At 71.8% G+C, this 57,371-nt stretch carries 48 protein-coding genes and 1 tRNA gene (1 of these 49 running past the window's edge); 25 read left to right on the forward strand and 24 right to left on the reverse strand.

The window, feature by feature from the left end; genetic code table 11:
- The first annotated feature begins 615 nt into the window (after positions 1–615).
- Positions 616–1,377 carry an SGNH/GDSL hydrolase family protein gene (locus tag BLQ63_RS15545; protein ID WP_091036922.1) on the forward strand — a complete coding sequence of 254 codons (762 nt, stop codon included), beginning with the start codon at positions 616–618 and terminating at the stop codon, positions 1,375–1,377.
- A 505-nt stretch (positions 1,378–1,882) separates the two neighbouring features.
- Positions 1,883–2,833 (forward strand): DUF4253 domain-containing protein, encoded by a 951-nt coding sequence (locus BLQ63_RS15550; protein ID WP_091036926.1) that lies wholly within the window; start codon positions 1,883–1,885, stop codon positions 2,831–2,833.
- A gap of 57 nt (positions 2,834–2,890) precedes the next feature.
- Here the strand turns inward: BLQ63_RS15550 and BLQ63_RS15555 are convergent, their stop codons facing one another.
- Positions 2,891–3,685, reverse strand: coding sequence for a TetR/AcrR family transcriptional regulator (locus BLQ63_RS15555; RefSeq protein WP_091036930.1), 795 nt, complete (start codon positions 3,683–3,685; stop codon positions 2,891–2,893).
- 86 nt (positions 3,686–3,771) lie between these two features.
- Here BLQ63_RS15555 and BLQ63_RS15560 point away from each other — a divergent pair, with 86 nt between their 5' ends.
- Complete coding sequence (locus BLQ63_RS15560) at positions 3,772–4,728, forward strand: ATP-binding cassette domain-containing protein (protein ID WP_091036933.1); 957 nt, start codon at positions 3,772–3,774, stop codon at positions 4,726–4,728.
- A complete protein-coding gene (locus tag BLQ63_RS15565) occupies positions 4,725–5,561 on the forward strand; it encodes an ABC transporter permease (RefSeq protein ID WP_091036938.1) in 837 nt (278 codons plus the stop codon). Before BLQ63_RS15560 ends, BLQ63_RS15565 begins: the two co-directional genes overlap by 4 nt.
- 76 nt (positions 5,562–5,637) lie before the next feature.
- On the opposite strand, the gene BLQ63_RS15570 is transcribed toward BLQ63_RS15565, so the two are convergent.
- From BLQ63_RS15570 to BLQ63_RS15605, 8 genes are all read right to left on the reverse strand, one after another.
- A complete protein-coding gene (locus BLQ63_RS15570; protein ID WP_091036942.1) occupies positions 5,638–7,530 on the reverse strand; it encodes a beta-propeller domain-containing protein in 1,893 nt (630 codons plus the stop codon).
- 97 nt (positions 7,531–7,627) lie between these two features.
- Entirely contained in the window at positions 7,628–8,470 is an 843-nt protein-coding gene (locus tag BLQ63_RS15575; protein ID WP_091036945.1) for a carbohydrate ABC transporter permease, read from the reverse strand.
- Positions 8,470–9,456, reverse strand: a complete 987-nt coding sequence (locus tag BLQ63_RS15580) for a carbohydrate ABC transporter permease (RefSeq protein ID WP_218125294.1) — start codon at positions 9,454–9,456, stop codon at positions 8,470–8,472. Before BLQ63_RS15580 ends, BLQ63_RS15575 begins: the two co-directional genes overlap by 1 nt.
- Positions 9,453–10,733, reverse strand: coding sequence for an extracellular solute-binding protein (locus BLQ63_RS15585; RefSeq protein WP_091036952.1), 1,281 nt, complete (start codon positions 10,731–10,733; stop codon positions 9,453–9,455). The genes BLQ63_RS15580 and BLQ63_RS15585 overlap by 4 nt, the downstream gene beginning before the upstream one ends.
- A gap of 328 nt (positions 10,734–11,061) precedes the next feature.
- Positions 11,062–11,135 (reverse strand) — tRNA-Gly (locus BLQ63_RS15590).
- Positions 11,136–11,210: 75 nt separating this feature from the next.
- Positions 11,211–12,023: a S1 family peptidase gene (locus BLQ63_RS15595; RefSeq protein WP_091036956.1), complete on the reverse strand. Its 813-nt coding sequence runs from the start codon at positions 12,021–12,023 to the stop codon at positions 11,211–11,213.
- Between the two features lie 282 nt (positions 12,024–12,305).
- Positions 12,306–13,139, reverse strand: a complete 834-nt coding sequence (locus BLQ63_RS15600) for a serine protease (RefSeq protein ID WP_177154960.1) — start codon at positions 13,137–13,139, stop codon at positions 12,306–12,308.
- A 241-nt stretch (positions 13,140–13,380) separates the two neighbouring features.
- Positions 13,381–13,860: a GNAT family N-acetyltransferase gene (locus tag BLQ63_RS15605; protein WP_245680979.1), complete on the reverse strand. Its 480-nt coding sequence runs from the start codon at positions 13,858–13,860 to the stop codon at positions 13,381–13,383.
- 507 nt (positions 13,861–14,367) lie between these two features.
- On the opposite strand from BLQ63_RS15605, the gene BLQ63_RS15610 reads away from it, so the two are divergent.
- Positions 14,368–15,471 carry a PP2C family protein-serine/threonine phosphatase gene (locus BLQ63_RS15610; protein ID WP_245680980.1) on the forward strand — a complete coding sequence of 368 codons (1,104 nt, stop codon included), beginning with the start codon at positions 14,368–14,370 and terminating at the stop codon, positions 15,469–15,471.
- A 183-nt stretch (positions 15,472–15,654) separates the two neighbouring features.
- Here BLQ63_RS15610 and BLQ63_RS28490 read toward each other — a convergent pair whose 3' ends face one another.
- Positions 15,655–15,795 (reverse strand): hypothetical protein, encoded by a 141-nt coding sequence (locus BLQ63_RS28490; protein WP_177154961.1) that lies wholly within the window; start codon positions 15,793–15,795, stop codon positions 15,655–15,657.
- Between the two features lie 391 nt (positions 15,796–16,186).
- Between BLQ63_RS28490 and BLQ63_RS15615 the strand changes: the two genes are divergently transcribed.
- Positions 16,187–18,025, forward strand: coding sequence for an acyl-CoA dehydrogenase (locus tag BLQ63_RS15615; protein ID WP_091036965.1), 1,839 nt, complete (start codon positions 16,187–16,189; stop codon positions 18,023–18,025).
- Positions 18,026–18,172: 147 nt separating this feature from the next.
- Here BLQ63_RS15615 and BLQ63_RS15620 read toward each other — a convergent pair whose 3' ends face one another.
- Together BLQ63_RS15620 and BLQ63_RS15625 are read right to left on the reverse strand one after the other, a co-directional pair.
- Complete coding sequence (locus BLQ63_RS15620; RefSeq protein WP_091036973.1) at positions 18,173–18,508, reverse strand: hypothetical protein; 336 nt, start codon at positions 18,506–18,508, stop codon at positions 18,173–18,175.
- Between the two features lie 35 nt (positions 18,509–18,543).
- Positions 18,544–20,097: a hypothetical protein gene (locus BLQ63_RS15625; protein ID WP_091036976.1), complete on the reverse strand. Its 1,554-nt coding sequence runs from the start codon at positions 20,095–20,097 to the stop codon at positions 18,544–18,546.
- Positions 20,098–20,310: 213 nt separating this feature from the next.
- Here BLQ63_RS15625 and BLQ63_RS15630 point away from each other — a divergent pair, with 213 nt between their 5' ends.
- From BLQ63_RS15630 to BLQ63_RS15650, 5 genes are all read left to right on the forward strand, one after another.
- A complete protein-coding gene (locus BLQ63_RS15630) occupies positions 20,311–20,628 on the forward strand; it encodes a hypothetical protein (RefSeq protein WP_091036979.1) in 318 nt (105 codons plus the stop codon).
- Between the two features lie 10 nt (positions 20,629–20,638).
- Complete coding sequence (locus BLQ63_RS15635; RefSeq protein ID WP_091036982.1) at positions 20,639–21,769, forward strand: hypothetical protein; 1,131 nt, start codon at positions 20,639–20,641, stop codon at positions 21,767–21,769.
- 245 nt (positions 21,770–22,014) lie between these two features.
- A complete protein-coding gene (locus tag BLQ63_RS15640) occupies positions 22,015–22,320 on the forward strand; it encodes a DUF1330 domain-containing protein (RefSeq protein WP_091036984.1) in 306 nt (101 codons plus the stop codon).
- A 49-nt stretch (positions 22,321–22,369) separates the two neighbouring features.
- Positions 22,370–22,870 (forward strand): DUF2975 domain-containing protein, encoded by a 501-nt coding sequence (locus BLQ63_RS15645; protein ID WP_091036988.1) that lies wholly within the window; start codon positions 22,370–22,372, stop codon positions 22,868–22,870.
- Positions 22,870–23,079: a helix-turn-helix domain-containing protein gene (locus BLQ63_RS15650; protein WP_091036991.1), complete on the forward strand. Its 210-nt coding sequence runs from the start codon at positions 22,870–22,872 to the stop codon at positions 23,077–23,079. Before BLQ63_RS15645 ends, BLQ63_RS15650 begins: the two co-directional genes overlap by 1 nt.
- Before the next feature lie 64 nt (positions 23,080–23,143).
- Here BLQ63_RS15650 and BLQ63_RS15655 read toward each other — a convergent pair whose 3' ends face one another.
- Positions 23,144–23,815 carry a hypothetical protein gene (locus BLQ63_RS15655; protein ID WP_091036994.1) on the reverse strand — a complete coding sequence of 224 codons (672 nt, stop codon included), beginning with the start codon at positions 23,813–23,815 and terminating at the stop codon, positions 23,144–23,146.
- 148 nt (positions 23,816–23,963) lie between these two features.
- Here BLQ63_RS15655 and BLQ63_RS15660 point away from each other — a divergent pair, with 148 nt between their 5' ends.
- Together BLQ63_RS15660 and BLQ63_RS15665 are read left to right on the forward strand one after the other, a co-directional pair.
- Positions 23,964–26,897: an AfsR/SARP family transcriptional regulator gene (locus tag BLQ63_RS15660; protein WP_091036997.1), complete on the forward strand. Its 2,934-nt coding sequence runs from the start codon at positions 23,964–23,966 to the stop codon at positions 26,895–26,897.
- A complete protein-coding gene (locus BLQ63_RS15665; RefSeq protein WP_091037001.1) occupies positions 26,894–27,355 on the forward strand; it encodes a hypothetical protein in 462 nt (153 codons plus the stop codon). Before BLQ63_RS15660 ends, BLQ63_RS15665 begins: the two co-directional genes overlap by 4 nt.
- Positions 27,356–27,421: 66 nt before the next feature.
- Here the strand turns inward: BLQ63_RS15665 and BLQ63_RS15670 are convergent, their stop codons facing one another.
- The 7 genes from BLQ63_RS15670 to mqnB form a co-directional block, all read right to left on the reverse strand.
- Positions 27,422–28,438, reverse strand: a complete 1,017-nt coding sequence (locus tag BLQ63_RS15670; protein WP_091037006.1) for a hypothetical protein — start codon at positions 28,436–28,438, stop codon at positions 27,422–27,424.
- Between the two features lie 273 nt (positions 28,439–28,711).
- Positions 28,712–28,954: a hypothetical protein gene (locus BLQ63_RS15675; RefSeq protein WP_091037010.1), complete on the reverse strand. Its 243-nt coding sequence runs from the start codon at positions 28,952–28,954 to the stop codon at positions 28,712–28,714.
- 22 nt (positions 28,955–28,976) lie between these two features.
- The gene (gene yidD, locus BLQ63_RS15680) at positions 28,977–29,423 is read right to left on the reverse strand and encodes a membrane protein insertion efficiency factor YidD (RefSeq protein ID WP_218125295.1); all 447 of its coding nucleotides are present in this window, start codon (positions 29,421–29,423) and stop codon (positions 28,977–28,979) included.
- 467 nt (positions 29,424–29,890) lie between these two features.
- Positions 29,891–30,772 carry an ATP-dependent sacrificial sulfur transferase LarE gene (gene larE / locus BLQ63_RS15685; protein WP_245680981.1) on the reverse strand — a complete coding sequence of 294 codons (882 nt, stop codon included), beginning with the start codon at positions 30,770–30,772 and terminating at the stop codon, positions 29,891–29,893.
- A gap of 318 nt (positions 30,773–31,090) precedes the next feature.
- Positions 31,091–31,489: a cold-shock protein gene (locus BLQ63_RS29850; RefSeq protein ID WP_091037012.1), complete on the reverse strand. Its 399-nt coding sequence runs from the start codon at positions 31,487–31,489 to the stop codon at positions 31,091–31,093.
- Positions 31,490–31,615: 126 nt separating this feature from the next.
- Entirely contained in the window at positions 31,616–32,434 is an 819-nt protein-coding gene (locus tag BLQ63_RS15695; protein ID WP_091037015.1) for a 1,4-dihydroxy-6-naphtoate synthase, read from the reverse strand.
- A gap of 4 nt (positions 32,435–32,438) precedes the next feature.
- Positions 32,439–33,053 (reverse strand): futalosine hydrolase, encoded by a 615-nt coding sequence (mqnB, locus tag BLQ63_RS15700; protein WP_091037020.1) that lies wholly within the window; start codon positions 33,051–33,053, stop codon positions 32,439–32,441.
- Between the two features lie 152 nt (positions 33,054–33,205).
- Between mqnB and BLQ63_RS15705 the strand changes: the two genes are divergently transcribed.
- On the forward strand, positions 33,206–33,985 hold the full coding sequence (locus tag BLQ63_RS15705) for a DUF3027 domain-containing protein (RefSeq protein ID WP_218125296.1): 780 nt from the start codon (positions 33,206–33,208) through the stop codon (positions 33,983–33,985).
- 150 nt (positions 33,986–34,135) lie between these two features.
- Here the strand turns inward: BLQ63_RS15705 and BLQ63_RS15710 are convergent, their stop codons facing one another.
- The gene (locus tag BLQ63_RS15710) at positions 34,136–34,465 is read right to left on the reverse strand and encodes a DUF2530 domain-containing protein (RefSeq protein WP_091037027.1); all 330 of its coding nucleotides are present in this window, start codon (positions 34,463–34,465) and stop codon (positions 34,136–34,138) included.
- A 223-nt stretch (positions 34,466–34,688) separates the two neighbouring features.
- Between BLQ63_RS15710 and sepH the strand changes: the two genes are divergently transcribed.
- From sepH to dacB, 6 genes are all read left to right on the forward strand, one after another.
- Positions 34,689–35,708, forward strand: a complete 1,020-nt coding sequence (sepH, locus tag BLQ63_RS15715) for a septation protein SepH (RefSeq protein WP_091037031.1) — start codon at positions 34,689–34,691, stop codon at positions 35,706–35,708.
- Between the two features lie 405 nt (positions 35,709–36,113).
- Positions 36,114–37,376 carry an MFS transporter gene (locus tag BLQ63_RS15720; RefSeq protein WP_091037035.1) on the forward strand — a complete coding sequence of 421 codons (1,263 nt, stop codon included), beginning with the start codon at positions 36,114–36,116 and terminating at the stop codon, positions 37,374–37,376.
- A 304-nt stretch (positions 37,377–37,680) separates the two neighbouring features.
- Positions 37,681–38,349, forward strand: a complete 669-nt coding sequence (gene thpR / locus BLQ63_RS15725) for an RNA 2',3'-cyclic phosphodiesterase (protein ID WP_177154962.1) — start codon at positions 37,681–37,683, stop codon at positions 38,347–38,349.
- Positions 38,350–38,438: 89 nt separating this feature from the next.
- Entirely contained in the window at positions 38,439–40,358 is a 1,920-nt protein-coding gene (locus tag BLQ63_RS15730) for an outer membrane protein assembly factor BamB family protein (RefSeq protein WP_091037041.1), read from the forward strand.
- Between the two features lie 269 nt (positions 40,359–40,627).
- The gene (gene glmS, locus BLQ63_RS15735; protein WP_091037045.1) at positions 40,628–42,481 is read left to right on the forward strand and encodes a glutamine--fructose-6-phosphate transaminase (isomerizing); all 1,854 of its coding nucleotides are present in this window, start codon (positions 40,628–40,630) and stop codon (positions 42,479–42,481) included.
- A gap of 235 nt (positions 42,482–42,716) precedes the next feature.
- The gene (gene dacB / locus BLQ63_RS15740) at positions 42,717–44,285 is read left to right on the forward strand and encodes a D-alanyl-D-alanine carboxypeptidase/D-alanyl-D-alanine endopeptidase (RefSeq protein WP_091037050.1); all 1,569 of its coding nucleotides are present in this window, start codon (positions 42,717–42,719) and stop codon (positions 44,283–44,285) included.
- Between the two features lie 50 nt (positions 44,286–44,335).
- Here the strand turns inward: dacB and BLQ63_RS15745 are convergent, their stop codons facing one another.
- Positions 44,336–45,502: a DUF418 domain-containing protein gene (locus BLQ63_RS15745; protein WP_091037054.1), complete on the reverse strand. Its 1,167-nt coding sequence runs from the start codon at positions 45,500–45,502 to the stop codon at positions 44,336–44,338.
- Between the two features lie 80 nt (positions 45,503–45,582).
- Here BLQ63_RS15745 and BLQ63_RS15750 point away from each other — a divergent pair, with 80 nt between their 5' ends.
- The 3 genes from BLQ63_RS15750 (at position 45,583) to BLQ63_RS15760 (ending at position 48,146) form a co-directional block, all read left to right on the forward strand.
- On the forward strand, positions 45,583–46,209 hold the full coding sequence (locus BLQ63_RS15750) for a TetR-like C-terminal domain-containing protein (protein WP_091037058.1): 627 nt from the start codon (positions 45,583–45,585) through the stop codon (positions 46,207–46,209).
- Between the two features lie 88 nt (positions 46,210–46,297).
- On the forward strand, positions 46,298–46,669 hold the full coding sequence (locus BLQ63_RS15755; RefSeq protein WP_091037063.1) for a holo-ACP synthase: 372 nt from the start codon (positions 46,298–46,300) through the stop codon (positions 46,667–46,669).
- Positions 46,670–46,697: 28 nt separating this feature from the next.
- On the forward strand, positions 46,698–48,146 hold the full coding sequence (locus BLQ63_RS15760; RefSeq protein ID WP_091037066.1) for an NAD(P)H-hydrate dehydratase: 1,449 nt from the start codon (positions 46,698–46,700) through the stop codon (positions 48,144–48,146).
- 198 nt (positions 48,147–48,344) lie between these two features.
- Here the strand turns inward: BLQ63_RS15760 and BLQ63_RS15765 are convergent, their stop codons facing one another.
- On the reverse strand, positions 48,345–48,932 hold the full coding sequence (locus BLQ63_RS15765; RefSeq protein WP_091037071.1) for a cysteine dioxygenase: 588 nt from the start codon (positions 48,930–48,932) through the stop codon (positions 48,345–48,347).
- A gap of 372 nt (positions 48,933–49,304) precedes the next feature.
- Here BLQ63_RS15765 and BLQ63_RS15770 point away from each other — a divergent pair, with 372 nt between their 5' ends.
- Positions 49,305–50,264 carry a C40 family peptidase gene (locus BLQ63_RS15770; RefSeq protein WP_143014937.1) on the forward strand — a complete coding sequence of 320 codons (960 nt, stop codon included), beginning with the start codon at positions 49,305–49,307 and terminating at the stop codon, positions 50,262–50,264.
- A 169-nt stretch (positions 50,265–50,433) separates the two neighbouring features.
- Here the strand turns inward: BLQ63_RS15770 and BLQ63_RS15775 are convergent, their stop codons facing one another.
- Complete coding sequence (locus BLQ63_RS15775; RefSeq protein WP_091037077.1) at positions 50,434–52,461, reverse strand: SpoIIE family protein phosphatase; 2,028 nt, start codon at positions 52,459–52,461, stop codon at positions 50,434–50,436.
- Positions 52,462–52,961: 500 nt separating this feature from the next.
- Here BLQ63_RS15775 and BLQ63_RS15780 point away from each other — a divergent pair, with 500 nt between their 5' ends.
- On the forward strand, positions 52,962–57,371 hold the 5' portion of the coding sequence (locus BLQ63_RS15780) for a HAMP domain-containing protein (protein WP_091037080.1). Its footprint extends 36 nt past the window's final position; only the first 4,410 of its 4,446 coding nucleotides appear in the window; it begins with the start codon at positions 52,962–52,964; its stop codon lies off the right edge, out of view.

A 57,371-nucleotide genomic window follows, 5' to 3' on the forward strand; every position in this document is an offset into this window, starting at 1 on the left:
GTCGCCGCGTTCACCCAGCTCGGCCTCGCCCGCGCCCTCGCCGCCGACCTTCGCCTGCCCTGGGAGGCCCCGGCGGTCGCGGGCCGACTCACGCCCGCCCGCGTCCGCCGGGACTTTCCGAACCTCCACGCGGCCCTACCCCGCCTGACCAGAGCGCCGAAACCCTCGAAACCCGGGCCCGGACGCCCTGCCGGGCAACGCAATCGACGCAAGGCACCGATCCGCGACCCGGGCAAGAAAGCCAAACGCGAAAAAACCATGAGAGAGCGAGAACAGCACCTGACCAGCACCAAAGGTTAAAAATCAAGCTAGGAGGGTTCGGGAATCCCCGGTGACACGCCCTAGCCGGGTGCGACGGCCCCGGACCGTCGCACCCGCCGCGTAGCGTTGAAAACGGGGGTCCCCCGATGTCCGATTCGCCGGGACCCTCCCTTCACGTTTCAGGGCCGCCGGGGCGGTGTTTTCGCCGCCCCCGGCCGGTCTGGACGTCTGTGGCCGTCCTCGCCACCTGATCGAAATCCGATCGTTATCTACGTGAGGCAAGCTGGTCAGCGCCCACCCGGAAGGTCTCGCGTGGGGGCATCTCAGCGGCACGGCGACGACGGAGGGGCGGCTATGGCGGCGGAGTACTCGAGTTTCGTGGCCATCGGCGACAGCTTCACCGAAGGCGTCGGCGACCCCGACCCGAATGGCGGCCGCGACCGCGGCTGGGCCGACCTGTTCGCCCTCCGCGCCGCCGAGCAGTGGCCCGCCCTGGCCTACGCCAACCTCGCCGTGCGGGGGCGCCTCTTCGACCGCATCGTCGACGAGCAGGTCGTCCCCGCCATCAAGCAGAGCCCCGACCTGGTCTCCTTCGCCGCGGGCGGCAACGACGCCCTGCGCCCCGGCTTCAACCCCGTGCAGCTGGCCACCCGCGCCCACGAAGTGGTGCGCCTGTTCAAGGCCTCCGGCGCCGAGGTCATCCTCTTCACCTGCGCCGACGTCACCCCGCACATCCCCGGTATCTCGGTGCTGCGCAAGCGGTTCATCACCACCAACGACGCTTACAAGAAGGTCGCCAAGCGCCACGACGCGATCCTCGTCGACCTGTGGGCCGACCGGGCCTTCGAAGACCCGCGCCTGTGGTCGCCCGACCGCCTGCACCTCAACACCCTCGGCCACCAGCGGGTCGCCTACGACGTGTGCCGCGCCCTCGACGTCGAACCCGACCCCGACTGGCTCACCCCGCTCCCGGACCTGCCGCGGCCGCGCCGCGACATGAACGGCGTCCAGTGGGCCGGAAGGCACTTCGCACCATGGGTCAAGCGCCGCCTCACCGGCAAGTCCAGCGGCGACACCGTCAACCCCAAGCGCCCCGAACTCACCAAGGTGAAATGATGCGCCGCCCGAACCCTACCGAGGAGCGCTGTTGATTCTCTTGTTCAAACTCCTGGCCGTCATGGTCGTCATCCTGACCTGCGCCTTCTTCTTCGGCATCCTCTTTCGCAAAGGCCGCGGCGGCCGCTAGGCCCCACCCTCCCGAGCGACCTCCCCCGCCCCGCGCCGCGCCCCTCGGGCACGGCGCCGTCGGCGCGTTCCCCAATGGGGGGTCGCGCCGCCCCGATCCGAAACCTCCGCAAAAGAAACGCCGGGGCGGGGTTCGATCTGTCGCAGGGACAGGGCATCATGGAGAACTGTGGGACTTCTCCAGCGTCTGTTGGGGCGCCGGGACACACCTGATTCAGTGCCAGATCCCGCCGCCCAGCCCCAACCTGCCACCGAGCCTGACAACGCGACCGACAGCGGTCCGTCGTCGGGCGCCCTCGACGATGCCGCCCCCGAGACCAGCCCGGCACCCTCACCGGATGCTCAGGAGGAGGACAGCATCGCTACCTCGGCGCCCATGACCGGATTGCGACTCGTGCCCGCACTCGAACCCGAGCCCGACGACGACCCCCCGGTCGCCGCGGCTCCCGAGCCCGACCTCCCCGAGACGTCCGCCCGCGGCCTCCCCGCACCGACGGACGACATCTTCGTCCCCGAGCGGCCCCGCCGCGAACTGCTCACACTGGACAAACCCGAACCGCCCCGCCACCCCGGCACCGGCCGCGACGAGATGATGCCCCGCATCGACTCCGAGGACCTCGACATCGCCGGCTCGCCCCGCGCTGACCTGCGCGCCGCCGGACTCGCCGTCCCCAAGATGCACCAGCTCGTGCGCCGCGGCGACACCGCCATGTGGGCCTTCGGCGTCCGCGCCTCCGACGCCCTGCGCTGGTGGCTCGACATCCGCCAGTCCGCCGAGGCCACCGGGTGGATGCCCGTCCTCCTCGGCGAACCCGGCGAATGGCGCGACAACGGCGAGGCGATCATCCACGAAGGCGACGACGAGCTCACCCGCGCCGAGGAGATGGACGCCGCCGAACTCCTGCACGACAAGGCCGCCGAAGCCGGCGAACCCGCACGCGGCGTCCCGATCCTGCCCCGCCGCGGCGACTCCGACTTCGCCACGCCCCAGCGCGAGGGCCTGCTCGGACTCGTCGAGATCGACGCGGGCTGGAAGATCCCGGCCATGTTCCCCTGGAAGGGCTCCACCAACTGGGAGCTGTACGGCGCCGAGCACGCCGCCGTCCTGCACAGCTGGCACCGCCGCTTCGAGGCCGAACTCGTCGCCATGACCTACGACGTCATCGAGCTCTACGTCCCCCGCCCGCCCACCGCAGAAGAGGCCATCGCGGTCGCCGGCGAGGCCTACGCCTACTGCCCCGACCTGCTCGACTCCGGCGTGCCCACCCTCGAAGACCTCGCCGAGCACATGATCCGCTCCAAGGCCTGGTACTTCAGGTGGGCGTAGCCCTCCTGAACCAGGAGCGCCGCAGGTGGGCGTAGCGCCCATACGACGGGACCCGCACTACTCCAGCCGGAACCGCAGCCGGAACTCCGTCCCCTTGCGGCGGCTGGCCTCCATCCGCGGGGCCAGCCCGTCGAGGAACCGGGCCACGGCATAGCGCATCGCCTCGTGCCCGGTGATGTCCCACGCCCCCGGGTCGGCGAACCGCGCGATGTGCCGGTACCGGCCCGACGCCACCGCCCGCTCCAGGTACGGCCCCTGCGCGCGCCACCAGTCCTCCTCGGCGGACTCGGGCGCCTCGTCCTCGCTGTCGCCCAGCAGGTACTGGCGCGCCGTCCCCGTCACGAGGTTCATGACGGCCGTGACGATCAGGTTGATCTCGCGGTCGGGCAGGTCGTGCCCCTCGAACGCCGAGAGCGCGAAGTCGTAGCCCTCCAACGAGTCCGGGCCGAGCACGGGGCGGCGCTGGTTGATCTCCAGCAGCCACGTGTGGTCGAGGTAGACCTGCCAGGTCCCCTCGCTCAGCATCTCGAGGCCCTCCCGCCAGCCCGCGGCGGCGAGGTCGGGCGCGTCGGGCCCGAGCTTGGAGAGCCGGTCCACCATGAGGTCGACCAGCTCGCGCTTTCCCGGCACGTACCGGTAGATCGTCATGGCGCCCACGCCCAGCTCGGCCGAGACCTCGCGCATGCCGAAGCAGCTGCCCTCGCGGTCGGCCACCGCGATGGCGGCCTCCACGATCCGGTCGACCGTGAGCCGGGGCTTGGGCCCGGGCCTGCTCTGCTGCGGTTCGTACCCGCGCCAGAGCAGTTCGAGACTGCGCTTGGGGTCGCCCGCCCCCGTCTGTGGTGTCGCCATATCGGCCTCATACTAACGCGCTTGCTAATCGGGTACGCTGTATGCTATTACTGGGTACACCGTACCCGATTAAGGGAGACCAGTCCATGACCACCACGACCGTCGAGGCCGTCAACCTCGGCAAGCGATACAAGGACACCGCAGCCCTGGACGGCTTCGACATCAGCGCCCAGGCCGGCACCGTCCTGGGGCTCCTGGGCCCCAACGGCGCGGGCAAGACCACCACCGTCCGCATCCTCACCACCCTGCTGCGCTTCGACACCGGCAGCGCCACCGTCGCCGGGTTCGACATCGCCCGCGACGCCCGCCAGGTGCGCCGCCGCATCGGCCTCACCGGCCAGCAGACCGCCGTCGACGAGGTGCTCACCGCCCGCCAGAACCTCGTCCTGTTCGGACGGCTCTTCCGCCTCACCAAGGCCCGCGCCCGCGAACGGGCCGATCAGCTGCTCGACCAGTTCGGGCTCCGCGACGCCGCCGACCGCCAGGCCAAGGGCTTCTCCGGCGGCATGAAGCGCCGCCTCGACCTGGCCGCCAGCATGATCCTCGCCCCGCAGGTCCTCTTCCTCGACGAGCCGACCACCGGGCTGGACCCGTCCGGGCGGCGCGAGGTCTGGGACGCCGTCTCCGGCCTCGCCGCCGACGGCACCACCGTCGTGCTCACCACCCACTACCTCGACGAGGCCGACCGGCTCTGCGACCGCATCGCCGTGATCGACCACGGCCGCAACCTGGTCGACGACACCCCGGCCGGGCTCAAGCGCCGCATGGGCGCCGACCGGCTGGAGATCGTCGCCGCCGACCCCGCGGACCTCGCGGTCCTGCACGGCATCGTCGCGGCCGTCGCCGACGGCGAGACCGCGACCGACGAGGGCGCCTCCAGCGTCTCGGCGCCGGTCAAGGAACCGGTCGCCGCGCTCACCGCCGCCGCCACCGCGGTGCGCGACCAGGGCCTCACCGTCGCCGACATCGGGCTGCGGCGCCCGACCCTCGACGAGGCCTTCCTCGAACTCATCGGCACCACCCAGAAGGAGGGCCAGCAGTGAACACCCTCGCCCCGCTCCCCGACGAGACCCTCGCCGGGCGCCTGAAATGGACGCTCCACGACTACCGGACCATCGTCGGCCAGGAGTTCACCCACCTGTGGCGCCAGCCCGTCAACTTCCTGTGGGCGCTCGGCTTCCCGATCGTCATGGTGCTGTTGTTCGTGTACGTCTTCGGTTCCGCCATGGACGTCACCGGCGAGGGCGCCGGGGTCGACTACGTCGCCTACGCCATGCCGGGCATGTTCGCCATGACCATGGCCTTCGGCTTCACCAACACCGCCTGGGCGGTCGCCGAGGCCAAGGAGAAGGGCTTCGTCGACCGGGTCCGCTCCATGCCCATGGCCTCCTCGGCGGTCGTGGTGGGGCGCAACATCGCCGACACCATCCACGCCGCCATCGACCTGTTCGTGCTGTTCCTCATCGCCCTCGCCATCGGCTGGCGCAGCGACGGGACGTTCTGGGAGACCTTGGGCGCCTTCGCGATCCTCCTGTGGCTGCGCTTCGCCCTCATCTGGGTCGGCGTCTGGCTCGGCCTGATGGTCAAGGGCGTCGAGCAGGCCGGGAACCTCTTCGCGATCGCCTTCCCGTTCGGGATGGTCTCCTCGGTGTTCACCCCGCCCGAGCTCATGCCCGGCTGGCTCGGCGCGATCGCCGCGTGGAACCCCGTGTCGGCCACCGCGACCGCGATCCGCGAGCTGTTCGGCAACCCGGTCGCCGCCGGGAACTCCTGGCCCGAGCAGCACGCGCTCATGGCGGCCCTGATCTGGCCGGTGATCATCACCGCGATCTTCCTGCCGCTCGCGGTGCGCCGCTTCCGCAACCTCGGCCGCTAAGTCCGAGAAAGACCTGCGGGAAACAGGAACGGGCCCGCACCGCCACCCGAATTGCGGTGCGGGCCCGGCTTTCCCCCTACTGGAAGCTCACCCAGGCGGTGGTCTCGTAGTCGCCGCCCAGTTCGTTCGCTTGGAGTCCGGTGTTGGACAGGGTCCAGAGCCGGCCGTCGATCACCATCGCGCGCAGGATCTCGCCCAGGTACGGGTCGCTCTCGTTCGCCTCGGACTGGGTGATCCACGCGGCTTCGCTGAGCGAGTCCTCTCCGACTTCCAGCACCACGGCGCCGGTAGCGAACTCGTCGCCGTAGTCGCCCCACTCGGTCGCCGGGACCACCGCGATGCCGGTCTCCTCCCAGTACAGGAACGCGTGCGGCTCCCACTCGACGCTCGACTGCGCCCCCTCCCGCTGGTACTGGTCGAGGACCGTCGCTTCGGCTGCGCCCGTGTCGAACAGGCTCACCTGGAGTCCGGTCGTCTGACCCTCCTCAGTGGCCTCCTGGCCGACGCCGAGCAGCCGGTCGGCCCCGACCGGGTGCAGGTAGCCCGAGTACCCGGTGATCTTGAGTTCGCCCGTCACGACCGGGTTCGCCGGATCGGACAGGTCCAGGGTGTACAGCGGGTCGGTCTGGCGGAACGTCACCACGTAACCGGTGTCGCCGATGAACCTGACCGCGTAGATCTGCTCGTCCACGCCGAGATCGCTCACCGATCCGGTCTCCTCCAGGGAGTCGTCGCCGACCGAGAACACCGTGACCGTGGACTTGGAGGGCTCGGCGACCTCGGCGGCGTCGCCGCCCCAGGCGCACATGGCCTCCATCGGGCAGCCCCAGCCCGGGGTCTCGGTCGTCGCCACCCGCAGGTGCCCGTCGTACTCGCTCAGCGAGTACTGGTTCAAGAGCGACCCGGGGACCGCGGCCTCGCCCGCGAGGCGCGGAGCGCCGTCCTCGAACGCGAACCGGTAGATCTCCGACTCGGCCTTGGACTCCTCCTCGTCCCACGAGTAGTCGTAGTGCGCCAGGTAGAGGCTGTCGGCGGTGCCGTGGACCGTCTCGCCGTCGGCCATGATCGTGTGCGGCTCGACCAGCGGCCAGGCGTCCTCGGCGGGGAGGGCGAACACGCTCACCGAGGAGCCGGAGAAGCGCTCGGGGTGGGCCACGTTCTCGCAGTCGACCTGCCCCGCCTCGTCGTTGACGAAGTACTCGGGCAGCCAGTCCTCGATCTCCGTGTCGCGCACGGCGGCGGCGATGTCGTCCTCGTCGGCCTCGCCCGACCACATGAGGTCCCACACCGGCTGCATCTGCGGCTGGGAGGACACCGCCAGGCGCACCTCGCCGCCCACCAGTCGCGCGTCGACCATGGAGCCCTCCATGGTGAACCGGTCGAGCACGTCCAGGGTCTCGGGGTCCAGGCGCTCCAGCGTGAACTCGCTGTAGTAGGACTCGTCGGTCTGCACGTCGTTCGTGTACATCACCATGAGCGAGTGCTCGCTGAGGAACAGCTGGTGGTCCCAGGAGGCGTCGGGCATGCCGCGCTCGGCGACCACCTCGGCCGAGCGGGTGTCGACCGCTCGCAGCCGATAGTCCGTGACGCTGTAGACCACGGTCCCGTCGGTCTTGACCACGTCCGGTTCGTCAACGCCGGCAACGGCGTTGTTCGTCTCGGAGTAGGAGCCGTCGGCGGCTTCGGTCCCGGCGCCCGCGAAGCTGTCCTCCTCCGCCATGGCGCCTTCGTCGCCTCGGGCGAGCTCTTCGGTTCCGTAGGGGCCGGTGCTCCAGCCGCTGAGGGCGGTGATCGCCGCGTCCTGGATGCCCTCCAGGGCTTCGTCGCAGGTCTGGTAGGAGGCGAGCTGCGCCGAGACCGGCACCCACTGAACGGGATCGGGCACGGTGTCGTCGTCGGGGGATGCGGTGCACCCGGCGGCGCCGAGGGCGGCGGCCGCGGCGAGTGCGGTGAGGAGTCTGGTCTTCATGTTCCTTCGGACGCCGGGTGGCCGCGTTCGGTTCCCTCGACGCGAAGACGGGCCCGGGGAGGTCCCGCCCCCCGGGCCCGTGTCGTGTCGGGACGGCTCACCCCTTGGTGCCGCCCGAGGTCAGGCCGCTGATGAGGTGCCGTTCGGCGAACGCGTAGAACACCAGCGCCGGGAGCATCGCCAGCATGACGAACGCCAGCACCTTCGCCGTGTCCGAGGCGTACTGGCCGCTGAACTGGGTGACGCCCAGCGGGAGCGTCCACCAGGTCGACTTCTGGAGCACCACCAGCGGCAGCAGGAACGAGTTCCAGGAGCCGACGAGCGCGAGCACCGAGGTCGTGGCGAGCACCGGCCGCGACATCGGCAGCAGGATGCGGGTGAAGAACAGCCACGGCCCCGCGCCGTCGATGGTCGCGGCCTCCTCCACCTCGCCGGGGATGGAGCGGAAGAACGTGCGCAGGATGATGATCGTCAGCGGCAGGCCGAACGCGGCCTGCGGCAGGATCACGCCGAGCGGGCTGTTGAGCAGTTCGAAGCTGCGCAGGATGATGAACAGCGGCAGCACCGCCACCGCGAAGGGGAACATCATCCCGGCGGCGAAGAGCGTAAACAGCCCCTCGCGGCCCCGGAAGGCGAAGCGGGCGAACACGAACGCGATCATCGCCGAGCAGGCCACGACGATGAACGTCGTGATGAGCGCGATGAAGATGGAGCTGAAGACCTGCTGCCAGAACGCGCCCGACTCCAGGACGTCGGTGTAGTTCTGGACGTTCCACGGGTTCGGCAGCCCGAGCGCGTTCTCGCGCAGCTGCTGGTTGTCCTTGAAGCCGCCCAGGAGCGCGAACAGGATCGGCGTCGCCACGAACGCGGTCGTCAGGAACGCGGCCACGTAGATGCCGGTGTGGCGCAGGAGGCGGGCGCGAGGCGTGTTGACCTTCATCAGCGGTTCCCCCCTGCGTTGGTGAGCGACCCCTGGAGGTCGCGGTTGAGGACGAAGCGCTGGTAGAGCAGCGCGAACACGAGGCTGATGAGGAACATCGCGATCGACAGCGCCGAGGCGTAGCCGATCTGGTTGCGCTGGAAGCCCTGCTCGTACATGGTGATCGCGAGGGTCTCGGAGGCGTGGAACGGACCGCCGCCGGTGAGCACGTACACCAGGTCGAACAGCTGGACGGAGCCGATGATGGACAGGAACACGATCATCCGCACGGTCGGGCCCATGAGCGGCAGGGTGATGCTGCGGAACGCCTGGGCCCCGGTGGCGCCGTCGATGGCGGCGGCCTCGTACAGCTCGTCGGGGATGTTCTGGCGCCCGGCCAGGAACAGGATCATGTGGAAGCCGAAGAACTTCCAGGTGAGGATGCCGAAGATGACGAACATGACGATGTTGCGGTCCGACAGCCAGCCGATGTGGGTGTCGATGCCGACGGTCGCCAGGAGCGAGTCGGCGAAGCCGCGGTTGGGCGAGAGCACCAGGCGGAACAGGACGGCCGTGACCGCCTCGGTGAGGACGTACGGCACGAAGAACAGCAGCCGGAACGCGGTGCGCCCGGGGAAGCGCTGGTGCAGCAGCATCGCGAGCCCGAACGAGAGGGGCAGCTGGACCGCCAGGGACAGGACCACGATGAGGCCCAGGCGCCACAGGTCGCCGAGGAACACCTCGTCCTGGAGCAGGTTCCGGAAGTTCTCCAGGCCGACGAAGTCGGTCGGCACGCCGCCGAGGCCGTTCCAACGGAAGAACGCGACGTACGCGGCGAACAGCACCGGGACGATCACGAACAGCAGGAACAGCATCAGGCCGGGGGCGATGAACGTCGCGAGGGTCCCCGCGCCGGGGCGCCCGGACCGCCGGCGCGGGCTGGTGCCCGCGCGGCGGTCCGAGCGCCCCGTCACCGGGGAGGCCCCAGGGGACTCCTTGAGTGTCACGCCTCGGCCGCCCAGGCGTCGTTGACCATCGTCACGAAGTCCTCAGGGGTGACCTGGCCGAGGAGGAGCCCCTCGGTCGCGTCGTTGATGACGCCGCCGATGGCCGGCGGGTACGCCTGGTCGAGGTAGAGCTGCGTCCCGGTGGCGGTGGCGAGCGCGTCGACGACCTTCTGGGTGTCCTCGTTCATCTCGGGCGCGACCGACGCGGGGTCGGCGGCCACCGGGGTCAGGTTGCCCTCGGTGATGGCGCGGGAGTAGTTCTCGGGCTCCATGAAGTTGCACAGGAAGTCGAGCGCCTCGTCGGGGGCGTCGGCCGCGACCGCGTAGCCGTTGCCGCCGCCGAGCCACTCGGTGGTGGTGCCGGCGCCGCCCGTGACCGTCGGGAAGGGGAAGAACCCGAGGTTCTCGGGTCCCTCGGTGCCGGAGTTGTCGCGCTGGGCCTGGGGGGCCCACTGGCCCATCAGCTCCATCGCGGCCAGGCCTTCGCCCATGACCGCGGACTGGCCGTCGGCCTCGCCGTAGACGGCGGATTCGAAGCCGGGCTGGAACGGTTCCATCGCGGCGAGTTCGGCGACCATCTCGCCGGCCTGGATGAAGCCCTCGTCGGAGAAGTCTCCGGCTTCGGCCGCGGCCTCGAGGCCGTCGAGGCCGACGGTGCGCATCGCGAGGTAGGTCCAGTAGTAGTGGCCGGGCCACTTGTCGGCGCCGGCGAGGGCGATCGGCGCGATGTCGGCGTCCTTGAGTGCCTGGACGGCGGTGAGGAACTCGTCCCAGGTGGCCGGGGGCGCGTCGATGCCGGCCTGGGCGAAGAGGTCCATGTTGTACCAGAATCCGACGACGCCGGCGTCGAACGGCATGCCGTAGAGCTTGCCGTCGATCGTGTAGGGCTCGAGGGCGATCGGGTTGATCTGGTCGATGCAGTCGAGCTTGCCGGTGAGGTCCTGCACGAGGCCGGCCTCGACCTGCTCGGCGAGGACGCCGCCGCCCCAGGTGTGGAAGATGTCGGGCACGTCGCCGGACTGCGAGGCGGTTCCCATGCGGTCCTTGAACGCCTGGTTCTCGATGGCCTGCACGTCGATGGTGAGGTCGTTGTCCGCGCTGAAGTCGTCGGCGAACTCCTGCCACGTGGACATGAGCGGGTCCTGGTTCTGGATGTGCCACCAGGTGATGTCGGCGTCGCTCTCGCCGCTGTCGCCGCACGCGGCGGCGGTCAGCGCGAGAGAGGCGGCGGCGCCGGCGGCGAGGGCCGCCCGGAGTCGCCTCAAGGGTTTGCGCATCGGAGTCGTCCTTTCGAGGGATGCGTGGTCCGGTAGGAGTCGGGGGCGCCGCCGCCGTTCGCCGGGCGCGAGGTTCGCCCGGGTACGGCAACGCCACCGAAACTTTCGGAACAAGTATCGGAAACTTTCGATGCGGTCATAGTACCTGCGACGCCGACGAATGTGAAGAGGGTCTCTCCGCGGCACCCCGGCGGTCAAGCGATCGACGTATCCATGCAGGTCGATGCCAATTCCGGGGGTTTGAAAAAGGGTCCCGAAACGGCGAAACGGCCGCCCCGGAGCCGGGACGGCCGTGAAAATTGTTGCGGATCTGCGACGCTTCGCATCCTGGAGCGGGTGACGGGAATCGAACCCGCTTCTCAACCTTGGGAAGGTCGCATTCTACCAGTGAACTACACCCGCGCGCTCTGACGAACAGAGCCGCACGAAGTATACAAGGCCGCCGCGGCGGGGCATTCCGGCCCCGCCGCGCGGTCCCTACAGCGCGGCCAGGGCGGCCGTGATGTCGTCGTGCAGGAGCCCGACGTTCGCGTAGACGCCCGGGTTGCCGGCCTCGGCGCAGCCGTAGCCCCAGCTGACGATGCCGACCAGGACGCCGTCGGCGGACACGAGCGGGCCGCCCGAGTCGCCCTGGCAGGAGTCCACGCCGCCGTTGGCGAGGTCGCCCGCACACAGCATGGTGGCGTCGTCGAACTCGGCGCCGTAGGCCCCGTCGCACTCGCCGTCGGTGACGTAGGGGACGTCGACGTAGAGCAGGTCCTGCGAGGTCGAGCCGGACTCGGTGGTGCCCCAGCCGGCGACGGTCAGGGTGCCCCAGTCCTTGGTGTCGGCGTCGGCCAGCGGCAGAGTCTCGGCCCCGGTGATCGGCTCGGCGAGCCGGATGAGCGACCAGTCGTTGACCATGGTCGAGCCGTCGAAGCCGTCGGCGACGACGATCTCGGCGACCTCGTAGACGTCGGTCTGGGTGATGTCGGTGCCGCCGTGGCGGATGACCACGTCGGCGGCGGCGGTGCCCTCGGTGCAGTGGGCGGCGGTGAGGACGACGTCCTCGGCGATGAGCTGGCCGCCGCAGTAGTTGAACGACGGGTCGCCGGCGTCGGCGAGGGCGACGATCCAGGGGAACTGGCCCTCCTCGGCGGGCTGGCCGCCGATGATCTGGGCGTCGAAGCCGCCCTCGGGGGCGGCCTCTTCGGCGTTCGCGCCGGTGGTGCCGAGCGCCAGTGCCGCGGCGCCGAGGCCGACGGCGGCGAGGGCGCCGATACGGGTGAGGGTCTTTCTGCGGTTGTACACGCGCGAGTTCCTTCCGTAAGGGTGGTGAGGAAGCGGCGATGTTGACTGCCTGCCGCCCCAGACCTTACGGGAAAAGCACTCATATTTAAATAATCACGACGCAAGCGATATTTCACTGAATAACGGCGAATCACCTTGTTGCGGACATCAATGAGGATGGACGTGGTGCAAACGTCCAATTCGGTCAACGGCACTGAGGACGGAGCGCGGCGGGGGCCGGGCGGGATCGGCCGCCCGGCCCCCGCGGGAGCGTGTCGGACCGCCGCGAGGGCGGCCGCGCGGCTACTCCCAGCCCGCGAGGACCTCGTCGATCGCGTCGGCGAAGCCGGCGATCTCCGAGTACACGCCCGGGTTGCCGGCCTCGGCGCAGCCGTAGCCCCAGCTGACGATGCCCACGAGCACCTGCTCGTCGCCGGCGGGGGTCATGATCGGGCCGCCGGAGTCGCCCTGGCAGGAGTCCACGCCGCCGTTGGCGAGGTCGCCCGCGCACAGCATGGAGGCCGCGTCGACCTCGTCGGGGTAGGCCGCCTCGCAGTCGGCGTCGCTGACGAAGGGCACCTCGACCCATTCGGCGACGACCGGGTACTCCTCCCCGGTGTCGCCCCAGCCGGCGACCTCCAGGACGTCGAGCTCGGCCGACTCGGCGCCGAGCGCGATCGGCTCGACGTCGACCGGTTCGGCGAGCTTGAGCAGCGCCCAGTCGTTCGCGAACGCGACCGGGTCGTTGTAGTCCTCGGCGACGTGCAGGTCGGCCACGGCGGTCTCCACGATCGCGTCCGACTCGAGGTCGACCGAACCCGAGAAGATCACGAGGTCCTCGGCGGTGGCGTCCTCGACGCAGTGCGCGGCGGTGAGCACGACGTCCTCGGCGATCACCGAGCCGCCGCAGAACTGGCGCTCCCAGGGGGTGCCCTCGCCGGGCGAGCCGAGGCCCACGAGCCAGGGGAACTGGCCCTCCTCGGCGGGCTGGCCGCCGATGATCTGGGCCTCGAAGCCGCCCTCGGGGGTGTTGTCCTCCGCGTTGGCGGCGACGCCGGCCCACGCGATCGCGGCGGCGCCGACGCCGGCCGCGAGGCCCGCGCCGAGGCGGATCAGGTGCTTCCTATTCCTGTCCACTGTGAATCCTTTCGGGATGGATGTGCGGAACGGCCGATTTGGCCTTCCTAGACCGAAAGACGCCATGTGCTGGATTGATGGTTGTGCGGGGGTATTGATGAGTATTCAGTGAAATAGCGGCAAACGTCTTCAATGCCAGTCGCGTGCGGCACGGGTTGACAGCCGGCCGCTCCTCTTGTAGGGCACGCGAAAAGGACCGGACGGCCCCGCCGTCCGGTCCGAAAGTGCTTGCGCCCCTGGACTACGCGTCCGCGGACTGCTTCGAGCGCAGCTCCTTGCCCAGGTGGAGCGACCCTTCTTCCGACGCGTAGAACCCGAAGGGGGTCACCGGGACGTAGCCCAGGGCGCGGTACATCGCGATCGCCTCGGGCTGCTCGGGCCCGGTCTCGAGGATGAGCCGCCTGCGCCCGGCCGCGGCCGCGGAGGCCTCCACCGCCGCCACCAGCCGCCGGGCCAGGCCCTGCCGGCGGGCGTGCTCGCGCACGTAGACGCGCTTCATCTCGGCGTCGTCCTCGTGCGTCCGCCAGCCGCCGCATCCCAGCGGCTCGCCCGACTCGTCGTAGGCCACCAGGAAGTCCCCGTTCGGCGGGTCGAAGTCGCCCGCCCCCAGGGCCGTCTCGTCGCCGCCGCCGTAGCGGCGCACGTACTCGGCCTGGATCTCGTCGCAGAGCGTCTGCGCCACAGGGCTGTCGAAGTGGGTGCGCGCAATCTGGATTTCCACGCCCACAACTTTCGCACAACCGATGGTCACGGTGCCAGAGCGCTGCATCACGCACGGCGGGGTCCGCGGCGCGCGAACCGGACCCGCCCCGTCGGGGGGACGGACCGGCGCGACCGTGATGCGGCGCCCAGTTCAGGACGGTTCGGTACCGTCCGAACAGATGAGGCCGGGGCGGCCCTTTCGTCGCCTCGGGTCGACCGAACGCACAGACTTCGCCCTTACCCGTCCGGCAGGCTCCTCCACGCCCGGTAGCGCCGCGCGGACCATTACGATCTTCACATCGGCGATGCTCGAATCGGGTCCGGCGCTCCGGGCACCCCATCGACGACGGTCGAAGTCCGGCGCCCTGATCCCCGCGCCGCTGCGACCGAACCGCTTGCGGGCGAGACGCTCCCTTCCGGCCACGGCAGGGCGCGCCCGCGCCCGAACGGGGTACTCCCGCTCCGGGTCCGTCTCGAATGCACGGCGACCCGGCCGCGATCCGGTAGGAAGGAGGCATTCGCCCACATGCGCACGACGATGCGTCGCAGGCCCGCCATGGCCCGCGCTGACCGGTTGAACGGCTGGTCGGCACCTTCGGTGCGGTCGGCGTTCACCGCCGCCTTCGCCGTCGTGGTCGTCCTGGTCGGCCTGCGCCTGACCGTGCGCGACGACTCGCACGCCGTCTCGTGGCTGGCCCTGCCTCCGCTGGTGGCCTCGGCGTTCCTGCCGTGGCGCTGGGTGGCCGGGGTCGGGCTGGCGAGCATGGCGGCCGCCTTCGGGTACCTGTGGATCCTGCACGACTTCGCCGTCTCCAGCGTGGCCGCCTACGGGGTGGACTTCCTGGTCGTGGCCGTGGCGGTGGTGATCTCGGCGGCGGTGGCGATCGTGCGCGAGCGCGACGACGAGCGGCTCAAGCGGCTGACGCAGCTGGCCTCGGTGGTGCAGCAGGCCATCCTGCGGCCGATCGGGGAGCGGCTGGGACCCTTCGACATCGCGGCCCGGTACGTCTCGGCGCGCTCGGGCGCGGAGATCGGCGGGGACCTGTACGAGGCCCTGGACACCGACTTCGGGGTGCGGATCATCATCGGCGACGTGCGGGGCAAGGGCCTGGACGCGGTGCGGCTCTCCTCGACGGTGCTCGGCTCGTACCGGCACGTGGCGTTCGAGCGGGCCGACCAGCGGTGCATGATCACCGACCTCGACCACGCGGTGGCCCGCAACGCGGGCGACGAGGACTTCGTGACCGCGATCCTGCTCCAGGAGCGGGGCGGGACGCTCGAGATCGTCAACTGCGGGCATCCGCCGCCGATGCTGGTGCGCGACGGGGTGGCGACGTATCTGGAGCCCGAGTCGATGGCGCCGCCGCTGGGGCTCAACCCCACGCCGAGCGAGCTGACGCTGCGGCTCCAGCCGGGGGACCGGATCTTCCTGTACACGGACGGCCTGGCCGAGGCGCGCAAGGACGGGGAGTTCTTCCCGATCCGCGAGCGGGCCTGGAGCCTCATCGGGCACGGGAACGTGGGCGACGGCCTGGCCTCGCTTGAGTCGGCGCTGCGGCGCTGGGTCGGCGGCCCGCTGACCGACGACATCGCCCTGCTGCTCCTGGACTACCGGCCCGATTCAGACTGAGGCCCGGACGCCGTCCGGTTCGTGCTAGTTCGTCATGCCGTCTGGGCCCGGTCGGGCCCGAAACCGCTGCGCCCGTGCTCATCCGTCATGCCGTGCGCCCGACGCGGCAGCGCCTGAGGGCGCGCAGCCGGGGAGCGGCGCGGCGGCGCTTGGTCAGGCGCACCGGCGGGAACCTGGGAACGCTCACGAGACGGCCCCCTCTGCGGGGGCGGCGGGCCCGGGCGCGCCGAAGACGCGCTGGAGCACGGGTCTGGCGCGGCGGTGGCGGCCGACGTAGGCGGGTCGGGCGCGGGCGGCGATGCGGTCGGCGACGGCTCGGATCATGGGGGCGACTCCTGGTGTGATCGCACAGGCGGTCTGTTTCCCGGTTCAACGAGGCACGGGTGCGCCGGTTACGGCGGTGCGGAGAAACCCCGGCCCGCTCACCCGATCGATGGACGCGTCGCACGCGGGCGGACGTCGGAGGCGGCGATCGGACGCCGATGCCGGACCCCGGGCCCCGATGCCGGAGGCGGGTGCCGGACCCCCGGCGCACTTCGGCGAACGGGGTCCGCGCGCTGCCCGTTTTGCAGGCTAGAGTCGGTTACGGGCCTTTTCGCGGCTCGGCGGCGTGGCGGAAATCCGACACGCGCCCCGGCTCCTTGCGCGGGACGCTTGAGCTACCTACTGGCGGGTAATATGATGGTGGTTACCACCGAGTAATGGAGGACCCGCAATGACGCACTTCCGCCACAACCTTCGAGACCTCGAGTTCAATCTCTTCGAGGTCTTCGGAGCGGACAAGATCCTCGAACACGAGGCTTTCGCGGACCTGGACGAGGCCACGGCCCGCGAGGTCCTGCGCGAGCTCGCGCGCCTGTCCGAGGAGGAGCTCGCCGCCAGCTTCGTCGAAGGCGACCGCAACCCGCCCGTGTTCGACGCCGCCACCAACTCGGTGACGCTCCCCGAAGCCTTCAAGAAGTCCTACAAGGCGTTCATCGACGCCGAGTACTGGCGCCTCGACCTCCCCGAGGTCCTCGGCGGCACCTCCGCGCCCCGCATGCTCTGGTGGTCGCTGGCCGAGCTCGTGCTCGGGGCCAACCCCGCCCTTTGGATGTACGCCGCCGGCTCCTCGTTCGCGCACAGCGCCTACCGCGAGGGCACCCCGGAGCAGCAGGAGTGGGCGAAGCTCTTCATCGAGAAGGGCTGGGGCGCCACGATGGTCCTCACCGAGCCCGACGCGGGCTCCGACGTCGGCGCGGGCACCACCAAGGCCCACCTCCAGCCCGACGGCTCCTGGCACATCGAGGGCGTCAAGCGGTTCATCACCTCGGGCGACCAGGACATGACCGACAACATCATCCACTACGTCCTGGCCCGGCCCGTGGGCGTCGAGGGCGTCGGCGGGCCCGGCACCAAGGGCCTGAGCCTGTTCATCGTCCCCAAGTACGAGTTCGACCCCGAGACCGGCGAGCTCGGCGCGCGCAACGGCGTCAAGGTCACCAACATCGAGCACAAGATGGGCCTGAAGGTCTCCGCGACAGCCGAGCTGACCTTCGGCGAGAAGACCCCTGCGAAGGGCTGGCTCCTCGGCGACAAGCACGAGGGCATCCGCCAGATGTTCCTCATCATCGAGTACGCGCGGATGATGGTGGGCACCAAGGCGATCGCCACGCTCTCCAGCGGCTACCTGAACGCGCTCGACTACGCCAAGAGCCGCATCCAGGGCGCCGACCTGCTCCAGTCGACCGACAAGACCGCCCCGCGCGTGCCGATCATCAAGCACCCGGACGTGCGCCGCTCGCTGCTGCTCCAGAAGTCCTACGCCGAGGGTCTGCGCGCGCTCGTGGCGTACACCGCGTCGTGGCAGGACAAGGCCCTGCTGGCAGAGGCCGACGGCGACGAGGAGGCGGCCGAGACCGCCAAGAAGATCAACGACCTGCTGCTGCCGCTGGTCAAGGGCTGCGGTTCGGAGCGGGCGTACGAGCTGCTGAGCTCGGAGTCGCTCCAGACCTTCGGCGGCTCCGGCTACCTCCAGGACTACCCGCTGGAGCAGTACGTGCGGGACGCGAAGATCGACACCCTCTACGAGGGCACGACCGCGATCCAGAGCCTCGACTTCCTGTTCCGCAAGATCATCAGGGACAACGGCGAGTCGCTCATGGCCCTGGCCGCCGAGATCATGGCGACCGCGCAGGACGGGCACGCGGACCTGGAGGAGACGCGCGGGAAGGTGCTGCGCGCGCTCGGCGACGTGCAGGGCATCCTCGAGGCGCTCCAGCCCGCGCTGATGGGCCCGATGTCGGGCGAGCCGCGCGAGCTGTACAAGGCCGGGCTGCACTCGCGGCGCCTGCTGCTGGCCGTCGGCGACCTGATGGTCGGCTGGCTGCTGCTGCGCCAGGGCGAGGTCGCGCAGAACAAGCTCGACGCGGGCGCGGACGACGACTTCTACCGCGGGAAGGTCGCCTCGGCGAAGTTCTTCGCCAAGGAGGTGCTGCCGCGCATCACCGCCGACCGCAAGGTCGTCGAGGCCGCCGACCTGGTGCCGATGGACCTCCCGGACGGGGCGTTCTAAAGGCGACACGATCGGGTGAGAACGAGCGACCCGGGCCCGGAAGGGCCCGGGTCTTGTCATACCCCCGCGGGAGGATCGAGCGGCGCGACAGTCTTTTCCCCTCCAGTGGTGGGTGGGGGTTTGTGGACGGCCGTTGCGATGCGGAACTCAAATCTCCGGATCGGTCGGGATCGAGGCCGTTGTGCCGAACTCCAGGAAGGCCGCGTTGGCCTCCTCCTCGCCGCTCGAGGCCGCGGCCAGCGCCGCCTCCATGCCGTGCAGCGTCCCCCGCAGGTACTGCAGGTTCCGCCAGGTCGCGGCGTGGAACTCCAGGTACCGCCCGGCCGCTTCGGGCGCGCCCGGCGCGGTCCCCAGCGCCGGCGCCCGGCTCAGCGTCCCGGTGCCCAGCACCGGGATCACGTCGTTCTCCAACTCGTCCAGCAGCTCCAGCAGGAGCTGGCGGTACTCCCCGATCGCCGCGGGGTCGAACACTCGCTCGCCCATGGGTCCTCCTTCGCTCGTGGACCGGCCCGCGCCGGTCAGTTGTACGGGTCCTCGTTCGGTTTGACGTAGCCCCAGAGGTTTCCGGTCTCGCGCCTGGTGAGGTCCTGCGGCCGCTCGTCCTCCTCCGCCTCGTCCTCGTCGTACCGCTTGGCGTCCCTGCCCGCGGCGCCGCCCTGCTGGTGCGCCGGGGCCATGCCCGGGCGGACGCCGCCGCCCGCGCCGCCTCCCGCTCCTGCGGGCCCCGCGGTCGGCACCGGTGCGGTGACCGCGGGTCCGAACAGCCCCTGCGGCACGCCGCCGGCCCCGCCCGGGCCCATCGCGCCTCCCGCGCGCATCGCGCTGCCGCCGCTGGAGCCGAACGCGCCGCCCGGGCCCGAGCCGAAACCGCCGCCGGAGGCGAGGCCGCCCGCGACGTCGTCGTCCGCCTCGTCCTCGTCCTGTGGGGCCTGGTCCTCGCGCACCGTCCCGTCGCCGCCGGGCGGGACCGGGCTCGGGTCCTGCGTCGCCCGCGGGGCGGCCGGCGGCGACGGCCGCTCCGCCTCCGGCGCCGCCAGATCCATATAGGACGTGTCGGCGCCGCCGGGGAGCGGACGGTCCTCTCCCGTGGGGCCCAAGGCCGTCAGCTCCTCGCTCTGCCCGTCGCGCTTGGCCGCGATGGCCTCGTCGATCGCCGCCTGCCGTTCGAAGTACCCCGCCAGCTCGGCGGCGACCCGGTCGGTGAAGAGCTCCTTCGCCTCCTCGCCCGCGAGCGCCCGCACGTCCGCCACGAGCGCCCCGAGTCCCGACAGGGCCGAGCCGACGCGCTCCTCGATGAACTCCCGCACGTCGGTCGCCAGCCGCGGGTCCGCCCCGGCCAGTTCCATGGCCTTCTCGGCCTCCTCGCAGGTCATCCGGATGCAGTCGCCGTGCCACCACGCGGGCCGCAGGTGCAGCGAGACGAGGTTCGACCACTCGCCCTCCACGCCGACCATCGGTGCGGGGTAGGGGATCTCGCCCGAGTCCCCGCCCTGGAGCGTGTAGATCGCCGTCTCGCAGGTCGCCAGTTCGGCGGTGGTCGCGTCGATGTCGTCGATCACGCCCTCCAGGAGCGCCCGCGCCTCGTCGGCCTGCGCGGCGAACGCCTCGAAGTCCTCTCCGGCCCATCCCTCCGCGAGCGCCGACAGCCGCGACTTCAACCGGTCGGGCCAGGACCCGATCCGCGCGCCCACCTCGTCGGTCCAGCCGGTGCGCAAGCGCTGCAGGGAGAACGCGTCGGGGTCCTGGGGCCGGACCGCGGTCACCGCGGCCCTGAAGTCGTCTTCGGTCGGGTAGGCCATGCCCTCGCACCGGGGCTTGAAGCGGTGCAGCTGCCCCTCCGCCGGCACCGCCGACGCCAGCTGCACCCAGTCCTCCTCGGCGGGGTGCGCGACGGGGTGCGGGCAGGCCGCCGAGGAGCATCCGGCGCGTTCGGCGCCCGAGCCCGCGGTGTCGCCGAAGGCGATCGTGAACTCGAACGAGGGCGCCTCCAGCGACGCCTCGAAGTACAGGCCGGCGCCGTCGCCGGCGCCCTCCTCGGCCGCGTCGCCGCTCGCGAACAGGCTGTCGGTCATCGCCAGCGCCCTTCCTCCGGCCCGGGCGCTCGGCCCGCGCTCCATCGATGCGTGTGCCGCCCATGGAAGACCGCCGTGTCACGAATCCGTCATGCCCCGCGTTCCACAGAGGCGGGACCGTCCCGTGACGGCGGGCGCGAGAGTATGCGGGACGCCGCCGGGCGTCCGCCCCGACGGGCGTCGACACCTCGAAGACCTCGAAGGAGGTACCCCATGACCGTGCACATGGACGTTGACGATGTGCGATCGGGCGGCTCCGGGCTCCGCGGCCTCGCCCCCGGCGCGCAGAACGCGTCGCGGAGGGTGGAGCGCCCGGCGCAGGCCGCGGCCGAGCGCAACCCCGGTTTCGCCACCGGCGACGCGGGCCGCCGGTGGCAGACCGCGCTCGCGGCCTGCACCGCGGGCATCGAGCGCCGCCTGGACTGGCAGGGCGAGCAGGTGGTCGGCAGCGCCGACGACTTCGACGCCGCCGACCATGCGGCGGGCGACCGCTTCGGCGGCATCCACAACGACATTCCCACCGCCGGTTAGGAGACCACCCATGCCCAGCTACCAGGAAGCGATGACGGCGGCGCCGTCGGAGTTCCTCGCCTTCGCCGCGGAGACCACGGCCGCGGCGGGCGACCTCGTCTCCCACCTGGCCGACTACGGCACGAAGGTCGGCGAGATCAACAGCCACTGGAAGGACACCGCGAACGAGGCGTTCAACGCCGAGGTCACGGCGGTCGTGACCCACATCGGCGATGTCGGGAGCGAGATCGCGGCCGCCTCGACGGTGCTGGACGCGACCGGCGTCCAGCTGTCCGCCGACTGCACGGCGCTGCAGACCGCCGACGGCGTGCTCAAGGGGCTCGGGTTCGACATCCTGCCCTCGCCGCTGGTGATGCTGAGCGCGGCGCAGCGCTCGCTCATCGCTTCGGCGGGGCCGCTCGCGGGGCTCCTCGAGGCCTCGCTCCAGGCACAGGCGGCGGCCGGAACGCTGCAGCTGCAGGGGATCCTGGGGCTGATCAACGCGGCGGACGCGACGTCGGGGGCCGTGCTCGAGTCGATCGCGTCGGTCCTGCAGCCCTTGGAGGACAAGGCGGGCACGGCCCAGGACGATTCGGCGGGCGCCGGGGACGAGTCGGGCGCCGCGGGTGAGGAGTCCGGCGGCGAAGAGGAAGAAGAAGAGGAGTCCACTGAGGAGGAATCGGAGGAGCCCCAGGAGGAGGAGCCGGCCGCCTCCGACACGCAGCAGCCGGAGACCCCGCAGGATCCCTCGGCCATGGACGATCTCGCGCAGCCGGAGACGCCGGAGCTGGACAATCCTTGGGACGCTTCGGAACTGCCCGACCCCGACGACCTCTCCGGCGGCCTCGCCTCCGGCGGCGGCCTCGGCTCGGGCGGGCTGGGCGGCGGCGGTCTCGGCGCCGGCGGCCTGGGTTCCGGTGCGGGCGCGGCGACCGCGGGCGGCATGGGAGGCGTGGGCGGTGCGATGAGCGCGCCGGTCGGCGCGGGGGCGACCGCCGCGGGCGCCAGGCCGGGCGCGGGCGCCATGACGGGCGCCGGTGCGGGCGGGGCCCGCGGCGGACCCGGCGGCGACGAGGAGACCGGCCGCGAGACGCACCTGATCGAGGACCCCGAAGAGGACGTGTGGGGCATCGGCAAGGCGGACGACGACCCCTACGCCTGAGGCAGGCGGGCGCAGGGGGAGAGGAAGGGAGTCCGAGCCGGGCGGGCTCGGACTCCCTGTCGCTTCGGCCGCTTCCGGAACCGGCCCGTCCCCGGTCCGAGTCGCAGGCGTGGTCGGGATCGGCGGTGCCCCGCTTCGGCCCGCCCGGTCGCGGTCCGCCGCCGCCTCCTCCGGCGCGTCCCGCGATCTGAGGCCCGCGCCGTTCCTCGCCCGGCGTCCCGTGCGGCTCTGCGATCATGGGAGCCATGGAAGCAGCGAACCCCCCGATCGAACTGTGCTGCCTGCTCCGGGCCAGGCCCGGAGCGGAGCAGGAGATGACCGCCTACGAGGACAAGGTGCTCGCCCTGGTCCCCGAACACGGAGGCGAGGTCGTCTCGCGCGTGATCGGCGACGGCGCCGACGGGCACCCCCACGAGGTCCAGGTCCACCGCTTCCCCGACCAGGCCGCGATCGACGCCTACATGGCCGACCCGCGGCGCCTCGCGCTCGCGGGCGAACGGGACCGCACCGTCGCCGAGACGATCCTCTTCCCGGTGTCCATCGCGAAATAATCCCCCGGAATCTATTGACTTTCGATAGATATCTATCGAGAATCGATCCATGAGTAGTTTCTTCATCGCCGTGCTGCGCCTCGGCGTCCTCGCGACCCTCCTCGGCGGCCTCTTCGGCCAGATCGTCGTCATCCCGACCACGGCGGCCGACGAGGTCGAGCGGTTCCCGCCCTACGAGCCCTTCGCCGCCTTCTACGTCACCACGGCGATCCTCGGCATCGTCTGCATCCAGGTCGCGCTCGTCGCGATGTGGATGCTGCTCAACATGATCGACCGCGAGGCGCTGTTCACGCAGCGGGCGTTCCTGTGGGTCGACACCATCATCGGCGCGTCGGTCGCGGCGACCCTGCTCGCGCTCGGCATCGTCGGGCACCTCCTGTTCGCGGGCGTTCCCGAGCCCCCCGGCCAGGACATGGCCGCGCTCGGCGCCCTCGGCGGGGCCGTGCTGTGCACCGGGGCCGGCGCCGCGTTCGCGATGCTCGTGACCATCCTGCGCGGCCTGCTGCGCAAGGCCGCCGACCTCCAGGCCGAGATGTCCGAGGTGGTCTGATGGCGATCATCGTCGACCTCGACCTCCAACTGGCCCGCAGCGGCCTGTCGGTGGGCGAGTTCGCCGCCGCCGTGGGCATCACCCCCGCCAACATCGCCGTCCTCAAGAACGGCCGCGCGAAGGCCGTCCGGTTCACCACCCTCGACGCGATCTGCCGCATCCTCGACTGCCAGCCCGGCGACGTCCTGCGCTGGGTGCCCGACGAATAACGGCGTCCACCGGCACCGAGCGGCCCGGCCGCCCCCCGTGGGCCGCCGGGCCGACCGCGCGCCGCTACTCGAACGCGTGCGCCAGCAGGGCGCTCAACCGCTCCGCCGCCCGCTCCTGGACGATCCGCACCGTCGCCGCCGCCCGCGCCGACAATTCCTCGCACTCGGTGTCGAGCGTCGCGTTCGGCACCAGGAACCTGAACCCGGTCAACCGCCCCTCCAGGTTCACCTCCGCCGAGCACAGGTCGTCGTCGGTGGTGTGCGCGAACCGCTCGGTGCTCGCGGCGACGAGCTCGCGGATCTCGTCGCCCCGCCGGTCGGGCACCCGCGCGGCCACGAGGTCGGCGTGCGTCCGCTCCAGGCGCAGCACGTGCTCGGAGCGGGCCGCCTCGGCCGCCGTCCACGCCGCCTCGATCGCGTCCGCCACCGCCCGGTTGCTCAACCGGTCGATCGTGGGGCTCAACGCGAGCGACCGCAGCCGGCCGGTGTAGTCCAGGCGCAGCCACGCGACCCGGTCGGCGTCCGAGCCGTCGAAGCCGCGGCCGGTCAAGTCCTCGACCAGCGCCGACGCCCGCTCGGCGAGGTCCGCCGCCCGCCCGTACCGCTCCCGGGACGGGGCCGCCCCCAGCGCCCGGTCCACCGCGTCCCGCACCGGCCCCGCCGGAAGCCGGGACGCGGCCCGACGCCCCCGGGACACGCGGTCCTCGTAGTCCTCGGGGAACTCCATCCGCTCCATCGGTCTGCCTTCCACTCCAAGGGGCGCTGACCGAACGATCCTTCGCAACCCGCTCACGGATCGGTCACCGATCGGTCATGCTTCGCGTCGAGCGGACCCGCGCGCCCTTGTGGGACACTGGAATCCCCATTCATCGAAGGCGGAGGACATGGCGACCCTCGACGTGCGGCTGCTCGGGCCCCTTGAGGTCCGGATCGACGGCGAGAGCGTCGCGGTCCCCCGCGGCAACACCGCCACCGTCCTGGCGATCCTTCTCGACGAGGCCGGCAGCGTCGTCCCGCTGGGCGACCTCGTCCGCGCCGTCTACGGCCCCGACATCCCCCTGGACCCCGACACGCAGGTCCAGAACACCATCGGGATCCTGCGGCGCAAGCTCGGCGCCGCCCGCGAACGCCTCGCCACCGTCGGGCGCGCCTACCGCTTCGACGTCGCGACCGATGAGCTGGACCTCCTGCGCTGCAAGGCCAAAGACGCCGAAGCGCGGCGCCTGCGCACCGAAGGCGACCTCGCCGGGGCCGCCGCCGCCCTGCGCGACGCCCTCGCCGAATGGCGCGGCCCGGCCCTCGCCGACCTGTCCGGCGCCGCCGTCGAGGCCGTGCGCCGCCGCTACGACGAGCACCGCCTCACCCTCCTGGAGCGGCGCATCGACCTCGACCTCGAACTGGGCCGCCACGCCGAGGTCGTCGAGGAGCTGCGCCAGATCGTCGCCGTCCACGACACCCGGCAGCGCTTCACCTCCCTGCTCATGCGCGCCCTCCACGCCTCCGGGCGCGCCGCCGAGGCCCTGGACGCCTATGAGGCCCTTCGGGTCCGCCTCGCCGACGCCCTCGGCGTCGACCCCGACCAGGCCCTGCGCGACCAGCACGTCCGGATCCTGCGCGCCGCCCCCGCGGACCCCGGCGAGGGCGACCGGGCCCCCGCGGCCGAACCGCCCCGCCGCGTCCCCGCCACCCTCCCGCGCGGCAACACCCGCTTCACCGGCCGCGACAACGAGACCCGCCTCCTCGACGGCTACCTCGACGCCGCCGACGGCGAAGCCGGCCTCGCCGTCATCACCGGCATGGGCGGCGTCGGCAAGACCTCCCTCGCCGTGAACTGGGCCCACCGGGTCAAGCACCGCTTCCCCGACGGCCAGCTGTACTTCAACCTGCGCGGCTTCGACCCCGCCGCACCCGGCGTGGAGCCGGGCGCGGTCCTCGCCGAAGCCCTCGTGGCCCTGGGCGTCGAGACGCAGCAGCTCCCGGTCGGACTCGACGAGCGGATCGGCCTGTACCGCACCGTCCTCGCCCAGCGCAAGATCCTCGTGGTGTTCGACAACGCCCGCGACGCCGCGCAGGTCCGCCCGCTCCTGCCCGTCGCCCCCGGCAGCTTCACCCTCGTCACCAGCCGCGACCGCCTCGCCGCCCTCGACGCCACCGAGGGCGCCGACACCGTCCCGCTCGAACTGTTCTCCGAGTCCGAGGCGTGGGCGCTGCTGGTGCGGCGCATCGGCCTCGACCGGGCGCTCGCCGACGAGGCCGCCGTGCAGCGCATCATCGCCGCCTGCGGCCGGCTCCCGCTGGCGCTCACCCTCATCGGCGCGTGGATCGCCGCCAACCGGAGCCTGTCCCTCGCGACCCTCGCCGACCGCCTCGAGCGGGCCACCAGCGTCTTCAAAGTCCTCGCCTCCACCGACCTCGCCTCCGACCCCCGCTCGATCTTCGCCTGCTCCTACCAGGCCCTCGGCACCCTCGCGGCCCAGGCGTTCCGCCTCTTCGGGCTCCACCCCGGGCCCGACCTCACGGTCGCCGCCATGGCGAGCCTCATGGGCGCCGCGCCCGTCGACGCCGAGGCGGCCCTGTCCGAACTCGCCGGCGTCCACCTGATCGACCAGCCCCGCGAAGGCCGCTACACCATGCACGACCTCCTGCGCGCCTACGCGAAAGAGCGCTTCGCCGAGGAGGTCGCCCCCGAACGCCGCCGCGCCGCCGAGGAGCGCATGCTCGACTACCTCCTCCACACCACCCGCGCCGCCGACGAGCTGCTCACCCAGCACGGCGGCGGCCTCGCCTTCGGCGATCCGGCCCCGGGCGTGACCACCGAACCCGTCCCCGACCTGCGCGCGGCCGCGGCCTGGTTCACCACCGAGTACGACGTGCTTCTCGGGCTGCTGCGGGGCGGACGGGGACTCGACGACACCCGCACCTGGCGCCTGGCCTGGTGCCTCGCCGAGTACATGATGATCCGCAGCCTCGGACGCGACCTGCGCGAGGCCCAGACGGCGGCGCTCGCCGCCGCCGAGCGCAGCGGCGACGGATTCGGCCAGGCCGTCGCCCTCGGATACCTCTCGGCGGCGCTGATGCTCGACGGCGACCACGAAGGCGCCGCAGCACTGCTCGAACGGGCGACCGCGCACGCCGAGGCGACCGACCACCCCTGGGCCCTGGGATTCGTCCACTACGGACACAGTGTGCGGGCCGGGCGGGAAGAGCGCCACGAGGACGCCTGCGCCGCCGCCGAGACCGCCAGACTCCTCTTCCTCGAGGCCGGCGACCCGTTCTGGGAGTTCCGGGCCATATGGGTCGTCGGCTGGCATGCCGCCCAGCTCGGCGCGATCGAGGAGGCCTACGCCCGCTTCAACGAGTTCCACGCCGCCGCAAAGGAAGCCGGGTCCCAGCTCGGCATCGCGAACGGCATGCTCGGATTCGGCTTCATCGCCCAGCTCCGGGGCCGCTTCAACGACGCCCTCGAGTGCTACGCCGACGCCGAGCGCGGCTTCACGGCGATCGGCTACCTCCCCAGCGCCGCACTGGCCCGGGAGCGGACCGGCGACGCCCGGGCGGCCCTCGGCGACACGGCGGCGGCGCGGCGCGACTGGCTCGCCGCGGAAGCGGTCTACGCCGAATTCGGATGCGTCCTCGAACTCGCCCGCGTCCGCACCCGCCTCGCCGACCCCGGCACGGCCCTGAGCGGCCCCGAAGAGGGGCTCATCGTCCTGAGCCCCGGCAGCGCGCACGAACGGGTCGAAGCCGCGCTCCACAAGGCGCTCAACGCATTCGGATACGACGTACTGGAACCGGCCTCCGACGAGACCGCACGATGAGCGACGCGAACGGACGCGGCCCCCAGTGGCGGCGCGAGTTCACGATCGGGCACCAGACCGGCGACTGGACCGGCGGCCTCGACGCCTTCGCGGAAGCCGTCGAACGCGGCCTGCGACCGGTCCGCGAGCCGTCCGCCAGGCCCGGACACGGCGGGCCCGGACTCGGTTCGCCCGAGCCCCGCGTTCCCGCCTTCGACAAGGAGCAGGTCGCAGCGGTCGCCTCCCTGATCGCCGCACTGCGGGACTGCCGCGACGCGGTGGTCAGCCTCGGCCCGCTGGTCGTCGTGAAATCCGGGGACTGGCTCCGCGTGCACTCCTTCACCCCCGACGAGGAGCGACACCTGCACCCGGCGGTCCTGACCTCGGCACCGGACCTCATGGCCCTGATCGACCGCCTGACCGCGGCACGCTCGCAGCCGACCGACGCCCGACCCGACGGCAGGCACCGGCGACCCTGATCCGCCCCTCCCCGAAACGCGACGGGGCCCCGCCGCCGGCGGGGCCCCGTTCGACAACGTTGCGGATCAAGCGGTCTCGGCGTCGAAGTCGGTCGCCAGGAGCGCCTCCACCGCCGGAGCGTACGAGGCCGTACCCGACTCCGAGACGCTCGCGACCCCGATGAAGCCGTTCACGCCGTCCACGTCGACCACCAGGATCGCCGTGTCCTCGTACAGGTCGTCGGTGTACTGCCCCGCCGACGTCCACGAGTTGCGCCATTCGGCCAGCACGCCGGGGCGCCCGTCGACCTCGACCGCCGTGTAGGCGATCTCGCCCTGCGCGTAGCCCTCCGTGGTGTCGAACGCGCCCTGGAGCCACACCGACGCCGCGCCCTCGGCGCTGGCGTTCAGGTCGGCCGGGTCGAACGCGGCGGCGGTGCTCGCGTACAGGCCCACGCCCAGGTAGGAGATCCAGTCCGGGGTGTGCTGGATGGTGTAGATCTCGGCGTCGGCCATCAGCTCGTCGCTCGCGCCGGGCCCGGCCGTGTAGATCCACTCCTCGCCGGGGATCGGCGTGAGCGAGCCCAGGGAGGGCACCGACAGGGCCGTCCCCGACGGGGTCGGCGCGGCCTCTTCCTCGGGCGCGGTCTCCTCGCCGTCGGAGCCGCCCTCGGGGTCGGACTCCTCGGCGCTCGCGGAGTCGTCGGAGGCGATCGAGCCCTCGTCGCCGTCGCGGCCGAGCAGGAAGTAGCCGCCGACGCCGCCGGCCGCCATGAGCAGGACCACGACGATGACCAGCAGCACCGTGCCGCCGCTGTTCTTGGTGGTCGCCTGCACCGGCGGCGGGCCGTACTGCCCGTACGGGATCTGACCGGCCTGCGACGGGTCGTAGGCCGGCTGCGTGTAGTAGGCCGCGTTCGGGTCGGCCTGGCCCGGGTAGGCGGCAGGGGCGTATCCGGGCTCGTAGCCGGGTTGGGGGGCCTGGTACGGCGACGCGCCGGCCTGGCCGGGCGCGTAGCCTCCCGCGGGCGGTCCCGCGTTCGGCTGGGACTGCCCGTACGGGTCGCCTGCCGGCGCGCCGGGGTCTTGCGGGGGGTACGTCATGGACCGATCGTAACCGGCGGATACGAGCCGTGTCCTCCTCGCGTTCCATCAGAAAACGCTAAACCGGGACGGGTGCCGCGCCCGCCCCGGCTTCAGGGATCCGATACTGATCCCTAGTATTCCGGGCCTGTCAAGGCTGGATTCGTGAGCGAATCGATACCGTTCGACGCCCGGTTCAGCTCACGAAGACCGCCACCGTCCGGCCCGGCACGGTGAACTCCCGGTCGCGTCGTCGAACGCCGCCCCGGCGGCCGGTGCGGCCGCCCGCGGGCGCTAGTGCCGCTCGTCCTCCAGGATGCGCGTGGCGACGGGCTTCGAGGGCTCGTAGTAGATGTCGCCGACCGGCAGCGGGAAGACCGCGCCGCCGAACGGGGAGGAGGCCCCGATGCGCCCGGAGGTGAACTCGCCGACCTCCAGATGCCCGGGCTTGACCGCGCGAGAGCGGGTCGGTGCGTCGTCGCCGTTCTCGGCGGGCGCGTTGTCGGACTGCCATTCGGCCAGGTTCGCGTCACTCATGCCCCGGATTTTATCCGCCGCCTCAGGGAGCGGGCACCCGATCACGGGTGCCGGGCGTCACCCCCGGGCGGCACCGCAGCACCCGGCCCAATGCCAGGCGCCCGCCGACCCACAGGCCGTACCGGGACACCGCCCGGAAGCCGAACCCCGAGCAGGTCGGCGTGAACCGGCACTGCACCTGCACGCGCGAGGAGAGGTGGCGCCGGTACCAGGCGATGGCCCGCAGCCCGAACCGCCGCGGCCCGGGCCGATGCCGTGCCCGGGCGAGGGCCAGGCGCTCGGGCGTCAGCCGACCGAACCCGAAGGCGGCCAGGGCGATCGAATGAAACGGCCCGGGATCGGTGGTCCCGCCGCAGGCCGCGGCGCAGGTGTTGCAGGGGCCGCCGGGATTGCAGGCGGCGGCGAGGGGCGCGCCGCAGCCGGCCGAACAGCCCGGCTGATAGGCGCCGGCGCAGGCTGAAACCTCCACAGGACTGTTCTACACGCCTGGCATCGCCGATCGCGCCCGCGCCGGGCCCGCACCTCCCGAGGACTTCACGCGGGCCGAGGTGTCGATTGGGGATGGTTGATGCCGGGCACGGCCCAATTTGTACACACCGCCCGTTATGGGCCGAACACCCATGTATCAGGGAATTGCCAGGAGCGGTTCAGGGCCCGCTCAGGCTCGTGTCCCACGGTGGTGGCCTCGGGGAATGAGGGGTTCCCGAGGGGTTATGGACCCGGTGAGGCGGTCTTCGGACTCATCCTCCACTGACGATCGCCGCTGGCCTGTCTCACCGGGCACCACCAATCCCGCACCACGCCCCGGCCCGAACCAACCCCGAGTTCGACTCACACTCCCCGCCTGTCACACCTGTATGGCACGGTTATTGAACCGGGGGCCCATCATTCGGAACATATCCGGAATATCCGGATAAAGCACTGCCGTATGCGACCTCAGCGGAACCGCTCGGGGTTCGGCAGCAGTTCGTTCATCGCGCCCGAGCGGAAGCCCCGCTCGTCGAGCCGCACCTCCGCGAAGCCCTCCACCGCCGCGAGCACGCTCGGCCGGGCGGCCACGGCCGCAACGAGGTCGGCGTCGAGTTCGACCTTCGCGGCGTCGCCGCCCATGTCCCGCACCCGCAGGTTCCGCACCGGGATCGCGGCCGCGGCGAGAGCGCCGCGGAGCGCCTGCTCGGCGGCGGCGACCCGTTCCAGTCCGGTCGAGGTCACCTCGACCCCGTAGGCGATGCGGCTGGCGAGACACGCCGCGGCCGGCTTGTCCCAAGTGGCCAGTCCCCACGCCTTGGAGGCGGCGCGGATCTCGGTCTTGGCGAGTCCGGCGTCGGCCAGGGGCGTGAGCGCCCCCGCGTCGGCGGCGGCGCGGATGCCGGGCCGGAACCCGGCCACGATGTCGTCGGCGTTGGTGCCGGTGGCGACGGCGGCGATGCCGCGCTCGGCGGCGAGCGGGCCGACGACGCTCATGAGCTCGGTCTTGCAGAAGAAGCAGCGGTCGCCGGCGTTGGCGCGGTAGCCCTCGCGGGCGAGCTCGTCGGTTTCGGGCGCGTGGTGCGCGACGCCGAGCCCGGTCGCGAACTCGCGGGCGCGGTCGAGTTCGCTGCGCGGCAGGGAGGGCGAGACGGCGGTGGCGGCTTCGACGCGCTCGGGTCCGAGCGCGCGGACGGCGGCGGCGAGCAGGAACGCGGAGTCGGCGCCGCCGGAGAACGCCACCATGAGCGACGGCAGCGAGCCGAGCCGGTCGAGCAGATCACCGACCCGGTCGGAGGGGGTGCCGTCGAGGCCGGCCTCGGTCGCCTGGGGAGTCGCCTGGGAGGTCACCCACTGAGCCTATCCCGACCCGGGCACTTGACCGATTTCCAGTGACATTCCGGATATATTCCGAACGATGGGCCCCGGCCTCGGCGACGCTTGCGAGCCGTACGTCAGCGGAGTCGACAACCCAGCCCTTGGGGTCCGACGGTTCCGGGCCCTTCGCCGAAGGCGAGCCGTGCACGCGAATCGACCGGCGGGCAGCGCGAAGCGGACGGAAAATCGATGGGCCCCCGGTTCAAAAACCGTGACACGGGGGTACGACGTCGTTTTGCCGGGCGGTTTCGAACAGCGGCGCGGGCGGGGCCGCGCCGATGCTCCGCCCGCCTATTCGAGGTCGCTCGCGACGGCGCGGAGCATCTCGGCGATCTTAGCGCCGGTCTTGCGGTCCGGGCGCCGTCCGCGCGAGAGCGGCGGCATGACCTGCTGCTCGAGCACGCCGATCATGTCCTGGAGCAGGCTGTTGAGGTCCTCGGGCGAGCGCTTCGACGTGTCGGCCACCGGTGCGGCGCCGACCTGCGGCGCGGCGATCACGTGGAGGCCCATCGCCTGCACCCCGCGGCGGGTGTCGATGATGCTGTACTCGACCTTCGTGCCCTTGGCGAGTTCTTCGACGCCCTCGGGCAGGGCGTCGCGGTGCACGAAGACGTCCTTGCCGCCGTCGTCACGGGAGACGAATCCGAATCCCTTCTCGGCGTCGAACCATTTCACTCGACCACTGGGCACCGCTGAACCTCGAACTTCTCGTCTACTGGGAACTGATGAGTCCGTCCAGCCTAGCGTGGCACGGACGGAAGGGCTCGGATCGCCCGGGTGACGACGCCGCCACGCGACGCGGTCGCGGCTCGCTCCCTAAGGGATCGGGATCGTGAGCTTCGGGACCAGGCCCAGCTCGGCCGCGCCGCCCAGGAGGCGTTCGACCGCCGAGCGGCCCTCCTCGCCCAGGTCCCGCGAGAACTCGTTGACGTACAGCTCGATGTGCTTGCGGCACACCTCTTCCGACATCTCCTGCGCGTGCTCGGCCACGTAGGGGCGGCTCGCCTCGGGGTGGGCCCACGCGTAGTCGAGCGAGGCGCGGATCGCCTCGGTGATCCCGGCCGTGTCGAGATGGGACTTCGCGACGATCGCGCCGAGCGGGATCGGGCAGCCGGTGCTCGACTCCCACCACTCGCCCAGGTCGACCATGGAGTCGAGGCCGTACTCGCCGTAGGTGAACCGGGCCTCGTGGATGACCAGCCCCGCGTCGAAGCGCCCCGCCCGGACCGCGGGCATGATCTGGTCGAACGGGACGACCTCCCACGTCACGTCGGGTCCGCCGAGGTCGCGCAGCCACAGGTTGAACAGCAGGAACGCGGTGCTGCGGTCGGAGGGGACCGCCACGTGCTTCCCGGCCAGGCCGTCGAGGCCGCCGCGGGTGAGCACGAGCGGGCCGCAACCGCGGCCGAGCGCGCCGCCTGCGGGCAGCAGCCGCCACTCGTCGCCCAGGTGCGGCAGGGCCGCGTACGAGACCTTCGCGACGTCGAACTCGCCTCGCGCGCAAGCGGTGTTGGTGACGTCGATGTCGGCGAACGTCAGCCGTGTGGCCGGTCCGTCGGTGAGGCCCGAGGTCCACGCGTGGTAGATGAAGGTGTCGTTCGGGCACGGCGAATGCGCCAGGTGCAGGGCGTTCATGGGGTCACAGCTCCCGGATCGCGGTGGTCAGGGACTTCAGGGCCGCGTCCCAGTCCCAGTTGCCGACCTCGCGGTCGCCGATGAAGTTGGAGACGGTGCGGATCTCGGCGAACGGCAGGCCCGCCTGCTGCGCGGCCGTGGCCACGCCGAAGCCCTCCATGGCCTCGCCGATCGCCTCCGGGTAGCGGTGGGCGAGCTGGGCGGCCAGGCCGTCGGAGCCGGTGATGGAGGCGAGGGTGAGGATCTCGCCGCGTACGCCCTCGACGGCGACCGTCAGGACCGTGTTGCAGCCGATCCGGTTGGTGCCGAAGCCGATCTCGTCGATCGGCTGGAACCGCCACGGCAGGGCGACGCCGAGCTCGGCGTGGACCGAGTCGGTGGCGATGAGCACGTCGCCGATCGCGGCGCGGCCCTCGAAGGCGCCGCAGATGCCGGCGTTGACGACCACGTCGTAGGCGCGCCCCATGCCGCTGTTGTCGGCGATGGCCCGGGCGGTCGCCGCGGCCGCGGCGGCGGGGCCGACGCCGCACACCAGGACGTCCAGTTCGTGGCGGACGGCACGCCCGGCCTCGACCGCCTGGGCCTCTTCGGCGACCGCGCACACGACGAGTATTCGCATGGAACCCAACCTACCGGGTGCGCGGCGCCTTCAGCCGGTTGAGCGGCAGTGGCGCGCGACTCGGGCGCCGGCGGCGGAGTGTGGCGCATCCCGCTCTCCTCGCGGCGCACCGACCGGCGGGTCGGCACCGGCGCTGACCTATGCTTGAAGGCGTGCCTGACAGCTCTACCGCCACCGCCAAGATCCGCGCCCGGAAGCCGAAACTGGACCGGGTCCTCGCCGATGCCCTCGACCTGGCCCGCGAGGCCGCCGAGGAGGCCGGCGACGGGATCGGCGATCACCTGAGCGTCGAGGCCGAGACCGACCGGGTCGTCACCCACTACTTCGATTGCTCCCTCGCGGGGTACCGCGGCTGGCGGTGGGCCGTCGTGCTCACCCGCGCGCCGCGCGCCCGCGTCGCCACCGTCTCCGAGACCGCGCTGCTGCCCGGGCCCGACGCACTGCGCGCCCCCGCCTGGGTGCCGTGGTCCGAACGGCTCCAGGGCGGCGAGGTCGGTACCGGCGAAGTCCTCCCCACCGAGGAGGACGACGACCGGCTCATGCCCGCCTACCAGCTCTCCGACGACGACGCGGTCGATGACCTCGCCGCCGAGCTCGGCGTCGGGCGCACGCGGGTGATGAACCGCGAGGGCCGCGCCGAGACCGCGCAGCGCTGGTACGACGGCGACCGGGGCCCGACCGCGCCGATCGCCGAGGCCGCCCCCGCGCCGGCCCGCTGCGGCACCTGCGGTTTCTTCATGCCCCTGGCCGGCTCGATGCGCCTGGCCTTCGGGGCCTGCGCGAACCTGTACTCCTCGGAGGACGCCAGAGTCGTCTCGGCCGACCACGGCTGCGGCGCCCACTCCCAGATCAGCGAGTTCGTCGACACCACGCCCCAGGGCGTGGAGAAGTCCGAGATCATCTACGACGACGAAGGCTCAGAACTCCTCTAAACCCCCAGGTCACAACCCGCACAACCCGAATTGTCGGACCCGTGTGGGATGGTTTTTGACTCTGCCGAATTACGGCTCGCAAGCTTCGCCGAGGCCGGGGCCCAGTGTTTCCGCACCCGCTTCGCGCTGCCCTCGAAGCAGCGCCGCGGATCAGGCGCCGTCGTGCTCGGGCCTGGAGGCGTGCCGCTTGTCGGCCACCGCCATCGCGGCCGTACCGATCAGGCCGAGGATCACACCCGTCAGCGCGCAGGCGGCCCACCACTCGCGGCCAGCGCCGGACAGGTCGTCCTTGAACAGCTGCGTCAAGATCAGCGCGACCGTCCACAGCAGAGTTCCAGCGGCGGCGATCGGCGTCATTCGCAGCTTCGCCGAATCGGGGGCCGGAAGCTCGGGGGACCGCTTCACCCTCTGGTAGGCCTCGCGCGGGGTCGCCGACGAGCCGGACGCGGCCGGGGGCTGGGAAGTTCCGTCGGTGGACACGCAGCCAATGTACGCTGCGTCAGTCCCTGCGACAATCGGTCACGCTGACACGAAAATGTGTCGCATCACCGGCAACGCAGGCACCACGAGTCGTTCACCGGTTCGTGCGAGGGCGATCCGTTATCGGCACCCCGCCGGTTGTGGTCCGCCGGTAGGGTTGGGCGTACGCTCGAATGAGCTGGCGATGCGGCGCTGACTGAAGACACGCGAGGGGTGGAAAGGTATGAGGCCGGTACGGTTCGTAGCCCTCTCAGAGGACGGTCATGCGCTGGTGCTCGCCGACGAACTCGGGAGGCTGCTGGCGCTGCCGCTGGACGAGCGCGTCGCGGCCGTGGTCGACGTTCCCGAGAGCGGCAAGGCTCTCAGGGCCAAAACCGAAGGCGCGCAGAGCAAGTCCGAGACGCCCCGGCGTCCGGCCCCGCAGCGCCCCGTCGCCGTCAACCTCTCCCCCCGCGACATCCAGACCCGCATCCGCGCCGGTGAGAGCGCCGAGGACATCGCCGCGTCCGCTCAGGTCGCGGTCGACCGCGTCCTGCGCTACGCCGGGCCGGTGCTCCAGGAGCGCGCCATGCTCGCCCAGGCCGCCCGCCGTTCGCGGCTGGCGACCTCCGAGCGCGGCGAGCGAATGTCCAATGTGGTCGACGTGAAGCTCGGAACGCACGGGGTCGATCCCGAGGCGGTCTCGTGGGACGCATGGCGCACCGAGGACGGCTCGTGGCTCGTGCAGGCCTCGTGGTCCTCGGGCAAGACGACCGCGAGGGCCCTCTGGAAGCTCGACCGCGCCCGCCAGACGGTGACGCCGGACGACGAGATGGCGCAGTTCCTCTCGACGCCGCTGCCGCAGCAGGTGCCCGGCCCGAAGGAGCCGATTTCCGACACCGGGATGCGCGCGGGCGATCCGGTGCGGCCTTCGCGCGACCCGATGCACGGCCTGCGCGAGCAGGACGAGATGGGCCGGCCCGACCCGCTGCGGCGCGACCGCCTCCGGGAGGTCCTCGAGCGCCCGCTCGACGACATGCAAAGCCGCGGGAAGCGGACCTCGTCGTTGGGCCTGCCGGGCACGACGGCGCAGGAGCAGCGCGAGACCCCCGAGGTCCCGTCGCTGGCGGTCCTGCGTCCTGGCAAGCGCTCGGTCGCAGACGACGACCTGAACAACCAGCCGCTCGCCGCGGCCGGATCGAAGCCGCGCAACCAGCTCCCGGGCTGGGACGACGTCCTGTTCGGGACCTCCGGCAAGGACTAGCGGCGCACAGTGCTCAAGCAGCGGGGCGGGCCTTCGGGCCCGCCCCGCTCTGCTGCCGCGCTCGGCGGGAAAGCGGGCCGCTGAGGGTTTTCGGGCAGCGCGAAGCGGGTGCGGAATCGATGGGCCCCCGGTTCAACGACCCTGACATACGGGTCCGACATTTTCGCGGGGCCGCAGCGGGCCCGGGTGTTCGAAGGCGGCGCTCGGGAGTTCGAGGGCAGCGCGAAGCGGGTCGCAGATCGATGGGCCCCCGTTCGACAACCCTGACACGGGGGTCCGACAGTTTTCGGGGCACTGGGGGCGGCGCCGGGGTTTTCGGGGTGGTGGCGAGGCGGCTTCGAATTTTGGGAGAAGTCGGTCTCAGTTACTGGCTTGCCGACCGGTAAGTAAATATCATTGAATGCGATGTCCCCGGTCATTGCCTCCCAGCTGCAGCGCACGTTCCGTGCCCTCGCCTATCCCGGATTCCGCGTGTACGCCGCCGGGCAGCTCATCGGTACCCTCGCCTTCTGGCTCCAGACCACCGCCGTCAGCTGGCTCGTGCTCGAGCTCTCCGGCAACTCCGGCACCGCCCTCGGCTGGACCCTCGCCCTCCAGTTCGGCCCCTACCTCCTCTTCGGCCTCCAGGGCGGCAAGATCGCCGACAGCTTCGACAAGCGCCGCATCCTCCTCCTGTGCTCCCTCGGCTCGGCCACCGTCACCGCCACCCTCGGCGCGGTCGTCCTCACCGGGCACATCGAGCTGTGGATGGTCTACGTCGGCATGTTCGCCTTCGGCTCCGTCGCCGTCGTCGAAGGCCCCGCCCGCCAGGCCTTCTACTCCGAACTGGTCGACATCGAAGCCCTCCCCAACGCCGTCGGCCTCGGCAGCGCCATCTTCAACACCAGCCGCATCGCCGGCCCCGCCCTCGGCGGCCTGCTCATCGCGCTCACCTCCACCGGCGCGGTCATCCTCACCTGCGCCGTGGTCTTCCTCGGCCCCGCGCTCGCGTGCGCCGTGCTCCTGCGCCGCCCGCTCACCAACCCCGTGCACCGCGCCGCCGACGCCGGCGGCATCCGCGAGGCCCTGCGCTACACCGCCGCCCGCCCCGACATCATCGCCGTCCTCGTCGTCTCGCTCCTGGTCTCGGGCTTCACCTTCAACTTCGCCCTGACGCTCTCGATGCTCGCCCGCACCGAGTTCAACACCGGCGCCGACAGCTACGGCCTGCTCCTGACCGCCCTCGCGGTCGGCGCGCTCGCCGGCTCGCTCGCCTCCGGCCGCCGCTCGGGGCGCCCGACCCTGAACACCATGCTCGTCTCCTCGGGCCTGCTCGGCGTCGGCACGCTGCTCGTCGGCCTCGCCCCCACCATCTGGGGCGCCATGATCCTCCTCGGCCCCACCGGCTTCGCGATGGTCTACTACGCCCAGGCCGCCAACCAGCGCGTCCAGATGGGCGTCCGCGCCGACTACCGCGGCCGGGTGCTGAGCCTCTACATGCTCGTCTTCCTCGGCTCGACCGCGGTCTTCGCGCCGCTGGTCGGCTGGATCATGGAGCAGTACGGCGCCCGCACGGGCCTGTGGCTCGGCGGCCTCGTCGCCATCGCGACGCCCATCGCGCTGGCCTTCGCCAAGCGCGCCCAGATCCGCCGCCGCGCCACCGCCCTCACCGGCAAGGCCATGCCCTGAGCGGGCGCTCCCTTTAAACCGTTGATTCCCACTGGTTGAACCGTGTCACTCACGTGGTTCCCACGACTCGTCCGGGTCCTCCCGAACTGCCGGGAAACTCCTGCGCCACGCGTGTCTCCCCAGTGCACTCGAGCGTTACTTCCGCGAAATTACTGTCCCGTCCCTTGGGATTTCACTGAATTAACTCTATTGGTTGCTGCGAGGATAGGTCACATCGTGACAGCCCCCGACCACGCCGCGACGACACACCATTCGCCGCGGACGCGTGTCACTCACCCCGAGTAGAGCCCCTGGAGGGAATCCAGTGAGTGCCTCCGCCACCGCAGTCCAGCACGCCGCACCCCAAGTGCGGACCGAGCGCCTTTTCGTCGCGCTCCCGCTCCCGGACAACGCCGTCGCCGATCTCGCAGAAGTCGTCTCCGACCTCAACATCGCGCGGCGCGGCGCGACCTCCAGCAGACCGGGAGCGGTCGGCCGCAGGCCCTCCACCGGGCGGCTCGTCCGCTCCGAGAACTGGCACCTGACCCTCGCCTTCCTCGGCGAGGTCCCCGTCGACCGGTGCGCCGACACCGCCGAGGCCATCGCGGCCGCGGCCGGCGAGTCCGATCCGATGCGGCTGTGCGTCTCCGGCGGCGGCAGGTTCGGACGCGGACGCTACTCGGTGGTCTACGCGGGGCTCGACGGCGACGTCGCGGCCCTCGTCGGCCTCGTCCACCGCATCCGGGCGGGCCTCATCGCGAGCGGGCTGCCCGTGGACCAGAAGCAGTACCGCCCCCACGTGACGCTCGCCCGTCCCGGCGACCGCGTCACCAACCAGCAGGCCGCGCAGGACCTGCTGACCCTGCGCCGCTACTACGGCCCCAGCTGGACGGCGAACGAGGTCGTGCTCTACAAGTCCGACTTCGGCAAGGGCCCGGTCGGCGTGCAGCCCGACTACACGCGCATGGCGGCCGCGCCGCTCGGCGGCGCCTGACGGCCGCGGGACCGGCCTCAAGGGAGAAACCGGCTCGCGATCTGCGCGAAAGCCCGGAAGGCGGCGGTGGCGACCGGTAGAAAGAGGTCATGTCCCACAGCGCCTCCGGCACCGGCCGCCGCCACACCGACGCCGCCCCTGCGCATTCGCGGCGCGCGAAGACGCCGACAGGGCGCCCGCTCGCCCGCGTCTTCCTGCGGACCGCGGGGCTCACGTCCCTGGTCTGCTGGGCGGTGCTGCTGGTGTGGGCCTCGTTCGGCACGGGCGCGAGCTCGGGGTCGTCGGGCCTGTACATGATCATCGGGACCGTGGCCTCGGTGCTCACGGTCGCCGTCGTCATCGCGACCGCCGCGAGCTACCCGGGCCTGCGCACCATCATCGGGGCGCTCATCGCCGCGGTCTTCGCGGCCGCGGCCGGCTGGGCCGTCTACTCGTCGATGCCCGAGGCCGGACCCGGGCAGTTCATCACGCACCGCGCCGGGGTCGCGGCCCTCGCCTACGGTTTCGGCGTGGTCGGCGGCGGGCTCCTGGCCCTGTCTGAGTTCGTCGTCGAGGGCTACGCGGGCGGCCGTGCCCCCGCGCCGAAGCCGCTGCGCCGCAAGGTCGCCGTGCTCGCCGCGGCCATCGTGGTCATGCTCGCGGCCGCGCTCGCCCCGGCCATGTCGCGCTGGGCCGAACTGGCCAACCAGGACGTCCTGGTCGCCGACGCGGCCGCCAGCGAGACCGCACTGGACGGCATGGCCGCGCTCGCCGGCGTCGAGCGCTTCACCGACACCCCGTACGGGCTCCTGCGCACCGACCACCCCACCGAGCGGACCCCGCAGGCGGTCACCATGCTCGACCCGGCCACCGGCGCCGCGGTCTGGTACCACCGCCGCTGGAACTGGCTCGCCTCCCAGCAGCCGGTCCTGTCGCACGCCCAGGACCTGGTCGCGCTCACCGGCCCGCGCGCCGACAACGCCGACGACTACCAGACCCGCGTCCTGCGCTCGCGCGACGGCAGCGAGGTCGCCACCGCCGGGTTCGACGGCGACCCGGGCGTCCTGCTCGCCCTCGCCGAGGACCGCCTCCTCTACGCCGAGGACGACAGCGAGGCCTTCCACGTCTACGACTTCGACGGGGAGCTGCTGTGGGACGCGGAGATGCCCGCGGGCTGCGAGGGCACGGCCGCCCAGATCGCCGACTCGCGCGTGCTCCTGCTCGCCGACTGCGTGCCCGCGCCCGACCGGCCCGTCGCCCGCGACTACGTGCTCGCCTTCGACCTGGACGACGGCGACGCCGCCTGGCAGCGCGAGCTCGACATCCGCGCCGTGGTCCTCCCCGAGTCGTTCCTGGTCACCGAGGACTCGGTGATCGTCGACAGCCGCATCGAGCACCGCGTGACCGACGGCCCGTTCTCGGCGCGCCGCTTCGAGCACAAGCTCATCTCGTATTCGGCCGCCGACGGGTCCAAGCGCTGGCACATGAGGGACCAGAGCTTCGGTTCGACGAACTCCTCGGCGTGCGGCGGGACGCTGCACCTGTCGCAGCCGACGGCGAAGCCGGCCGCGGGGGTCTCGGCCGCCGGGGACGCGAAGGCGCAGGTGTCCGAGGCGCAGCGGCGGACCGTGCAGATCATCGAGTGCTACTCGGCGAAGGACCGCGAGGGGTCGTGGCTGGGCGTCATGTCCTACGACGCGGACTCGGGCGAGCGGCTCCACCGCGAGTCCGTGCGCCTGGGCTACGCGCCCCTGGACCCCGAGGTCGCGCGCGGCTGGGGGACGGTGCTGCCGGACAACCGGGCGCTGCTGGCCACCGACCTGTCGCTGGACCCGACCCGGCCCGACTGCCGGCTCTACCAGGTCGACGGCGGCAAGCCCGAGCGCGTGGAGTTCGCGACCGAGCACGCCGACGGCACGCGGATCCCGGAGGACTGGTGCCACGACGCGCAGTTGAGCGCGGTCGGCACGGGCGCGGCCGTCAGCTACGTGGACGACGACGGCACACGCGGCATCGCCGTCGTCTCCTGAAGCACGGCCGACCGAAGCATGGCCGACCGAAGCGCCGCTTCGTGAAGAGCGGCCTCCGGGAACGCGCCTTTCCATAGCGCCGCTTCCGGAACGCCGACGACCGCGGGGCCGCTTCCCGGCCCCCGCGCCGGGCGGACGACGCGGGCATCGCGAACGCGCGGTGTCCGTGCGGTGAACGGCGCCCCAACGACGACAATGATCAATCGGTGTGATCGATTACCCGGACTCTGATCATGAGCGATGCGCGAAACTGCGGTAGGGTTCTTCGCATGTGTGGAATCGTTGGATACGTCGGCCGCCGCGGCGCCGTCGACGTCGTGCTCGACGGCCTTCGCCGTCTCGAATACCGCGGCTACGACTCGGCGGGCGTCGCGCTCGTCCACGGCGGCGGCCTCGAAGTCGACAAGCGCGCCGGGAAGCTCGCGAACCTCGAAGCGGCCCTGGCCGACCACCCGCTCCCGGAGTCGTTCTGCGGCATCGGGCACACCCGCTGGGCCACGCACGGCGTGCCCTCGGACCGCAACGCCCACCCGCACCGGTCCTCCGACGAGCGCATCGCGCTCATCCACAACGGCATCATCGAGAACTTCGGGCAGCTGCGCGCCGAGCTCGAGGGCGAGGGGATCGAGTTCTCCTCCGACACCGACACCGAGGTGGCCGCCCACCTCCTGGGCCGCGAGTACGCGGTCGACGGGGACCTCACCGAGGCCATGACGCGCGTGTGCGCGCGCCTCGAAGGCGCCTTCACGCTCCTGGCCGTCGCCGCCGACGACCCCGACACGGTGGTCGGCGCCCGCCGCAACTCCCCGCTCGTGGTCGGCCTGGGCGAGGACGAGTACTTCCTCGCCTCCGACGTGGCGGCGTTCATCGCCTACACGACCGAGGCCATCGAACTGGGCCAGGACCAGATCGTGACCATCGGCCGCGAGGGCGTGTCGATCCGCGGCTTCGACGGCGTCGCCTGCGAGGGCAAGCACTTCAGCGTCGACTGGGACATCGCCGCCGCCGAGAAGGGCGGCTTCGAGACCTTCATGCGCAAGGAGATCCACGAGCAGCCCGCCGCCGTCGCCGACACCCTCCGCGGGCGCATCGACGAGACCGGGCAGATCGTCCTCGACGAGGTCCGCATGTCCGACCAGGACTTTCGCGACGTCGACAAGGTCTTCATCATCGCGTGCGGCACCTCCTACCACGCCGGGATGGTCACCAAGTACGCCATCGAGCACTGGACGCGCATCCCCTGCGAGGTCGAGCTCGCCAGCGAGTTCCGCTACCGCGACCCCGTGCTCGACCGGTCCACGCTGGTCATCGCGATCTCCCAGTCCGGGGAGACCATGGACACGCTCATGGCCGTGCGCCACGCGAAGGACCAGAAGGCCCGCGTCCTGTCGATCTCGAACACGGTGGGGTCGACGATCCCGCGCGAGTCCGACGCGGTGCTGTACACGAGGGCCGGCATCGAGGTCGCCGTCGCCTCCACGAAGGCGTTCCTCACCCAGCTGGCCGCGTGCTACCTGGTGGGCCTGCACCTCGCGCAGGTGCGCGGCATCAAGTACGCCGACGAGGTCTCGGCCGTGCTCGACGAGCTCGTGGCCGCGCCCGGCAAGATCGCCAAGGTCATCGAGCACCTCGACCCGGTGCGCCAGATGGCGCGCGACTGCGCGGCCGCCGGGACCGACCGGGTCCTGTTCATCGGCCGCCACGTCGGCTACCCCGTCGCCCTCGAAGGCGCCCTCAAGCTCAAAGAGCTCGCGTACCTGCACGCGGAGGGCTTCGCGGCCGGGGAGCTCAAGCACGGCCCGATCTCGCTCATCGAGGACGGGACGCCCGTGATCGCGATCGTGCCGAGCCCGCGCGGGCGCTCGCTCCTGCACGACAAGATCATCTCCAACATCCAGGAGGTCAAGGCCCGGGGCGCGAAGGTCATCGCGGTCTGCGAGGAGGGCGACCGGATCACCTCCGCGCACGCCGACCTCGTCATCGAGACCCCGGCCTCGCCGACGCTGCTCGCACCGCTGCTCACCGCGGTCCCGCTCCAGGAGTTCGCGGCCGAGCTGGCCACGGCCCTGGGCCGCGACATCGACCAGCCGCGCAACCTCGCCAAGTCCGTTACGGTCGAATAGGAACTGCCGAACAGGCGCGTTCGACCAGGCAGGGGCGAAGCAGCACCGTCGCATAAGGACAATTGAGCAACGTTGGGGCGGTCGCGCGCGGCGCGGCCGCCCGTCTCCCTGGGCCGCAAGGGCCCGCCTGACCGAATACGCCGCAACGGCACGAATCGGTTGCATTCAGTGAGGGCGATATTGGACACTTCTGTGCGAACTCCCGCAAGCGGCACGAGGCGTTTATGCTCGCGCTGTGAAGAAGCGCACCCTGATTTCGAGCGCCGTGGCCGTCACCGCCGCAGGCGCCATCACCCTAGCGGGCACGGTCGTCGCCCAGGCCCAGGAGACCGGCGACGAGGCCCTGGCCGCCGCCATCGACGCGGTCCTGGACGATCCGAAGCTCGCCGACTCCCAGTCCGGCGTCATGGTGAAGGACGCCGATACCGGTGAGGTCATCTACGACCACAACGGAAACCAGCGCGCCATCCCCGCCTCGAACAACAAGCTCGCCACCGTCGCGGGCGCCCTCGAAGTCCTCGGCGAGGACTACACCTTCAGCACCGAGGTCATCGGCGACAGCCCTGAGAACGGTTCGATCGAAGGCGACCTCTTCCTGCGCGGCAACGGCGACCCGTCGCTCCTCGAAGCCGACTTCGATGCGCTCGCCGCCGACCTCGCCGACCTCGGCGTGACCAAGGTGGAGGGCGACCTCGTCGCCGACGACACCGCGTTCGACACGGTTCGGCACGGCAGGGAATGGGCCTGGGAGGACCTCGTGTACGCGTACGCGTCCGAGATCTCCGCGCTCTCCATCGGCTCCGGCGACGACCACCTGGCCGGTTCGGTGCGCGTGTTCGTCGAACCCGGTGCCGCCGCGGGCGACCCGGCGGTCGTCGAGACCGTGCCCGCGACCGATTACGTGACGATCGAGAACACCGCCGCCACCGGTTCCTCGACGAACGTCTCCATCGTCCGCGACCAGCACTCGAACACGATCCGGGTCTCCGGGACCGTCGCCGCCGGCTCCTCCGGCACCCTCGGGACCCGCGCCGTGATCGACCCGACCGGGCTCGTCGCCGACGTCTTCGCCGACGCGCTCGCCGCCGAGGGCATCGAGCTCGAAGGCGACGTGCGCCTGCACGAGGCCGCGCCCGAGGACGGTGAGGTCCTCGTCTCGCACGAGTCCGCGACGCTCGCCGAGCTCACCGTCGACCTCCAGAAGCCCTCGAACAACCTTTACGCCGAGGCGTTCCTGAAGGCCGCCGGCCACGCCCGGACCGGCCTGGGCACCGTGGACTCGGGCAAGGCCGCCGTCTACGACGCGATCGAGAAGTACGGCGTGGACACCGGCCCGATCCGCCTGTCGGACGGCTCCGGACTGTCCCGTTGGGACGAGCTGACGCCGGACATGGTCACCGACCTGCTCATCGGCGTCCAGGACGCGCCCTGGTACGAGACGTACTACAACGCGCTGCCGGTCGCCTGCGTCGACGGGACCCTCGCGAGCCGCATGTGCGGCACCGCTGCCGAGGGGAACGTCCACGCCAAGACCGGATCGCTCACGTCCGTGTCCGCCCTCTCGGGGTACGCCACCGACGCCGACGGCCGCGAGTATGTTTTCAGCGTCGTGTTCAACGACTTCCTGACCAGCAGCGTCAAGGGCCTGGAGGACCAGATCGCCGCCGCGATCGCCGGGCAGAGCTCGGAGGCCACCGAGGCCGACATCGCGACGCTCATGTCCGAGGCCGAGGAGGCCGCAGAGCCCGCCGAGGAGCTCCCGGCCGACCTCGAGTGCTCCTGGTACGAGCCGGCCATCTGCTAGGGCGAGTTGAGCGCGCAGGGCCCGACCGGAAGGTCGGGCCCTGCGCCGTGTCAGGGCTTCCGGTAGGTGAGGCGCCGCAGCAGCACCTCGAACGGGCCGCGCACCCCGGCCCGGGCCATCCAGGCCGCGAGCGCCACGGTCGCCGCCCAGATCAGCACGGCGATCCCGGAGGCCGCCGCATCGCCCACCCGCGCGCCGAGGTTCCCCAGCTGCGGCGTGAACAGCAGCGTGAACGCCACCGACTGGAGCAGGTAGCACGTCAGCGACCGCTGCCCGCAGGCCGCGAGGGCGTTCGCCACGGGCCCCTCGGCCCGGCCGGGGCGCGCGGCGACCAGCGCGATGAGGGCCGCGTAGCCGAGCCCGGCGGCGAGGCCGGTGACGCTGTGGAGGGCGTACAGGGCGACGCCGGCGACGCCCCCGGGGTGCCACAGCTGCGTGTCGACGAGCATCAGCGGCAGTCCGCCGGCGACGCCGATCCCGATGCCCCACAAGGCGGTCCGCCGCAGCAGCGGCAGGTGGCGCGCGGGCTCGTCGAGGAGGCGCCGCCGCGCCGCCCAGATGCCGAACGCGAACGCGGGCAGGACGCTGACGATGTAGAACGTGGAGGTCAGGGCGCTCCAGACCATGATCCTCGCGAGCGCGGCCTCGAGCGGGTCGCTGATGATCGTCGGCATCGCGTTGGCGTGGCCGGCGGCCTCGGCGGAGGCGCCGAGGGCGGCGACGACGAGGACGTGCGCGGCGGCGGCGATCCACGCGGTGCGGATCAGGACGCGGTCGCGGCTCCACAGCAGCCCGGCGAAGAGGAGGCCGATGAGGCCGTAGGCGGCGAGGATGTCGCCGAAGAACAGCAGGAGCGCGTGGGCGAAGCCGAAGGCGAGGAGCCAGGCGGAGCGGCGGCGCACGAGCCGTTTCACGGTGCGCGGTTCGACGCCGGCGCGCAGGCGGCGGTCGGCGAGGCGGGCGAGGCCGTATCCGAAGAGGGCGGCGAACATCGGCAGGGCCCGGCCGTCGACGAGGAGGACCTGGAGTCCGGCGACGGTCCGGTCGAGGGCGGTGCCGTCGACGGCGTAGCCGCGAAAGCCGGTGGTCGGGTGCGCGAGGAACATGTGCGCGTGGGCGAGTGCGATGAGCAGGAGCATGAGGCCCCTGGCCAGGTCGGGTGCGAGCGAGCGTTCGCGCAGGGGCGTGCTCATAATGGCGGGCGGGGCGAGTGACATCTCGTCTCCAGATTTTTAGGTACACGACTGTATCTAAAACTTTAAGATACACGACTGTAGCTAATCAACGGGGGTCGTTCATGTCCGCAGAGACAGGCGCTGACGCAGCCGAGACCGCGGGCCGCACCCGCCGCCGCGGCCAGGCGCTGCTCGACGCGATCTACACCGCCGCCGTCGAAGAGGCCGCCGCCGCCGGGCCCGGGCGCCTCACCATGGACGCCATCGCCAAACGCGCCGCCACCGCCCGCTCCACCCTCTACCGCCGCTGGGCCGACCCCGTCGACCTCCTCCTCGACGCCCTCGCCGCCCTCCACCCCGTCGAGCAGCCCGCCCCCGGCGCCGACGACCTCCGCGGCGACCTCGTCGCCTCCCTGCGCCTCATGGCCGACTGGGCCTTCAGCCCCGCCGGACGCGCGGTCATGGCGATCGTCGCCGACCCCGGCCGCGACCCCGCCGCCGTCGAAGCCCTCTTCGAACGCGTCTTCGCAAGGCGCGGCGGCACCTTCACCAAGACCGTGCTGCACCACTACGCCGAGCACGGCCGCATCGACGCCGCCCGCCTCACCCCCGTCGTGCTCGACATCGGCGAAGCCCTGGTCACCAAGCGCATGATGGACACCGGCGCCGACCCCGGCGACGACTACCTCGCCGCCATCGTGGACCAGGCGATCCTCCCCGCCGTCGGCCTCACCCCGGACACCGCCTGACCCCAAGGGGGACGGGCGAATCGTCACCCGCGGCGGTGAACCGTCCTGAAAGAGGGCGGTACGCCCGATCCCGTGGCACTCTTGACGGGTGATCGTCGCCGTGGGCATAGACGTAGTGGCAGTGGACCGCTTCGAGCGCGTGCTCGAACGCACCCCCCATGTCGCCGACAAACTCTTCACCGAGGCCGAGCGGCTCGCCCCCGACGGACGCGCCCGCCGCACCGAATCGCTCGCCGCCCGCTTCGCCGCCAAGGAAGCCGTCGCCAAAGCACTCGGCGCGCCCGGCGGCATGCACTGGGCCGACTGCGAAGTCCTCTCCCTCCCCGACGGCCGGCCCTCCCTCTCCATCACCGGAACGGTGGCCGCCGCCGCCGCACAGCGTGGCGTCTCCCGCTGGCACGTGTCGCTGTCGCATGATGGCGGTATCGCGACAGCGGTGGTGATCGCCGAGACGGCATGACGGCCTTCGGGGCCTGAGAGGGACAGCCATGAACGGTGCCTGGTCAGCAGCGGCGATCCGCCGCGCCGAAGCCCGACTCATGTCCCTGCTCCCGCCCGGGGCCCTCATGCAGCGCGCCGCCGCCGGACTCGCCGCCGCCTGCGCCCGCATCCTGCGCCAGCAGCACCCCGAACGCCAAGGGGGCGTGTACGGTTCGACCGTGATCGTCCTGGCCGGACCCGGCGACAACGGCGGCGACGCCCTCTACGCCGCGGCCCGCCTCGCCGACCGCGGCGCCCGCGTCTTCGCCGTCCCCGTCATGGGCGAGCGCGTCCACCCGCTCGCCGCCGCCGCGCTCACCCGCGCCGGAGGCCGCCTCGTCGCCCAGCCGCCCGACCACTGCGACCTGCTCCTGGACGGCGTCCTCGGCATCGGCGGGCGCCCCGGGCTCCCCGGCCGCGCCCTCGACCAGCTCGGCCGCATCCACGCGCGGGCCGTCGTCGCCGTCGACGTGCCCTCCGGAGTGGACGTCGACACCGGCGCCGTCCCCGCCAGCGCCGTGACCGCCGACGTCACCGTCGCCTTCGGCGCCCGCAAACCCTGCCACGTGCTCGGACGCGCCGCGCTGCTCACCGGCCGGCTCGAACTCGTCGACATCGGACTCGCGCCCTACCTCGACCCGCACCCGGCCGTCAGCGTCGCCGACGAGGCCGACATCGTCGGCTGGTGGCACCGGCCCGGGCCCGACGACGACAAGTACACGCGCGGCGTCGTGGGCGTCGCGGCCGGCTCGGAGCGCTACCCGGGCGCGGCCGTGCTCGCCACCGCCGGCGCCCTCGCGGGACCGGCCGGGTACGTGCGCTACGCCGGGGCCGCGGCCGAAGCGGTGCGCCGGCGCCACCCCGAGGTCGTGTGCACCCCGACGGTGAAGGAGGCCGGTCGCGTCCAGGCCTGGCTGGCCGGTCCCGGCTTCGGGACCGACGAGGCCGCGCTCGCCGAGCTGCGCGACGCGCTCGTCTCGCCCGCGCCGGTCGTCCTGGACGCGGACGCGCTGACGCTCATCGGGGAGTATCCGTCGGTGCTGAGCCGGCGGGAGGCGCCGGTGGTGCTGACGCCGCACGACCGCGAGTACGAGCGGCTGTACGGCTCGCCGCCGCGCGAGGACCGCGGCGCGGCCGCGGCGGCGCTGGCGAAGCGGCTCAACTGCACGGTGCTGCTCAAGGGCCACCACACGGTGGTCGCCGGGAGCGACGGCGCGGTGTGGGCGAACCCGACGGGTCGCCCGCAGTTGGCGACGGCCGGGTCCGGGGACGTGCTGGCGGGGTTCATGGCCTCGCTGCTGGCCTCGGGGATGGACGGGGTGCGGGCGGCGGTGGCGGCGGCGTTCGTGCACGGTCGCGCGGGCGGCATCGCGGCGGCCGGCCACCGGACCGTGACGGCCTCCGACGTGGCCCGCGCCCTGCCGGGCGCGGTGGGCGCGGTGCTGTCGCGCGCTTAGCGCCCGTTGCAGAATCTTTCGGCGCGTTGCAAATCGGCCGTCCACAAACCCCCACCCTCCCGAGAGGGGAAAGGAAGGACTGTCGCGCCGTTCGATCGTTCCGCGGGGGTCCGACAGGAATCGGGCCTTCGAGGGGCCGCGGGCGCGAATGTCACCCGAACGGGTGCAGCGCGACCGGCAGGCGTTGCTCGGCCGGGCCTACCAGTCCTCGCCGGCGCGTTTGATCCGGGCCGGGGCCAGGCCGGTCTCGTCGAGCAGGTAGGTGCGCATGGCCTCCAGGCCGGGCGAGTACACGTGCAGGCTCACCGCCGGAGCGTCGGAATCGTTGCGCATGGCGTGGACGGTCCGGTCGTCGACGGCCGAGACCTCTCCGGCCGCGAGCGGCCTGCGGCGCAGGCCCGGGAAGTCGCCGGGCCGCACCGTGTACTCCGTGAGGCTCCCCGACACGACCGCGACGGCCGCCGCGGCGGGACGGGCGACGCCGCCGTGGTCGTGGAGTTCGGTGCCCTGACCGGGCAGCCACGCGAGCAGCCAGGCCTCGTGGTCGGGCCCGGCCAGGACCCGGCGGGCCCACCGGCTGCCCCTGGTGAAGCGCGGGCGCAGCGTGAGGTTCGCGGCGTAGAACCCCGCGAGCGCCTCGAGCCGGTCGCCGCCGAGAACGGCGCTGCTGGCAACAGCGCTGTCGGCAACGACGCCAACGGGAACGGTGCGGCCGGAAGCAGAGCCGGCGGAAACGGGGTGTGCGGGCCCGGCCGGGAACGGCGCGGCCGTGGTGACAGTGCTCATGGAGCTGCATACCTTCGGTGTGTCGGAACGGTCGTCGGAACTGGGCGCGCCGAGCGGCGACGAGCGGCTCAGCGCTGGTGACAGCGGCGACGGGGACACGACGTGAAGGTCATGCCGCGATACTACCAATTCCCAGGCAACTCACAGGAGTGACACACCTTCGGTGGAATGCTCGCTACGCTGCGAATTTGTCACGTCCGGGGTCTACCGGTGCGAAATCCCGCGCGCTAGGCTCATGTTCGGCCTCCCGGCGCCCCGGGTCCGCTCGCCCCCCGGCGAAGTCGCGGACCGCGTTCTGTCGAGGGGCCTCGTGCCTGAACCGCAGCGCGGTGCGCACCCCGACCTCCCGGAATTCGAAGGAGCACTCTCCTCGTGAAGCAGTCGTCTGTTCGACGCAAGTGGACGTCCGCCGCAGTCATCGGCGGTCTCATGGTCGCCTCGGTGGGCTCCGCCCCCGCATGGGCGCAGCGCGACACCTCCGAGATCAACGACGAGATCGACGCGGCCGACGAGGACCTGGCCGCCGCCGTCGAGGAGTACAACCAGCTCGCGGAGCAGGTCGACGACAACAAGGCGCTCATCAGCGAGACCGAGGAGTCCCTGGAGACGGCCGAGGTGGAACTGGACGCCTTGCGCGACCAGCTCTCCGACTACATCAACACGACCTATGTGGAGCAGGGGATCGGCGACGCGGCGATGCTGCTCGAGTCGGGCTCCCCGGACGCGTTCGTCGAGCGCCTCGACCGGCTCAACTCCGCGAACCTCTACAACTTCGCCCTCATGGACGAGCTGAAGGACGCCTCCGAGGAGTACACGACCCAGCTCGAACTCCTCACGGCCCTCCAAGCGGACCTGGAAGCCGAGGAGGCCGAACTCGACGCGACCGCCGAGGAGCTCTCCACGCGCATGGAGGACCTCGAGGAGGAGTGGAAGACCGCCGCGGGCGAGGAGGTCGTCGAGTACGACCTGCCGCACATGACCGACGACCAGTGGACCGTCGTCGACTTCGCCCTCGACCAGATCGGCGAGCCGTACGTGTGGGGCGCGGGCGGACCGAACTCGTGGGACTGCTCGGGCCTCATCATGGGCGCCTACGCCCAGCTCGGGATCAGCCTGCCGCACAACGCCGCCGCCCAGTACAACTCGACCGCGAGCATCAGCCGCGACGAGCTGCAGCCGGGCGACCTGGTCTTCTACAACGGCCTCGCGCACGTGGGCATGTACATCGGCAACGGGTACATCGTGCACGCCCCCAACTCGACCACCGTGGTGAAGGTCGTCGAACTCGACCACGGCAACGTCTACTACGGCGCGACCACGATCCTGCACTGACGCAGCAGCACGAAGGCCCCGCGAGCGATCGCGGGGCCTTCGGTCGCCTCACGGCCGCATCCGGGAACCGCCGGGCCGTGCCTCCGGCGAAGCCGGCGTCGCCGGGCCGGCCGGACTCGGTCGATCGCCTTCGCCCGGTCCCGTCCGGTCGGCCCTGTCCGGTCAGTCGTCAGTGCGGGTCGCAGCGGACCACGAGGATCGCGATGTCGTCGCGCGGGGACTCCGGCGAGAACGCCTCCACGGCCTCTAGGAGCGACGTGGCGACCTGCCGGGCGCTCTTGCCCGCCGCGTCCCGCACCGCCCGCTCGATGCGGTCGTGGCCGAACATGGCGGCGCCGTCGCGGCGCTCGGTCACCCCGTCGGTGAAGAACACCAGGGCGTCGCCGGGGTCGAGCAGGATCTGCACGGGGTTGACCTTGACCTCGGGGAAGAGCCCGACCGCGGTGCCCTCCTTGCCGACCCAGGAGGTCTCGCCGCCCGCGCGCAGCAGCAGCGGGCGCTCGTGGCCCGACAAGCACAGGGTCGCGGCCAGCGACCCGTTCGCGTCGCGCTCCATCAGGGCCGAGGCGATCGTCGCGTAGCGCATGTCGCCGGGCTGCTCCAGCAGCGTCGCGTTCAGCAGTTCCAGCGCGCGCGGCAGCGGGCGGCCGTCGCGGGCCATGACCCGCAGGACGTCCCTGACCACGCCGGTGACGGCCGCGGCCTGGGCGCCCTTGCCGCACACGTCGCCGATCGCCACCCACAGGCGGTGGTCGGGCAGCTCGGTCGCGTCGTAGAAGTCGCCGCCGACCTCGGTGCCGATCACCGGGCCCGGGCCCGACCCGGGCAGGCGCCGCGCGGTCGCGGGCAGGTACTCGGCCGCGAACGACACCCCTGCGACGTCGGGCAGGCTGCCCGGCATCAGCGCGGCCTGGAGTTCATGCGCGACCGCCTGGCGCTCGGCGTGGATGCGGGCGTTGTCGAGCGCCAGCGCCGAGCGCTTGGCGAGGTCGGCGACGACCGCGCGCTCCTCGGAGGAGTGGTTGCGTTCGAGGTGGCGCCCGACGGTGAGGACGCCGATGGTGGACCCGCGCGCCGACAGGGGGACGGCGATGCCGTCGAGGCCGCGCGGGACGGGCAGTTCCATGCCGGTCCACCCGTCGGTGGCGAGGGAGGCGGCGAGCGGCGGGGCGGCGCTTTCGAGTTTGCGGCGCAGGTGCTCGATCTCGGACTCCTCGACGTGGGTGAGGGCCGCGGCGCGCAGCTCCCCGGCGTCGCCGGTGAGGTGGACGGCGGCCCAGCGGCCCAGTTGCGGGACGATGAGCTGCGGGATGAGGGCGACGGTGAGGTGCTCTTCGAGGGAGTGGGCGAGGAGTTCCCCGGCCTCGGCGAGGTAGGTGAGCCAGCCGGAGCGGCGCTGCTCGTCGGTGCGCATGCGGTCGATCTGGACGGCCAGGGCGATGCGCTCGGCGACGAGTTCGGCGAGGGGCCGCCAGGAGGGCAGGGTGTCGCCGGCGAGGAGGAGCTTGCCGGTGGCGGGGGCGGTGAGGGGCAGGGGGACGGCGAGGGCGATGTTGCCGACGTCGCCGAACTTGGCGATGATCTGCGTCCCGGTGCCGTCGCCGGCGTCGTATTCGATGGCGCCGCCGCCGGCGGCGGTGGCGTCGTGGCAGCGGGCGAGGAGTTCGGTGACGAGCTGGTCGAGCGGCAGCCGGGACTGGAGGGCGGGGGCGACGGTGAGGAGCGCGGCGAGCTGGGCCAGGTCGGGGAGGGCCGTGTCGGCGTCGGCGTCGACCGCGGGGCGGGGTGCGGGCGGGGCGTCGGGGTCGCGATCGATGCGGAACCAGATGGACTTGCCGGTGGCGTCGTGGGTGGTGCCCCAGGAGGACGCGAAGCGGTCGACCAGGAGGAGGCCGCGGCCGCCTTCGGCGGTGACCTCGGGCATGGCCGCCTCGAGGGGGTCGATGCCGCCGGAGCGGTAGTCGGTGACCGTGACGCGCACGCCGATCGAGTCGGCGGCGACGGTGAGGTTGATGTCGGTGCCGGCGTGCACGACGCCGTTGGTGGCCAGCTCGGTGGTGAGGAGGAGGGTCTCGTCGAGCAGTTCGCTGAGGCCGGCCTCGGCCAGGACGGCGCGGACGGCGGCGCGTGCGGCTGCGGGGGAGCGGTCGTCGGCCGGCAGACGCAGCCGACGGGCGGCCCTCTCGGGGTACGTCACCGGCCCAGTGTATGCCCGTGCCGCCGGGGCCCGCCGCACCCGTTCGAGGGGTGCGACCTGGCCCGGGGGCCGGGACGGGAGCGGCCGCCCCGGCCTTGGGCGGGCCGGGGCGGCCGTGGTTTACGCGGCGGGGCGATCGTGTTGCGGCGCTTGCCGAACGGGTCGGGCTACTCCCAGTTTCGGGCGATTCTGCGGCGGGCCGCCGCGGCCGGGGCCGCCGCGAGGCGCAGGCGGTGCTTCCTGTGCATGGTCATCCGTCTCCTCGGGGGTCTTCGTCGGGGTGCGGCGTCTCCGCGGTCCTCCACTGCGAGCACTCTCCCGCGGCGACGCCGTCATGGTGCACACGTGCCCCAGTGGTCGCCGGTTGCGGGATTCGACCAGTTTTCTTCCGGTCACGTCGAGTGATCGAACGCAATGCCTTGAGTAACCTGCCTTCACGTTTGCCCGTCCGGTGTGACAACCTTTAGGCAAGCCTGTCTCCGCAGCTGAGGAACCACGCCATGACGGACACCGTTTCCCGTACAGCGAACCCGACCGATGAATCCGACCTGCTCCGAAGCCTGGCCGATGCGCTGGGCGCCGTCGAGCTGGGCGACTTCTCGGTGCGGCTGCCTCGGGGCGAGGGCCTGGCCGGGGAGGTCGTCGACCGGTTCAACGCCGTGGTCGAGCAGGCCGACCGGCAGACCCGCGACCTCGCGCTCATCGCCCGCGCCGTCGGGCAGGAGGGGTCCTGGAACCACCGCCTCGTCATCGAGCACCTCGACGGCGGCTGGTCCGAGGGCGCGGCCAGCGTCAACCGGCTCGTCGAAGACCTGGTCAGGCCCACCACCGAGCTCGGGCGCGTCCTCGAGGCGGTCGCCGCGGGCGACCTCTCGCAGGAGGCCGCCCTGGAGATCGAGGGCAAGCAGCTGCGCGGCGAGTTCCGCCGCCTCGGCGAGACCGTGAACCAGATGGTCGGGCTCCTGCGCTCCTTCGCCGGGGAGGTCACGCGCGTGGCCCGAGAGGTGGGCACCGAGGGCCAGCTGGGCGGGCAGGCGGACGTGCAGGGCGTCTCGGGCACCTGGCGGTCGCTGACCGACGCGGTGAACCTCATGGCCTCGAACCTGACCGAGCAGGTCCGGTCGATCTCCACGGTGACGCAGGCCATCGCCTCGGGCGACCTGAACCAGAAGATCACCGTCAAGGCCTCCGGCGAGGTCGCCGAACTCGCCGACACCATCAACTCGCTCAACTCGACCCTCCAGGTCTTCGCCGGGGAGGTCACGCGCGTCGCGCGCGAGGTCGGCACCGAGGGGCGCCTGGGCGGCCAGGCGGACGTGCCGGGCGTGTCCGGGACCTGGAAGGACCTCACCGAGTCGGTGAACGACATGGCCTCCAGCCTCACCGACCAGGTCCGCGACATCGCGAAGGTCACCGGGGCGGTCGCCCGCGGCGACCTGAACCAGAAGATCGCCGTGCCCGCCCAAGGCGAGATCCTCGAACTCAAGACCACCGTCAACACGATGGTCGACCAGCTGTCGAACTTCGCCGACGAGGTCACGCGCGTCGCGCGCGAGGTCGGCACGGACGGGCGCCTGGGCGGCCAGGCGCAGGTGTTCGGCGTCTCCGGCACCTGGCGCGACCTCACGCAGAACGTGAACCAGCTGGCCGCGAACCTCACCGAGCAGGTCCGCAACATCGCGAAGGTCACCTCCGCGGTCGCCGCCGGCGACCTCAGCCAGAAGATCACCGTGGACGCCAAGGGCGAGGTCGCGGAGGTCAAGACCACCGTCAACACGATGGTCGACCAGCTCTCCCGCTTCGCCGACGAGGTCACCCGCGTCGCGCGCGAAGTCGGCTCGCAGGGCCGCCTGGGCGGCCAGGCGGACGTGCCGGGCGTCTCGGGCACGTGGAAGGACCTCACCGAGAACGTCAACCTCATGGCCGCGAACCTCACCGCGCAGGTGCGGAACATCTCCTCGGTCGCCAGCGCCGTGGCCGCCGGCGACCTGAACCGGCAGATCACCGTGGACGCCCAGGGCGAGATGCTGGAGCTGAAGTCGACGTTGAACTCGATGGTCGCGCAGCTGTCGCAGTTCGCCGACGAGGTCACGCGTGTGGCCCGGGAGGTCGGCACCGACGGCAAGCTCGGCGGGCAGGCGAACGTCCAGGGCGTCTCCGGCATCTGGGAGGCGCTCACCGACAATGTGAACTCCATGGCCTCCAACCTGACCAGCCAGGTGCGGAACATCTCCTCGGTCGCGACCGCGGTCGCCCGCGGCGACCTGAACCGGCAGATCACCGTCGATGCTCAAGGCGAGATGCTCGAGCTGAAGTCGACGCTGAACTCGATGGTCGACCGGCTCTCCAGCTTCGCCGACGAGGTCACGCGCGTCGCCCGCGAAGTGGGCACCGAGGGCCAGCTGGGCGGGCAGGCGAACGTGCCGGGCGTCTCGGGCACCTGGAAGGACCTCACCGACAACGTCAACTCGATGGCCTCGAACCTGACCAGCCAGGTCCGCGACATCGCGAAGGTCACCACCGCCGTCGCCAAGGGCGACCTGAACCAGAAGATCACCGTGGACGCCCAGGGCGAGATCCTGGAGCTGAAGACCACGGTCAACACGATGGTCGACCAGCTGTCGAGCTTCGCGACCGAGGTCACGCGCGTGGCCCGCGAGGTCGGCGTCGAGGGCAACCTCGGCGGCCAGGCCGAGGTCGCCGGCGTCTCGGGCACCTGGCTCGCCCTGACCCGCAACGTGAACTCGCTCGCCGCGACGCTGACGCTCCAGCTGCGGGCCATAGCGAACGTCGCCCACGCCGTCGCCCGCGGCGACCTGACCCAGTCGGTCGACTTCGAGGCCGCCGGCGAGATCGCCGACCTCACCGAGTCGATCAACCAGATGATCACCGCGCTGCGCGACAAGACCCGCCAGAACACCGACGCGGACTGGCTCAACTCCAACCTCGCGCGCATCTCCTCGCTGCTGCAGGGCCGCCGGGGCGTCGAGGAGGTCACGCGGATGGTCCTCGACGAGGTCACGCCGCTGATCGACGCGCAGACCTCGACGTTCTACGTCCGCCACGAGGACGTCTCGGGGCACGTCACGTACCGCCTCAACGCCGTCTACGGGCACCCCAGCCCCGGCGAGAAGAAGGTCATCGAGGACAACGAGGGCATGGTCGGCCAGGCCGCCGCCTCGAAGCGGACGATCCACCTGCACGACATCCCCGAGGGCTACCTGGAGATCTCCTCCGGGCTCGGGCAGGCCACGCCCACGGACCTGATCATCCTGCCGGTGCAGTTCGGCGACAAGGTCCGCGGCGTCATCGAGTTCGCCTCATTCAACACCTACTCGGGGCTGCACAAGCGGTTCCTGGACGCGCTGGCGCCGAACGTCGGGGTCACGCTCGCGACGATCGAGGGCAACGCGCGCACCGAGGTGCTGCTGCGCGAGTCCCAGCGCATGGCGCAGGAGCTGCGGGCGCAGTCCAACCGGCTCCAGGAGACGAACGTGGAGCTGGAGGAGAAGGCGCAGCTGCTGTCGGCGCAGAACCGCGCGATCGAGCTGAAGAACGATGAGGTCGAGACCGCCCGCAAGGACATCGAGGAGAAGGCCGAGCAGCTCGCGCAGGCCTCGAAGTACAAGTCGGAGTTCCTCGCGAACGTCTCGCACGAGCTGCGGACGCCGCTGAACTCGCTGCTGCTGCTCGCGCGGCTGTTGTCGGAGAACTCGGACGGGAACCTGTCGGACCGCCAGATCGAGTTCGCGCGGACGATCTACAACGCGGGCACCGACCTGCTCACGCTCATCGACGACATCCTGGACCTGTCGAAGATCGAGGCGGGGCGCATGGACGTCTCGGTGCACCCGGTCGACCTCGCCGAGATCCTCGGGGACATCGAGGCCGCGTTCCGGCCCCAGGCCGAGGACAAGGGCCTGGAGTTCGCGGTGGACGTGGGCACCGGTGTGCCGCAGTTGATGCAGACCGACGGGCAGAAGTTCCAGCAGGTGCTGCGCAACCTCCTGTCGAACGCGGTGAAGTTCACGCGGGTCGGCTCGGTCACGCTGGCGGTGCGGCGGGTTCCGGCGGACCTGCGCTTCGACGCCCCGCACCTGAACGCGGCCGCGGAGCGGATCTCGTTCAGCGTCATCGACACCGGGATCGGCGTGGCCGAGTCGAAGAAGGCGATCATCTTCGAGCCGTTCCAGCAGGCCGACGGCACGACGCGGCGCACGTTCGGCGGCACCGGGCTGGGGTTGTCGATCTCGAAGTCGCTGTCGCTCATGCTCGGCGGCGACGTGTACATCGAGCACACCGGGGACGCGGGCTCGAAGTTCACGTTCGTGGTGCCGGTGGAGATCGACGCGGACGGCGACTTCGCGCCCGTGCGCTCGGACCTGCCGCTGACCCCGGTCGCGCCTTCCGCGGGCATCCTGACCGGGGCGCCCGAGACGCCTTCGTCGTCGGCCGCGGCCCAGCACCTGGAGGGGGCGACGGTCCTCATCGTGGACGACGACATCCGCAACGTCTTCGCGTTGACCGCGGCCCTGGAGCTGCACGGGATCGACGTGCACTACGCCGAGAACGGCGCGGACGGGATCGACTCGCTGCAGCAGCACCCGGGCATCGACATCGTGCTGATGGACTCGATGATGCCGGGCATGGACGGGAACGAGACCACGCGCGTGATCCGGCGCATGTCGCAGTTCAAGGAGCTGCCGATCGTGTTCTTGACCGCGCAGGCCCTCGCCGAGCAGCGGGAGAAGTCCGTCGAGGCCGGGGCGAGCGCGTACCTGACCAAGCCGGTGGACCTCGACCTGCTGCTCGACACGATGTCGCAGTGGATCGGCGGGGACGCCGAGGAGGGAACGCGAGGGGACGCACACGGGCCGGGCCCCGCGGAGGCGGACGGGGCGGCAGGACGG

It is taken from the genome of Glycomyces harbinensis (assembly GCF_900101745.1).
GTDB classification, from domain to species: domain Bacteria; phylum Actinomycetota; class Actinomycetes; order Mycobacteriales; family Micromonosporaceae; genus Glycomyces; species Glycomyces harbinensis.

What these genes read in the sequence shown, in the direction of transcription:
- BLQ63_RS15665 (WP_091037001.1), top strand. Translation starts at nt 26,894, where the DNA reads ATGAGCGACGCGAACGGACGCGGCCCCCAGTGGCGGCGCGAGTTCACG.
- BLQ63_RS15585 (WP_091036952.1), bottom strand. Translation starts at nt 10,733, where the DNA reads ATGCGCAAACCCTTGAGGCGACTCCGGGCGGCCCTCGCCGCCGGCGCC.
- BLQ63_RS15745 (WP_091037054.1), bottom strand. Translation starts at nt 45,502, where the DNA reads ATGTCACTCGCCCCGCCCGCCATTATGAGCACGCCCCTGCGCGAACGC.
- BLQ63_RS15615 (WP_091036965.1), top strand. Translation starts at nt 16,187, where the DNA reads ATGACGCACTTCCGCCACAACCTTCGAGACCTCGAGTTCAATCTCTTC.
- glmS (WP_091037045.1), top strand. Translation starts at nt 40,628, where the DNA reads ATGTGTGGAATCGTTGGATACGTCGGCCGCCGCGGCGCCGTCGACGTC.
- BLQ63_RS15670 (WP_091037006.1), bottom strand. Translation starts at nt 28,438, where the DNA reads ATGACGTACCCCCCGCAAGACCCCGGCGCGCCGGCAGGCGACCCGTAC.
- BLQ63_RS15550 (WP_091036926.1), top strand. Translation starts at nt 1,883, where the DNA reads ATGACCGGATTGCGACTCGTGCCCGCACTCGAACCCGAGCCCGACGAC.
- BLQ63_RS15640 (WP_091036984.1), top strand. Translation starts at nt 22,015, where the DNA reads ATGGAAGCAGCGAACCCCCCGATCGAACTGTGCTGCCTGCTCCGGGCC.
- BLQ63_RS28490 (WP_177154961.1), bottom strand. Translation starts at nt 15,795, where the DNA reads ATGATCCGAGCCGTCGCCGACCGCATCGCCGCCCGCGCCCGACCCGCC.
- BLQ63_RS15610 (WP_245680980.1), top strand. Translation starts at nt 14,368, where the DNA reads ATGCGCACGACGATGCGTCGCAGGCCCGCCATGGCCCGCGCTGACCGG.
- BLQ63_RS15575 (WP_091036945.1), bottom strand. Translation starts at nt 8,470, where the DNA reads ATGAAGGTCAACACGCCTCGCGCCCGCCTCCTGCGCCACACCGGCATC.
- BLQ63_RS15570 (WP_091036942.1), bottom strand. Translation starts at nt 7,530, where the DNA reads ATGAAGACCAGACTCCTCACCGCACTCGCCGCGGCCGCCGCCCTCGGC.
- BLQ63_RS15730 (WP_091037041.1), top strand. Translation starts at nt 38,439, where the DNA reads ATGTCCCACAGCGCCTCCGGCACCGGCCGCCGCCACACCGACGCCGCC.
- BLQ63_RS15720 (WP_091037035.1), top strand. Translation starts at nt 36,114, where the DNA reads ATGTCCCCGGTCATTGCCTCCCAGCTGCAGCGCACGTTCCGTGCCCTC.
- BLQ63_RS15620 (WP_091036973.1), bottom strand. Translation starts at nt 18,508, where the DNA reads ATGGGCGAGCGAGTGTTCGACCCCGCGGCGATCGGGGAGTACCGCCAG.
- BLQ63_RS15645 (WP_091036988.1), top strand. Translation starts at nt 22,370, where the DNA reads ATGAGTAGTTTCTTCATCGCCGTGCTGCGCCTCGGCGTCCTCGCGACC.
- BLQ63_RS15545 (WP_091036922.1), top strand. Translation starts at nt 616, where the DNA reads ATGGCGGCGGAGTACTCGAGTTTCGTGGCCATCGGCGACAGCTTCACC.
- BLQ63_RS15675 (WP_091037010.1), bottom strand. Translation starts at nt 28,954, where the DNA reads ATGAGTGACGCGAACCTGGCCGAATGGCAGTCCGACAACGCGCCCGCC.
- BLQ63_RS15625 (WP_091036976.1), bottom strand. Translation starts at nt 20,097, where the DNA reads ATGACCGACAGCCTGTTCGCGAGCGGCGACGCGGCCGAGGAGGGCGCC.
- BLQ63_RS15765 (WP_091037071.1), bottom strand. Translation starts at nt 48,932, where the DNA reads ATGAGCACTGTCACCACGGCCGCGCCGTTCCCGGCCGGGCCCGCACAC.
- BLQ63_RS15750 (WP_091037058.1), top strand. Translation starts at nt 45,583, where the DNA reads ATGTCCGCAGAGACAGGCGCTGACGCAGCCGAGACCGCGGGCCGCACC.
- BLQ63_RS15660 (WP_091036997.1), top strand. Translation starts at nt 23,964, where the DNA reads ATGGCGACCCTCGACGTGCGGCTGCTCGGGCCCCTTGAGGTCCGGATC.
- BLQ63_RS15695 (WP_091037015.1), bottom strand. Translation starts at nt 32,434, where the DNA reads ATGAACGCCCTGCACCTGGCGCATTCGCCGTGCCCGAACGACACCTTC.
- BLQ63_RS15560 (WP_091036933.1), top strand. Translation starts at nt 3,772, where the DNA reads ATGACCACCACGACCGTCGAGGCCGTCAACCTCGGCAAGCGATACAAG.
- BLQ63_RS15655 (WP_091036994.1), bottom strand. Translation starts at nt 23,815, where the DNA reads ATGGAGCGGATGGAGTTCCCCGAGGACTACGAGGACCGCGTGTCCCGG.
- BLQ63_RS15635 (WP_091036982.1), top strand. Translation starts at nt 20,639, where the DNA reads ATGCCCAGCTACCAGGAAGCGATGACGGCGGCGCCGTCGGAGTTCCTC.
- BLQ63_RS15630 (WP_091036979.1), top strand. Translation starts at nt 20,311, where the DNA reads ATGACCGTGCACATGGACGTTGACGATGTGCGATCGGGCGGCTCCGGG.
- sepH (WP_091037031.1), top strand. Translation starts at nt 34,689, where the DNA reads ATGAGGCCGGTACGGTTCGTAGCCCTCTCAGAGGACGGTCATGCGCTG.
- BLQ63_RS15555 (WP_091036930.1), bottom strand. Translation starts at nt 3,685, where the DNA reads ATGGCGACACCACAGACGGGGGCGGGCGACCCCAAGCGCAGTCTCGAA.
- mqnB (WP_091037020.1), bottom strand. Translation starts at nt 33,053, where the DNA reads ATGCGAATACTCGTCGTGTGCGCGGTCGCCGAAGAGGCCCAGGCGGTC.
- BLQ63_RS15650 (WP_091036991.1), top strand. Translation starts at nt 22,870, where the DNA reads ATGGCGATCATCGTCGACCTCGACCTCCAACTGGCCCGCAGCGGCCTG.
- BLQ63_RS15760 (WP_091037066.1), top strand. Translation starts at nt 46,698, where the DNA reads ATGAACGGTGCCTGGTCAGCAGCGGCGATCCGCCGCGCCGAAGCCCGA.